This window comes from Vibrio sp. B4-6, assembly GCF_963888245.1.
GTDB lineage: Bacteria > Pseudomonadota > Gammaproteobacteria > Enterobacterales > Vibrionaceae > Vibrio > Vibrio anguillarum.
The window spans coordinates 1-57,671 of the sequence record NZ_CAWPIM010000006.1; the positions used below are offsets into that span (position 1 = coordinate 1).

The 57,671-nt window shown below is 44.0% G+C and carries 48 protein-coding genes and 1 other annotated feature (1 of these 49 running past the window's edge); of the genes, 19 read left to right on the plus strand and 29 right to left on the minus strand.

What is annotated here, in order from left to right; all coding sequences use genetic code 11:
• Positions 1–416 precede the first annotated feature (416 nt).
• From clpB to rluD, 3 genes are all read right to left on the minus strand, one after another.
• Entirely contained in the window at positions 417–2,993 is a 2,577-nt protein-coding gene (clpB, locus tag AACV20_RS01725) for an ATP-dependent chaperone ClpB (protein ID WP_026027339.1), read from the minus strand.
• Positions 2,994–3,100: 107 nt separating this feature from the next.
• Positions 3,101–3,826: a peptidoglycan editing factor PgeF gene (gene pgeF, locus AACV20_RS01730; protein WP_170907850.1), complete on the minus strand. Its 726-nt coding sequence runs from the start codon at positions 3,824–3,826 to the stop codon at positions 3,101–3,103.
• Positions 3,826–4,800: a 23S rRNA pseudouridine(1911/1915/1917) synthase RluD gene (gene rluD, locus AACV20_RS01735; protein WP_170907851.1), complete on the minus strand. Its 975-nt coding sequence runs from the start codon at positions 4,798–4,800 to the stop codon at positions 3,826–3,828. The genes pgeF and rluD overlap by 1 nt, the downstream gene beginning before the upstream one ends.
• Positions 4,801–4,955: 155 nt before the next feature.
• On the opposite strand from rluD, the gene bamD reads away from it, so the two are divergent.
• The 6 genes from bamD (at position 4,956) to yjjX (ending at position 11,982) form a co-directional block, all read left to right on the plus strand.
• Positions 4,956–5,681, plus strand: a complete 726-nt coding sequence (gene bamD, locus AACV20_RS01740; protein WP_017048833.1) for an outer membrane protein assembly factor BamD — start codon at positions 4,956–4,958, stop codon at positions 5,679–5,681.
• A 456-nt stretch (positions 5,682–6,137) separates the two neighbouring features.
• Positions 6,138–6,464, plus strand: coding sequence for a ribosome hibernation-promoting factor, HPF/YfiA family (gene hpf, locus AACV20_RS01745; RefSeq protein WP_026027341.1), 327 nt, complete (start codon positions 6,138–6,140; stop codon positions 6,462–6,464).
• 109 nt (positions 6,465–6,573) lie between these two features.
• Positions 6,574–6,692: a sequence feature (Phe leader region), on the plus strand.
• Between the two features lie 12 nt (positions 6,693–6,704).
• Positions 6,705–7,883, plus strand: coding sequence for a prephenate dehydratase (gene pheA / locus AACV20_RS01750; protein ID WP_026028348.1), 1,179 nt, complete (start codon positions 6,705–6,707; stop codon positions 7,881–7,883).
• 215 nt (positions 7,884–8,098) lie between these two features.
• A complete protein-coding gene (locus AACV20_RS01755) occupies positions 8,099–9,145 on the plus strand; it encodes a polyamine ABC transporter substrate-binding protein (protein ID WP_170907852.1) in 1,047 nt (348 codons plus the stop codon).
• Positions 9,129–11,483 (plus strand): putative bifunctional diguanylate cyclase/phosphodiesterase, encoded by a 2,355-nt coding sequence (locus AACV20_RS01760; RefSeq protein ID WP_170907853.1) that lies wholly within the window; start codon positions 9,129–9,131, stop codon positions 11,481–11,483. The genes AACV20_RS01755 and AACV20_RS01760 overlap by 17 nt, the downstream gene beginning before the upstream one ends.
• Positions 11,455–11,982 (plus strand): inosine/xanthosine triphosphatase, encoded by a 528-nt coding sequence (gene yjjX, locus AACV20_RS01765; RefSeq protein WP_170907854.1) that lies wholly within the window; start codon positions 11,455–11,457, stop codon positions 11,980–11,982. Before AACV20_RS01760 ends, yjjX begins: the two co-directional genes overlap by 29 nt.
• Before the next feature lie 24 nt (positions 11,983–12,006).
• On the opposite strand, the gene trpR is transcribed toward yjjX, so the two are convergent.
• The gene (gene trpR, locus AACV20_RS01770) at positions 12,007–12,306 is read right to left on the minus strand and encodes a trp operon repressor (protein ID WP_013857539.1); all 300 of its coding nucleotides are present in this window, start codon (positions 12,304–12,306) and stop codon (positions 12,007–12,009) included.
• A 58-nt stretch (positions 12,307–12,364) separates the two neighbouring features.
• Complete coding sequence (locus tag AACV20_RS01775) at positions 12,365–14,314, minus strand: transglycosylase SLT domain-containing protein (RefSeq protein WP_170907855.1); 1,950 nt, start codon at positions 14,312–14,314, stop codon at positions 12,365–12,367.
• A 259-nt stretch (positions 14,315–14,573) separates the two neighbouring features.
• Here AACV20_RS01775 and ettA point away from each other — a divergent pair, with 259 nt between their 5' ends.
• Together ettA and AACV20_RS01785 are read left to right on the plus strand one after the other, a co-directional pair.
• Positions 14,574–16,241 carry an energy-dependent translational throttle protein EttA gene (gene ettA, locus AACV20_RS01780; RefSeq protein WP_010319161.1) on the plus strand — a complete coding sequence of 556 codons (1,668 nt, stop codon included), beginning with the start codon at positions 14,574–14,576 and terminating at the stop codon, positions 16,239–16,241.
• Positions 16,242–16,431: 190 nt separating this feature from the next.
• Positions 16,432–16,809: a PilZ domain-containing protein gene (locus AACV20_RS01785; protein WP_013857542.1), complete on the plus strand. Its 378-nt coding sequence runs from the start codon at positions 16,432–16,434 to the stop codon at positions 16,807–16,809.
• 45 nt (positions 16,810–16,854) lie between these two features.
• Here the strand turns inward: AACV20_RS01785 and tyrA are convergent, their stop codons facing one another.
• Together tyrA and AACV20_RS01795 are read right to left on the minus strand one after the other, a co-directional pair.
• Entirely contained in the window at positions 16,855–17,982 is a 1,128-nt protein-coding gene (gene tyrA / locus AACV20_RS01790) for a bifunctional chorismate mutase/prephenate dehydrogenase (RefSeq protein WP_088720933.1), read from the minus strand.
• A gap of 11 nt (positions 17,983–17,993) precedes the next feature.
• Entirely contained in the window at positions 17,994–19,073 is a 1,080-nt protein-coding gene (locus AACV20_RS01795; RefSeq protein WP_170907856.1) for a 3-deoxy-7-phosphoheptulonate synthase, read from the minus strand.
• Positions 19,074–19,448: 375 nt separating this feature from the next.
• On the opposite strand from AACV20_RS01795, the gene AACV20_RS01800 reads away from it, so the two are divergent.
• Positions 19,449–21,128 carry a sensor histidine kinase gene (locus tag AACV20_RS01800; RefSeq protein WP_026027451.1) on the plus strand — a complete coding sequence of 560 codons (1,680 nt, stop codon included), beginning with the start codon at positions 19,449–19,451 and terminating at the stop codon, positions 21,126–21,128.
• A gap of 9 nt (positions 21,129–21,137) precedes the next feature.
• Complete coding sequence (btsR, locus tag AACV20_RS01805; RefSeq protein WP_017047891.1) at positions 21,138–21,854, plus strand: two-component system response regulator BtsR; 717 nt, start codon at positions 21,138–21,140, stop codon at positions 21,852–21,854.
• A gap of 54 nt (positions 21,855–21,908) precedes the next feature.
• On the opposite strand, the gene nagZ is transcribed toward btsR, so the two are convergent.
• Entirely contained in the window at positions 21,909–22,895 is a 987-nt protein-coding gene (nagZ, locus tag AACV20_RS01810; RefSeq protein ID WP_170907857.1) for a beta-N-acetylhexosaminidase, read from the minus strand.
• 98 nt (positions 22,896–22,993) lie between these two features.
• Between nagZ and AACV20_RS01815 the strand changes: the two genes are divergently transcribed.
• Together AACV20_RS01815 and murQ are read left to right on the plus strand one after the other, a co-directional pair.
• Positions 22,994–24,106, plus strand: a complete 1,113-nt coding sequence (locus AACV20_RS01815) for an anhydro-N-acetylmuramic acid kinase (RefSeq protein WP_047690203.1) — start codon at positions 22,994–22,996, stop codon at positions 24,104–24,106.
• A 15-nt stretch (positions 24,107–24,121) separates the two neighbouring features.
• Positions 24,122–25,051 carry an N-acetylmuramic acid 6-phosphate etherase gene (murQ, locus tag AACV20_RS01820; RefSeq protein ID WP_017048824.1) on the plus strand — a complete coding sequence of 310 codons (930 nt, stop codon included), beginning with the start codon at positions 24,122–24,124 and terminating at the stop codon, positions 25,049–25,051.
• On the opposite strand, the gene AACV20_RS01825 is transcribed toward murQ, so the two are convergent.
• Positions 25,048–26,844, minus strand: coding sequence for a cation:proton antiporter (locus tag AACV20_RS01825; protein WP_105976598.1), 1,797 nt, complete (start codon positions 26,842–26,844; stop codon positions 25,048–25,050). The two genes, murQ and AACV20_RS01825, sit on opposite strands and share 4 nt — an antisense overlap.
• A gap of 51 nt (positions 26,845–26,895) precedes the next feature.
• The gene (locus tag AACV20_RS01830) at positions 26,896–27,237 is read right to left on the minus strand and encodes a DUF2799 domain-containing protein (protein WP_029388330.1); all 342 of its coding nucleotides are present in this window, start codon (positions 27,235–27,237) and stop codon (positions 26,896–26,898) included.
• A 243-nt stretch (positions 27,238–27,480) separates the two neighbouring features.
• Here AACV20_RS01830 and AACV20_RS01835 point away from each other — a divergent pair, with 243 nt between their 5' ends.
• Complete coding sequence (locus tag AACV20_RS01835; protein WP_017043277.1) at positions 27,481–28,965, plus strand: carbon starvation CstA family protein; 1,485 nt, start codon at positions 27,481–27,483, stop codon at positions 28,963–28,965.
• A 95-nt stretch (positions 28,966–29,060) separates the two neighbouring features.
• Here the strand turns inward: AACV20_RS01835 and ispH are convergent, their stop codons facing one another.
• The 6 genes from ispH to murJ form a co-directional block, all read right to left on the minus strand.
• Positions 29,061–30,023 carry a 4-hydroxy-3-methylbut-2-enyl diphosphate reductase gene (ispH, locus tag AACV20_RS01840; protein WP_017047896.1) on the minus strand — a complete coding sequence of 321 codons (963 nt, stop codon included), beginning with the start codon at positions 30,021–30,023 and terminating at the stop codon, positions 29,061–29,063.
• 26 nt (positions 30,024–30,049) lie between these two features.
• Entirely contained in the window at positions 30,050–30,481 is a 432-nt protein-coding gene (fkpB, locus tag AACV20_RS01845; RefSeq protein WP_017046295.1) for an FKBP-type peptidyl-prolyl cis-trans isomerase, read from the minus strand.
• A gap of 168 nt (positions 30,482–30,649) precedes the next feature.
• Positions 30,650–31,159 (minus strand): signal peptidase II, encoded by a 510-nt coding sequence (gene lspA / locus AACV20_RS01850; RefSeq protein WP_026029102.1) that lies wholly within the window; start codon positions 31,157–31,159, stop codon positions 30,650–30,652.
• Positions 31,160–31,176: 17 nt separating this feature from the next.
• Positions 31,177–34,035, minus strand: coding sequence for an isoleucine--tRNA ligase (ileS, locus tag AACV20_RS01855; protein ID WP_170907858.1), 2,859 nt, complete (start codon positions 34,033–34,035; stop codon positions 31,177–31,179).
• 63 nt (positions 34,036–34,098) lie between these two features.
• Positions 34,099–35,034: a bifunctional riboflavin kinase/FAD synthetase gene (gene ribF, locus AACV20_RS01860; RefSeq protein ID WP_026028079.1), complete on the minus strand. Its 936-nt coding sequence runs from the start codon at positions 35,032–35,034 to the stop codon at positions 34,099–34,101.
• Positions 35,035–35,105: 71 nt separating this feature from the next.
• On the minus strand, positions 35,106–36,668 hold the full coding sequence (murJ, locus tag AACV20_RS01865; RefSeq protein ID WP_026028080.1) for a murein biosynthesis integral membrane protein MurJ: 1,563 nt from the start codon (positions 36,666–36,668) through the stop codon (positions 35,106–35,108).
• A 257-nt stretch (positions 36,669–36,925) separates the two neighbouring features.
• On the opposite strand from murJ, the gene rpsT reads away from it, so the two are divergent.
• Positions 36,926–37,186 (plus strand): 30S ribosomal protein S20, encoded by a 261-nt coding sequence (gene rpsT, locus AACV20_RS01870; protein ID WP_026027444.1) that lies wholly within the window; start codon positions 36,926–36,928, stop codon positions 37,184–37,186.
• Positions 37,187–37,338: 152 nt separating this feature from the next.
• On the opposite strand, the gene AACV20_RS01875 is transcribed toward rpsT, so the two are convergent.
• Positions 37,339–37,632 carry an ArsR/SmtB family transcription factor gene (locus AACV20_RS01875; RefSeq protein WP_026028082.1) on the minus strand — a complete coding sequence of 98 codons (294 nt, stop codon included), beginning with the start codon at positions 37,630–37,632 and terminating at the stop codon, positions 37,339–37,341.
• Positions 37,633–37,906: 274 nt separating this feature from the next.
• On the minus strand, positions 37,907–38,797 hold the full coding sequence (gene nhaR / locus AACV20_RS01880) for a transcriptional activator NhaR (protein WP_026027442.1): 891 nt from the start codon (positions 38,795–38,797) through the stop codon (positions 37,907–37,909).
• A 371-nt stretch (positions 38,798–39,168) separates the two neighbouring features.
• Here nhaR and AACV20_RS01885 point away from each other — a divergent pair, with 371 nt between their 5' ends.
• On the plus strand, positions 39,169–40,314 hold the full coding sequence (locus AACV20_RS01885) for a Na/Pi symporter (protein WP_017046300.1): 1,146 nt from the start codon (positions 39,169–39,171) through the stop codon (positions 40,312–40,314).
• 103 nt (positions 40,315–40,417) lie between these two features.
• Here AACV20_RS01885 and AACV20_RS01890 read toward each other — a convergent pair whose 3' ends face one another.
• From AACV20_RS01890 to rppH, 5 genes are read right to left on the minus strand one after another with little or no spacing between them, the layout of a single operon-like run.
• Complete coding sequence (locus tag AACV20_RS01890) at positions 40,418–41,269, minus strand: thymidylate synthase (RefSeq protein ID WP_170907859.1); 852 nt, start codon at positions 41,267–41,269, stop codon at positions 40,418–40,420.
• Between the two features lie 15 nt (positions 41,270–41,284).
• Positions 41,285–42,088, minus strand: coding sequence for a prolipoprotein diacylglyceryl transferase (gene lgt / locus AACV20_RS01895; RefSeq protein ID WP_094125179.1), 804 nt, complete (start codon positions 42,086–42,088; stop codon positions 41,285–41,287).
• 43 nt (positions 42,089–42,131) lie between these two features.
• A complete protein-coding gene (locus AACV20_RS01900; RefSeq protein ID WP_170907860.1) occupies positions 42,132–42,923 on the minus strand; it encodes a sulfite exporter TauE/SafE family protein in 792 nt (263 codons plus the stop codon).
• An 8-nt stretch (positions 42,924–42,931) separates the two neighbouring features.
• Positions 42,932–45,178, minus strand: a complete 2,247-nt coding sequence (gene ptsP / locus AACV20_RS01905) for a phosphoenolpyruvate--protein phosphotransferase (RefSeq protein WP_088720923.1) — start codon at positions 45,176–45,178, stop codon at positions 42,932–42,934.
• 2 nt (positions 45,179–45,180) lie between these two features.
• Complete coding sequence (gene rppH / locus AACV20_RS01910) at positions 45,181–45,699, minus strand: RNA pyrophosphohydrolase (protein ID WP_010319133.1); 519 nt, start codon at positions 45,697–45,699, stop codon at positions 45,181–45,183.
• 605 nt (positions 45,700–46,304) lie between these two features.
• Here rppH and mutH point away from each other — a divergent pair.
• Positions 46,305–46,970 carry a DNA mismatch repair endonuclease MutH gene (gene mutH, locus AACV20_RS01915; RefSeq protein ID WP_170907869.1) on the plus strand — a complete coding sequence of 222 codons (666 nt, stop codon included), beginning with the start codon at positions 46,305–46,307 and terminating at the stop codon, positions 46,968–46,970.
• Between the two features lie 134 nt (positions 46,971–47,104).
• Positions 47,105–48,139: an NADP(H)-dependent aldo-keto reductase gene (locus AACV20_RS01920; protein WP_170907861.1), complete on the plus strand. Its 1,035-nt coding sequence runs from the start codon at positions 47,105–47,107 to the stop codon at positions 48,137–48,139.
• A 37-nt stretch (positions 48,140–48,176) separates the two neighbouring features.
• Here the strand turns inward: AACV20_RS01920 and AACV20_RS01925 are convergent, their stop codons facing one another.
• The 5 genes from AACV20_RS01925 to brnQ all read right to left on the minus strand — a co-directional run bounded on the left by AACV20_RS01925 (position 48,177) and on the right by brnQ (position 54,674).
• Positions 48,177–48,428, minus strand: a complete 252-nt coding sequence (locus AACV20_RS01925; RefSeq protein ID WP_170907862.1) for a hypothetical protein — start codon at positions 48,426–48,428, stop codon at positions 48,177–48,179.
• A 500-nt stretch (positions 48,429–48,928) separates the two neighbouring features.
• On the minus strand, positions 48,929–50,263 hold the full coding sequence (vpsR, locus tag AACV20_RS01930) for a cyclic-di-GMP-binding transcriptional regulator VpsR (RefSeq protein ID WP_170907863.1): 1,335 nt from the start codon (positions 50,261–50,263) through the stop codon (positions 48,929–48,931).
• A 262-nt stretch (positions 50,264–50,525) separates the two neighbouring features.
• Entirely contained in the window at positions 50,526–52,058 is a 1,533-nt protein-coding gene (gene lysS, locus AACV20_RS01935; RefSeq protein WP_170907864.1) for a lysine--tRNA ligase, read from the minus strand.
• A 33-nt stretch (positions 52,059–52,091) separates the two neighbouring features.
• A protein-coding gene (gene prfB, locus AACV20_RS01940; RefSeq protein WP_170907865.1) for a peptide chain release factor 2 occupies positions 52,092–53,190 on the minus strand; the annotation gives its coding sequence in 2 pieces (ribosomal slippage) (positions 52,092–53,114 and positions 53,116–53,190; 1,098 coding nt in all).
• 170 nt (positions 53,191–53,360) lie between these two features.
• Entirely contained in the window at positions 53,361–54,674 is a 1,314-nt protein-coding gene (gene brnQ / locus AACV20_RS01945; RefSeq protein WP_013857601.1) for a branched-chain amino acid transport system II carrier protein, read from the minus strand.
• A 308-nt stretch (positions 54,675–54,982) separates the two neighbouring features.
• Here brnQ and AACV20_RS01950 point away from each other — a divergent pair, with 308 nt between their 5' ends.
• Together AACV20_RS01950 and srmB are read left to right on the plus strand one after the other, a co-directional pair.
• On the plus strand, positions 54,983–55,705 hold the full coding sequence (locus tag AACV20_RS01950) for a tRNA1(Val) (adenine(37)-N6)-methyltransferase (RefSeq protein ID WP_094132018.1): 723 nt from the start codon (positions 54,983–54,985) through the stop codon (positions 55,703–55,705).
• A gap of 92 nt (positions 55,706–55,797) precedes the next feature.
• On the plus strand, positions 55,798–57,036 hold the full coding sequence (srmB, locus tag AACV20_RS01955; RefSeq protein ID WP_170907866.1) for an ATP-dependent RNA helicase SrmB: 1,239 nt from the start codon (positions 55,798–55,800) through the stop codon (positions 57,034–57,036).
• A 100-nt stretch (positions 57,037–57,136) separates the two neighbouring features.
• Here the strand turns inward: srmB and prfC are convergent, their stop codons facing one another.
• Positions 57,137–57,671, minus strand: partial view of a peptide chain release factor 3 gene (gene prfC, locus AACV20_RS01960; protein ID WP_170907867.1) — the final stretch only. The gene runs 1,055 nt beyond the window's last position; the window shows 535 of its 1,590 coding nt (coding positions 1,056–1,590); its start codon lies off the right edge, out of view; the stop codon is at positions 57,137–57,139.

The following is a 57,671-nucleotide window of genomic DNA, read 5'->3' on the forward strand; positions in this document are numbered from 1 at the left end:
AATGAATTGACTGTGCCAAAATCAAGTAAACTTGATTCTGATTGGTCACTCAGTTCATTGATAAATCTTTTTTGATTATCATCAACGAGTGCCCACACAGATTGATAGGTTTATATTGTTAAAGAGCTTGCTTGAATGCTTACCTAAAAGCATTCAAAGCGGACGAACATTCTAGCGATATAACCTTAAGTGTCAAACACTTTATCGATTATTTCTTTTAAACAAGTGTCCATCTGTTATCAGCAGAAGTAACTAGCACTGCCCTGACAACGAGGCGCATTATAGGTAGTTTAGAGAAGGACACAAGTCTTAAAATGAAACTTTCTCATAAAAACGAACCAACAGCTCACAAAAGAACCAATGAGAGTGATTTTCAAACAAAAAGGGCCATTTCTGGCCCTTTTGAATGTAAATGTTTAGTCTTGATGAGCAATAATTTGGTCATTGCTAACAACTAGCTTAACTTTTTTATCCGGTAGGATTCTTCCTGCCAAGATTTCTTTCGCTAATGGATTTTCAACGCTTTGTTGAATCGCGCGTTTCAATGGTCTTGCTCCGTAAACAGGATCAAACCCAACTTGAGAAATCAGCTCTAACGCTTTTTCAGATACCTCAAGCTGATAACCTTTCTCTTCCATTCGTTTACCAAGACGGGCTAATTGAATAGAAGCGATCGATTTAATTTGTTCTTGCGCCAACGGATGGAATACTACACTTTCATCCACTCGGTTTAAGAACTCTGGTCTAAAATGTTTACCTACAATCTCCATTACCTCTTTTTTAATGCCTTCATAATCCAAGCTTGCGAATTTTTCTTGAATTTGTGAAGACCCTAAGTTTGAGGTCATAATTACCACTGTATTACGAAAATCAACTGTGCGTCCTTGTCCATCAGTTAAGCGCCCATCATCTAATACCTGTAGCAGGATATTAAAGACATCAGGGTGTGCTTTCTCAACTTCATCCAACAAGATAACCGAGTACGGTTTACGACGAATAGCCTCGGTCAAGTAGCCACCCTCTTCGTAGCCCACATAACCTGGAGGCGCGCCGACTAATCGCGCTACTGAGTGTTTTTCCATAAACTCAGACATGTCGATTCGCACCATGGCATCTTCACTATCAAACATAAAGTTTGCGAGTGTTTTACACAATTCAGTTTTACCCACACCAGTTGGCCCTAAGAATAAGAAGGAACCAATCGGTCTATTTGGATCAGATAACCCAGCTCGGCTACGGCGAATCGCATTTGATACCACTTCGACGGCTTCAACTTGTCCGATAACTCGTTGATGCAGCGCATCCTCCATTTGCAGCAGTTTTTCTTTCTCAGCTTCCAGCATTTTAGAAACTGGAATACCAGTTTGCTTTGAAAGTACTTCCGCAATTTCTACATCAGTTACTTTGTTGCGTAGCAAAGTCATCTCTTGCATTTCAGCTTGGGTTGCAAGGTCGAGCTGCTTTTCAAGTTCAGGAATTCGGCCATATTGAAGTTCTGACATACGGTTCAAGTCACCCGCTCTACGTGCGAAATCCATATCCATACGCGCTTGCTCTAATTCGGACTTAATATGCTGAGTACCCGAAAGAGCTGCTTTTTCCGCATTCCAAACTTCTTCCAGCTCAGCAAACTCGCGCTCTTTCACTTTTAACTCTTCGTTTAACACCTGTAAGCGTTTTTCACTCGCTTCATCGTGTTCATTCGTTAGCGCTTGTTGCTCAATTTTCAGCTGAATAATTTTGCGCTCAAGCTTATCTAAAGATTCTGGCTTTGAATCTATTTGCATTCGAATACTTGAAGCGGCTTCATCGATCAAGTCAATCGCTTTATCGGGCAACTGGCGATCAGAAATATAACGGTGCGATAAGCTCGCAGCAGCAACAATAGCGGGATCGGTGATCTCCACATGGTGATGGAGCTCATAACGCTCTTTCAAACCACGCAAAATAGCTACTGTGTCTTCTACGCTAGGTTCATCAACCAGTACCTTTTGGAAACGTCGCTCAAGTGCCGGATCTTTCTCTATATATTGACGATACTCGTCTAAAGTGGTCGCACCGACACAGTGTAGATCTCCTCGAGCCAGAGCGGGCTTAAGCATATTCCCCGCATCCATTGCGCCTTCGCCTCGACCTGCACCGACCATAGTGTGCAACTCATCAATAAAGAGGATGACATTACCCTCTTCTTTCGCTAGCTCGTTAAGCACCGATTTTAAGCGTTCTTCAAATTCACCACGATACTTAGCCCCTGCGACCAAAGACCCCATGTCTAATGACAATACTCGACGACCACGTAGACCTTCTGGCACTTCATTATTAATAATGCGCTGCGCTAACCCTTCCACAATCGCCGTTTTACCTACACCGGGCTCACCAATAATCACGGGGTTGTTTTTGGTCCGGCGTTGCAATACTTGAATGGTGCGACGAATTTCATCATCACGCCCGATGACAGGATCAAGTTTGCCTTGTTCCGCTCGTTCAGTTAGATCTATTGTGAATTTCTCAAGCGCTTGTCTTAGCTCTTCTGCATTTGGATCATTCACTTTCTGACCTCCACGCACTTTTTCTATTGCTTCAGAAACTTTTTTCTCGGTAAGCCCTATTTCTTTGAGTAATTGACCAAGCGCGCCCTTATCTTCTAGTGCGGCTAGCAAAAATACTTCCGAAGAAATGTAGGAATCTTGCCGTTTTTGCGCGAGTTTATCGCACAAATTGAACATAGTACCCATTGCGCTAGAAAGCTGAACATCACCACCGATACCGCTAACTTTTGGCAAACGGTCTAATATCTCACTGAGCTTCGAGCGCAATTGCATAACGTCCACACTTAACATAGTAAGAAGTGGACGAATTGGACTGCCATTTTGATCGAGCAATGCCACCATCAAATGAACAGGCTCGATATATTGATGATCACGGCCTAATGCCAATGATTGAGCATCAGAAATGGCAATTTGAAATTTGCTTGTAAATCGATCAAGACGCATACCAACTTTCCTCACCTTAATTGAGAAACTAATCTTACGTAGCTAAAGATGGCTACGTACTAGTGCTTTTTCAAGGGGCAAGTTAGGGAAGATTGATCTTGCGTAAGTTACTCTTCGATCCAAATAAATGAAGCTTGGCGACCTGTGATTCCGTCGCGTCGATAGGAATAAAACTGATGAGGATTATGGAAGGTACAAAGGCCTCTATCTGATATTTCTGAAACACCGCATTGATGCAACCTTAACGTGGCTAACTGTGCAATATTTGCTAGCCATTTTCCATTCTCTTGAAGAGAAAATGCGGCCTTTGCTTTGGTATTTTGATCAACAAAGGCATGGTATACATCATCACCGACTTCAAATGCCGTAGGACCGATAGCAGGACCGAGCCAAGCTAGGATATCACTAGAAAATTTGGCGAGCGCATTTTCGAGTATCCCATTAGCTAAACCGCGCCAACCAGCATGAACTGCAGCCACTTCGCTGCCTTGGTGATTAGTGAGTAGAACAGGTAAGCAATCAGCGGTCATTACAGAACAAACCACATTATGCTGATGGGTAAAAACACCATCGGCACTCAGAATCTGCTGAGTAGGTTGAGTAACCTCTAGCACTTGTGTTGAATGCGTTTGTTCAAGCCAAATAGGTTCAGAGGGCATCGCCGCTTGCTGCGTTAGCCATTGGCGATTTTTTTCAACGGATAAAGGATCATCCCCAACATGCATGCCTAAATTCAGCCCTTGATAAGGAGCTAACGAAAAGCCACCGACTCTAGTCGAGGAGAAAGCTTTTACATGTTTAGGTGCATTCCAGTTAGGGATGATCTTCTCCATTAGAACTCGTCTTTTTTATTCAACTTAGTATCTACGCGTAAAGCTTCCGCCATAATGATCATATCGTCAGGTACTGGCGCATGAAATTCTAGCATTTCACCAGTCACAGGATGCTCAAGTCGAAGCATAACTGCATGCAAAGCCTGACGATCAAAACCACGGATCATATCGGTCAGCTCTTGCGTTGCCCCTTTCGGAATCCTAGCGCGGCCACCATAAGCGGTATCCCCAAGCAAAGGATGCTGTAAATATGACATATGCACACGAATTTGGTGAGTACGGCCCGTTTCTAAACGCAAACGAAGTCGAGTATGTTCACGAAAATGCTCAGCCACACGGTAGTGAGTTACCGCTGATTTACCCATCGGGCTTACCGCCATCAATGTACGTTTTGTTGAGTGGCGGCCAATCGGCTTATCGATCATCCCACCAGCCGTCATAGTACCGATCACAATCGCTTCATATTCACGCGTAATCTTACGCTTTTGCAACGCTCGAACTAAGTGTGTTTGTGCAGGAACCGTTTTAGCGACCACCATTAAACCAGTCGTATCTTTATCCAAACGATGCACAATCCCCGCACGAGGTACTTCTGCAATAGCTGGATAGTGGAACAACAGTGCATTTAACACTGTGCCATCTGGAGTACCCGCGCCTGGATGAACGACAAAATCTCGTGGTTTGTTGATGACCATAATATCGTCATCTTCATACACGATATTTAAAGGTATATCTTGCGCTTCCCAACGCTCTTCATCTTCAAGCTCGGCTTGGACCGTAATGATTTCTCCCCCCATGACTTTCGTTCTTGGTTTAGTGATCACCTCATCATTGACCTGAACTTTGCCTTCTAAAAGCCACTCTTTTAGACGTGAACGAGAGAAATCTGCGAATAATTCAGCGACAGCTTGGTCTAAACGTTGACCTAACTGGCTATCTTTTACTGTATTTGTTAATTCAATCTGCTGAGCCATATCGAACTTTTTTAAAAACCGTGAGACTAATAGCGTCTAGTATGGATAAAATATGGCGTCATTGTATCTGTTACTGCTAAGAAAGTAACGAAACGATTTGTAAAGCGATTACGCACTCAATTAAGAAGCATTAATTCAAGGAAACGACTCCTGTCATGAAACACCACACTTTATCAGGCTTACTCGCATTATCACTGTTATTTGGCTGTTCAAGCAGCGAAGAGATTGTCCCTGATGTGCCGCCTTCTGAATTATACTCAGAAGCACAAACCTCACTGCAAACTGGTAACTGGTTAACGGCCATTCAAAAACTTGAGGCGTTAGATTCACGTTATCCCTTCGGCGCGTATTCAGAACAAGTTCAACTTGACCTTATTTACGCTTACTACAAAAACGATGATCTTGCGTTAGGTTTAGCGACCATTGAACGCTTTACCCGTTTGAATCCAACCCATGAAAAAATGGATTGGGTACTCTACATGCGTGGTTTGACGCATATGGCGCAAGATCGCAACTTCATGCATGACCTATTTAATGTCGATCGCGCGGATCGTGATCCAGAACCGGTAAAAGCTGCGTTTGCTGATTTTAAGAAACTGCTGCAACGCTACCCAACAAGCCCTTATGCAGAAGATGCTCATAAACGCTTATTCGCGTTAAAAAATAGACTGGCTGAATATGACCTTGCCACAGCTGATTTTTACTTACGCCGTGAATCTTGGATTGCGGCTATCAACCGTGCTCAGGAGCTACAAAAAACGTATCCAGACACTGAAGCGGCTCGCAAATCATTACACATTCAGTTAGAAGCGTATAAACAGCTCAAACTGAACGATGCCATTGCCAGAACTCAAAAGTTAATTGCACTCAATCCACAATAGTTTGCAATAAGCTTAAGTACGCCATGAAAACCACTCTCGCTTTGAGTGGTTTTTTTATTTGGAGTCGATGGGAATAATAACACGCCAGCAAAAGACGGCTGGAAAATGAGTGGTGCAGGGAAAACTGAAAAACTGAAATAAGAAGGGAGGTGTTCAAAACATCGTTAGAATAAAGATCACAAAAAACACTTGAATAAGAAATGAGCAGCGCTCTTTTTAGGCCGCAAAAACACCCTAAAAATGGGAAATTCTTAGCTTGATCCTTTAACCAATCTATCCAGATTGATAGGAATCACAAGCTTTTTCTTTACTCTTTGTCAGCACTCTTTGCGTGAGATCACGTTTAAACTCGCCCTTTGAAATCACATTCAATAAAGTGACCTAGATCACATTACTTTGGTATTAAATCAGTAATCTGAAGTTAACCCATGAGGGATGCAACAGAGGAAAACATCTATGAAAGTAACTATCACTGGTAAAAATATCGACATCACCTCTGCAATCCGCACTCACATTGAGAGCAAATTTAAAAAACTAGAAAAATGGCAAGTGGATATCATAGGATGCCAAGCTAGCTTTAGTGAAGAGCCCAATAAACAAAAAAGATTCGAAGCTATTATCACGGTACCCAAAGGACAATTAGTCGCTTCTGCAACCCACGAAGATCTTTACGCAGCTATCAATGAGGTAGAACAAAAATTAGAACGCCAACTCAACAAACTGCGCCATAAACCGGAAGCTCGTCGTACCGACAAACCGGAAGTAGAAGAAGAAGTTGAATAAAATTTAATATGATGAAAAATAGCGCTTTCAAGCGCTATTTTTTTGCTTGACGCTCTACGGTTGCTTGCTTATTGTGTCTTTACATTCAAAGAGAAATCACCTTCTTATGCACTTAACCTCACTGTTCTTTTTTGACTTCTTTTTTCTCCAATAACCTTGGAGGCATGGTCGTTGACAGAAGATAAGTCAAAAACGAACAGGAAGCCTCCCACTGGGAGGCTTTTTTACAAGGACATTTTTATGACTGAAAAGCACTATTCACTTGAAGAGATCCGCTTGCGACTGAACGAGCTTGATGATCAACTGCTAAACCTACTGGCAGAGCGTCGAAAGTTCAGCATTGAAGTCGCTAAAAGCAAAGTGGAAACCGCAAAACCAGTGAGAGATGCAATACGTGAACAGCAACTTTTAGTCAAATTGATTAATACTGGTAAAGAAAAATACAATTTAGATGCTCAGTACATTACTAAACTATTTCATACCATCATTGAAGACTCCGTCTTGCTACAGCAAGCATACTTGCAGAATCTAGCCAATCCGCAACTGAGCCGTAAACCGCTGGCAAGGGTTGCTTTTTTAGGTGCTAAAGGTTCTTACTCCCATCTTGCAACTCGTGAGTACTTCAGTCGTAAAAATACAGAGTTGATCGAACTCAATTGCGATCAGTTTAAAGAAGTCACTAAAACGGTTGAATCGGGTCATGCCGACTATGGGGTATTGCCGATTGAAAATACCAGTTCAGGTTCAATTAACGAAGTGTATGATTTGCTGCAACATACTACCTTGTACATTGTAGGTGAGCTCACTTTACCGATTGAGCACTGCTTGGTCGCCACCTCTGAATTACGTTTGGAAGAGCTCAAAATTCTTTATTCACACCCACAGCCCCACCAGCAGTGCAGCGAATTTTTAAGCCGCCTAAAAGGCGTTACACTTGAAACCTGTGCGAGCACCGCTGATGCGATGCAAAAAGTACAGCAGCTTAATCGCAACGATGTTGCCGCAATTGGCAATGCTTCTAGCGGTAAACTGTACGGCTTACAATCGATCAAATCTAATATCGCCAATCAAACAGAAAACCAGACTCGCTTTATTGTTGTTGCGCGAAAACCCGTGGAAGTCTCTACTCAAATTCCAGCGAAGACGACATTAATCATGTCAACATCACAGCAAGCAGGCTCACTTGTTGAAAGCTTGTTAGTGCTGCAACGCTACGGCATCAATATGACCAAATTGGAATCGAGACCTATTATGGGTAATCCTTGGGAAGAAATGTTCTATGTTGATCTTGAATCACATCTTGATTCCATTGAAATGCAGCAAGCATTGAATGAGCTAACAAAAATCACTAAGCATTTAAAAGTATTAGGTTGCTACCCAAGCGAAAATGTTAAACCGACCCAAGTAAAACTTCAATAATCACATTTAAGTCAAATATTTGACAGAAGTCAGCTGACAGCTATCAACATAGTTCATATAATGCCCAATCATTTCACACATAATTAATCACTATGTTTTGGGCTGTCAGCCTACTTTGAATTCACGGAACATATTCCGCACGTCATAAGATATCTGTGACACTTTCATTGTGAACGATGCCCTTTTCCAATAAATAAGGTTCATCTACTTATATCATGATGAAAATCCATCCTTTGGCTTTAATGCTATTTCTGCTAGGCATTTCAGCGCACATTCGAAGCTCAGAGCTCAATATTTATTTGTGGGAAGACACTATGTCACCGCAAATCGTTGATCAATGGCGGCAAAGCAGCGGCATCGATATTAATCTATATCATTTTGATAATGACGATGAACGCAGTCTATTAATGGTCAAAAGTGTCCAGCTGCCTTTTGATATTGTAGTGTTAGATAACGTATCCGCTCTTATCTACTCTCAGCTCAACACCTTTGAAGATCTGAGTACTCTGCCCAATAGAAAGCATAATGATACGAAATGGAATCAAGCGTGCGGTAGCCACGCCGTTCCCTACTTTTGGGGAACCGTAGGCATCGTCTACAAAAAAAGTAAATTTCCAGCCAAACCCAAAAACTGGGCTGATCTCATCGACATGCCACCAGCACTCCAAGGCCATGTGGGGATGCTTCACGATACAGTTGAAACCCTGTTGCCAGCATTGTATGCCCAACAACAATCGCCAATTACAAATAACGATAATGCACTGAAACAGGCTTATCAAAAGATGCTATCCGTGAATCGCAACATCTTAACCTATGAATATATATTGAGTTACGTCCGAAGCCATCCTGACAGTAATGGCTTAGATATGGCACTCGCATACAGCGGTGACCAATTTTCATTGAATAAGTATTTTGGCAGCAATGATTGGGATTTTGTCACCCCGCAAGGCCGACCCTATATTTGGGTGGATTGTTTAGCCATCAACAGCAATTCAAAAAATAAAGAGCATGCAAAAGAGTTTATAAACCACTTATTGAGCCCAGAAGTTGCCGCAATAAATGCAAAAGATATTAAAGCTGCGACACCAAACTTAAGTGCCCTAAATTTAATGCCAGATAATTACCGAAATGATGCATCATTATTTCCAAACCCAGCTTTGTTAGAACAAGGCATTATTGATAGCGAATTGCTCCCTGCCGATATTAGTTTGAGAGCAAAAATCATTAACAGTATTTTGGAACAACATGAAGCTCAACAATAGAATTCTGTTGCTAATAACACCGGTTATTCTTCTCAGTGCAGTGGCATCTAGTTACATTATCTACTCCAATCAAAAAGATGCTTTGCTGAAAAGAGAAGAAAGCTATCTTCAACTGAGTATGGAAAAACTCGCGGGTCACTTTCGTCAAACCCAATACCTGGTGAATAGCTACGCTTACACCCTAACGAAAAGCGATATCATTCGTCACTACGTTGCACATGAGCGCAACCCTTATCGAGAGTTAGAACTGGTTGATAACTTTCAGCAAACATTGGACATTCTCCAATCACAAGAGAATAATTTCATTGCGTTATCGATTTTGGATGGCAGCAAAAATGTTCTTTATTATGCCGAAAATAGCGGTGACCCCTTCGCTAAAATCGATACAAAAATTCTCAACCACATACAAGACACTTTCGATAGCACACAGAAAACCTCTTATGTTGACTATACGACAAATTCCAGCGGTGAAGGTATTCTAGTTCGGTATGATGTTTTAGATACTCAAACACTTACGACACCGCTTAGCTATAACCGCGATAAAATTTTCTTTGTTGTTGTTTTCGTCGTACTAGAACCCTTTAATCGACTGATGAAAAAAATAGAATTTGATAACCGAAGTACCATTTTTTTCACTGACGTAGCGGATATTAAAAAGGTAGGATTAACGCAAACTGTTGAATTAAAATCAGATCTTTATGCCACGCTTGATCCTGCACAGTATCTAATTAACGACAAACTTTATGCCATTAAAAAACGGTTAGCGTTGTCGTTTGGAATATCGACTCTAGTGACTGTGTTGCTGCTTTTGTATTTATTATACCGGCATGTAATCAAGCCCATATCCCAATTAGATCAACAATTGAAAGAAGTAGAGAATAAGCAGCGTGACAATATCGAAACTCTTAAGAGTAACGATGAAATTGGCCGGCTATCCTCTCGTTTTTACGATATGTATCAGGAGCTTGATACCACATATAAGAAAACAAAAGCACTTGCAGAATACGACCACTTAACAAAACTTGCCAATCGCCACCACTTTCAACAATCAGTAGAAAGAGTGCTAGCAAACGCAAGACACACAGATAACATCTGGGTTTTGTATATTGATTTAGATAATTTCAAATACGTCAATGATAAATATGGACATCAGGTCGGTGATGCATTATTAGTCAACTTTGCACAGCATATTGGCTCATTGCGCAACTTTTTCTTTGAAAAGTATCAAGTAAAAAGCCTAGCAGCGCGGCTATCAGGGGATGAGTTTTCAATTTTTATTTCTACACCTGATAGTAGTTTTATACAAGCGGCAAGCGAATTTGCCACTCAGCTACTGATCCCATTACAAAACCAGCATAATTCACCGCTCGGAAATTTCCCTATCACAGCAAGTATTGGTATCGCTACCTACCCAACCGATGGCTATACCTTAGAAAAATTATTATCTAATGCTGATACGGCCATGTATCAAGCAAAAAATGCTGGGAAGAACCAAATAGCTTACTACTCGCCAGAGCTCAATAAGGGTGTTCTGCGCAGAGCCAATATTGAGCAAGCATTACGCCGAGGTAATTTTGATCAGGAATTTAGCTTGGTCTACCAACCTTATTTAAATCGTGCTGGCAATACAGTCTCAGGATTTGAAGTTTTACTTCGTTGGGAATCCAACCTGCTCGGTACGATTTCACCAAAAGAATTTATTCCGATAGCCGAACAAACCGGGTTATTTGGCAACATTGATCGCTGGGTCGTCCGTTCAGCTTTCGAGGAGTTCCATGCACTGCAAGCGATGTTTGAACACCCTGTTCAGTTATCGATTAACCTTTCATCAGCAGAATTAAACTCTTTACAGTTAGCTCATTACATTCATAAACATGCGCAGGAGAATGCAGTTCCTCCCCATTTGATTGATTTTGAAATTACAGAAACTTTTTCTGCCAATTCAAAAGGTTTTCCACTGCTTCACGAACTATCGCATTTAGGCTACGGATTGGCGATTGATGATTTCGGTTCTGGTTACACCTCCATTACTCAATTGGTGCAATATCCAGTACAAAAAATTAAGTTCGATCGGCTTTTTTTAGATACACTCATCACCACTGACAATCACAAGATCATTAAGCCTTTGATCGAACTTTGCCACTCTCAATCAATGCAAGTCACAGCTGAAGGTATTGAAAGTAAAGAGATGCATAATTGGCTTGCTGATTACCAATGTGATTTCATGCAAGGCTATTATTTTGCCAAACCAATGCCATTAAATGCGTTGGTTTCATGGTATCAACAACAAAAAGAGTTAAACGCTGTTTATGAAAAATGTGATCATTGCCTCTCTTAACCCGGACAAAATCAATGCAGTCAAAAGTGCATTTGAAAGTACCTTTCCGCAGGATACTTTCTCATTTAAAGGGGTGAGTGTGCCCAGTGGTGTCGCGGATCAACCGATGACAGATGAAGAAACCCATCAAGGCGCACTTAATCGAGTACGAAATGCGAAAGAGCAAGATCCCACGGCAGATTATTACGTCGGGTTAGAAGCGGGCATTGAGAATACAGTGACTTTTGCATGGATGGTGATTGAATCCGCCACTCATAGAGGAGAATCGCGTTCAGCCAGCTTAATGCTACCACCTCAAGTATTGAAGCTGTTAAGCCATGAAAATGAGCTAGGCGATGTGATGGATAAACTGTTTGACTGCCAAAATATCAAACAGAAAGGCGGTGCGATCAGCCTACTCACTCATAACCAACTCACTCGCAGCTCGGTCTATCATCAAGCACTGATCCTTGCTCTGATCCCTTTTATCAACACAGAGCATTTCCCTGCTAATTTATAAAAAGTTAGCGAACTCAAGGGGTCACTAAGACACCTTGAGTAGCAGAGCGGCTAATTGCGACTTTTCTTGTTCTGATTTACTTTTGAGCTCATTTGAGCCACGCGTAATGGTCGCAATTCCCACTCCGAGCAATTGGCTAATCTGCCGCTGTGATAACTCCCCTTTAAGTAGCTCACATAAGATGTTCGCACGCGCCACGAGCGCATCTCGCTCATCTGGGGTCATCATCATGGTGAGTAGCATTGCGTGCTGCTCTTGCTCTGTGGCTGATTTAACCAATTCCATTAGCTGCTGCCAATCAGTGTACTCAGGTTGGTGTGGCATGAATGTACTCGCAAAGTGATACGTTCCGCTATTGTAGAACTTTCACTTCGTATTGGAATTAATATTTTGTATTGAGCTCATCTTGGTTGAGAAATTCACCTTCAATCCCCATCAAATCTCGATAGTAAGTCTCAAACATCAAAATATTTTGCACATACCCGCGGGTTTCCCGAAAAGGGATCGCTTCAATAAAAGCGTAAGCATCTAACTTGCCTTGTGTTTTCTCTCGCCATTGATTGACGCGATTTGGCCCAGCGTTATAGGCAGCAAATGCAAAAATTCGATTGTCGCTGTATTGCTCTAATAATCCATTTAAGTAATGGCTGCCTATTTCGATATTTTTACCCACCTCATATAACTCTTGCTCATCGTTATAGGTCAGCTGATATTTTTTAGCCGTATACTTAGCCGTGCTCGGCATAATCTGCATGATACCGCGAGCGCCAACGGGCGATTGAGCCTCAACATCCATTCCACTTTCTTGACGAGCAAGTGACATCAGCATAATTGGGTCAATGTCGTGTTTTTGGCCATAGAAGTTAAACCACCATTGATGGGCTAATGGAAAACGCAATTGCATGTTGTCCCACATCCGCGCCGAAATAGAGGCTGTCACAGTTAAACTATACCAACGTTGGGAGTCGGCGTAGGCCGCTAGCATCTCTTTTTCTTTTGTATCTGCACGATCGAGTAACCATTTCCATTCACTTTTTGCAGCAGCGATTTTATCTCGTTCAATCAGCTCTTGGATCCGTACTAAGGCTTTTTTATACGGCGTCAATAAATTAGGATTAAGCTTAATCGATGTACTGGGATAATTTACTGACTGTTTCACCATATTAGCGGCCGCGACACTGTAGAAATTACGTTGCCCAATCATCGCATTTAAACGTTGTAATCCTTTGGCTTCATCACCCAACGCAATATCAGCGCGCCCAAGCCAATATTGCCAACGTAAGCTGGCTTTTTCATCAGCGGGGAGCTGCTCTGTCCAGAATTTCACTTCATCCCAACGACCAACGGTCAGTGCCTTGCGGATTCTCTGCTCGAGCAAAAGACTGTTTGAGCTTTGCGCTATCACACTATCTCGCCAGTTTGCGAGTGCTTGCTCCTCGGTATCAAGCAATATTCTGGCTATATATTCTGCAATAGGACGCTGATAAGCATCCGACAGTATTTTCTGATCGAGAAGAGTTTGGTACACACTTTGCGCAAGCTTTGCATCTTGGCGTGCTAGCTTTTCTAACGCAAATTGAATCGACTGCTGATTAAACGTGCCATCGGTGTATTGTTTAGCAAAAGTCAGCACATTTTCTGGCGAGCGGTAGAGATCCATCATCGCTTGCGCTGTCGCCTGTGATTTTGGCTTAACTAATTTTTTCTGTAAGTATTTCATTAGCGTTAAATTACGCCCATCAAACGCCAATAACATTCGTTTAAGCAACCAGTCATCGGTTAACCCGCCTTGCTCACTCCATGCGGTGAAGAGTGGATCACAGGCGTCAGAAATGCTACTGCCACTGAGCCATAGTTTTTGTGCGCCTTTGAACGCAATATCTCGCTGGCCTGTTTGGTAATGCGCATTGTAGTAATGACAGCGATAAGGCTCATCATTCGGCTCCACTTTTTGAAAATCAAGCAAGGTGGCCCATTTTCCTTTAGCCGCCAACGCATCTAGATACGGTGCTCGAATGCGGTTTGAAAACGGGAAATCTTGATGTGTATCGATAAAAACCTGAACCGCTAATGGCGGTTTATTACCAATATCGACCAGCAGAGATCGATAATCCAGATAAGGCGTCAATGGATAGTTTTTGATCTTATTTCTAATTTTTTTAGCTTCATCAACTTTATCTTCATCAAGCCACCTCTGAGCTTGATCGTACAGCTCTCGTTGACTATCCAAATCCTCTATTGCGCCTGAAAACGCGGTGCCGCACACCAAGGAGCTCAACGCTAATATTGATGATAACAATCGCTGCGGTCTTATAAAATGCATGAGCGCCATGTGCTCTCGTCCTATCCAAAGCAAGGGAATTTCCGTTTCATTACGCTGATTCTAGATAAAAAAGTAAAGGCCATAGATGTAAATAATATTAAATTCATAAAAGTGCGACATATGAACTTAGTAACTTAATGTTTCGTTACTTTTTTATCGATGAAAAACACCATCTAAGCTCTAAAAATTAGGTACCTAGTAACAAATGCGATCGCTTTGGTATAAAATGACCACTTTCTTCTGTTACTAAGATTAGGAACAATCGGCAATGGCTGAATACGTATATACCATGTCGCGGGTGAGTAAAATTGTCCCGCCTAAGCGTCAAATTCTCAAAGACATCTCTCTGAGCTTTTTCCCTGGAGCTAAAATCGGTGTTTTAGGTCTCAATGGTTCAGGTAAATCCACCCTGTTACGTATCATGGCTGGCATCGATACTGATATTGATGGGGAAGCACGCCCGCAAGCAGGATTGAAAGTCGGCTACTTGCCTCAAGAACCAGTACTGGATGAATCAAAAACCGTGCGTGAAGTGGTGGAAGAGGCCGTTTCTGATGTGGCTGGCGCACTAACTCGCCTCGATGCTGTTTATGCGGCATATGCAGAACCCGACGCCGATTTTGATGCGTTAGCCAAAGAGCAAGGTGAGCTCGAGGCTCTGATTCAAGCCAAAGATGGCCATAATTTAGAGAACGCTTTAGAACGTGCGGCCAATGCACTTCGTCTACCAGAATGGGATGCTAAAATCGCCGTTTTGTCTGGTGGTGAGCGCCGCCGTGTGGCGATCTGCCGTTTGCTACTTGAAAAGCCAGATATGCTGCTGCTTGACGAACCAACCAACCACTTAGACGCGGAATCTGTTGCTTGGCTAGAGCACTTCCTTGTCGACTATTCAGGCACAGTCGTCGCCATCACCCACGACCGTTACTTCCTTGATAATGCTGCTGGTTGGATTTTAGAACTTGACCGCGGTGAAGGCATTCCTTGGCAAGGTAACTACACCTCGTGGCTCGAACAGAAAGATGAACGCTTAAAGCAAGAATCATCTCAAGAGAGTGCTCGTCAAAAAACGATTGAAAAAGAGCTGGAATGGGTTCGTAAAAACCCGAAAGGCCGCCAAGCAAAATCCAAAGCACGTATGGCACGCTTTGAAGAACTTAATAATACTGAACATCAAAAACGTAATGAAACCAACGAACTCTTCATCCCGCCGGGCGAACGTTTAGGTGACAAAGTATTGGAAGTTCGTAACTTAACCAAATCGTTTGGTGATCGCGTACTGATTGATAATTTGTCATTTAGCATGCCGAAAGGGGCGATTGTCGGCATCATCGGTGCTAACGGTGCGGGTAAATCAACGCTGTTTAAAATGCTAAGTGGCGTAGAGCAACCAGATTCTGGTGAAATTGAATTGGGCGCAACCGTGAAATTAGCCTCGGTTGATCAGTTCCGTGACAGCATGAACGACAAAAATACCGTCTTCCAAGAGATCTCTGAAGGGGCGGATATTATCAAGATCAACAATTTTGAAATTCCTGCGCGTGCTTACTGCTCTCGCTTTAACTTCAAAGGCGTCGATCAACAAAAAGTGCTCGGTCAGCTATCGGGTGGTGAGCGCAACCGTGTTCACTTAGCCAAATTGCTTAAAGCTGGCGGTAACGTCCTATTACTCGACGAACCAACCAACGATCTGGATGTTGAAACGCTACGCGCATTGGAAGAGGCGCTGCTGGAATTCCCTGGTTGCGCCATGGTTATCTCGCACGACCGTTGGTTCCTAGACCGTATTGCGACCCACATTCTGGACTACCGTGATGAAGGTGAAGTGAAATTCTATGAAGGCAACTACAGCGAATACACTGAGTGGTTAAAACAGACATTGGGCGCTCAAGCGGCTGAACCACACCGCATTAAATACAAGCGTATGACCAAATAACTCTGTATTTGAAGTCTTTGGCCGCAATCTATTGCGGCCTTTTTGTTACTTGTACATCACGCATCACACAACAAGATGCAGGATTCGCGACACTGCCTTCAATTAGGTCTAAACTTAATGGGTATAATTTTTCAATGATCGATACAGAGCCGAAGCTGGCACAGGTCAACGCTCAACAAGAGAGAGTACCATGATTGAAAGACGTCGCTTTTCACGCATCATCTATCAGATGCCTGCCACCTTATTGCAAGGTAAACATACCGTCACCACAACGATTCAAGATTTGTCGCTGCATGGACTATTGCTCTCATGCCCTGACGCGGACAAATTAGTGCTCAATGAAATGGCACAAGTCCATTTCACACTACCAGACAGCGATGTCACTATTAATCTAGTCGCCAAGTTGATCCACATTCAAAACAACATTATTCGTGTCAGCATCAATCACATTGATATTGAAAGTATTGGCCATTTGAAACGTTTAGTTGAATTGAACATGGGTGATGAAAGTTTGCTCCATCGCGAACTGGAATACTTGTCTGATTTAGGGGATGAACCGGAAGAATGAGCGGCGGCCGTATTCACAACAACCGCACTCGCCCTTCAGACAGCCTTAAACACGATGAATGGCATCGTTCGCTTGTTTTAACAGGTTTTGACTTTCAAGCATAAATTGTTGTGAATAACTGCCAAACCAATCACTCACTTTGCTAAAGCTTTCCACAAAAGCTTGCTTCTCACGCCCGTCAAGTAAGGTTAACGCCTCACCAAAACAAGCATGAAAACGTTTTATCATCTCAACGTTCTCTTCCGATGAGAAAATGATATCGCCATACAAGTGAGGGTCTTGACCAAAAAGCCGTCCAACCATCGCCAGTTCTAAACGATAAATCGGTGAACTCAGCTGCAGTAATTTTTGGATATTCGGATTTTCTTTAGAAAGATGTAAACCGTATACAAACGAAGTGAAGTGACGCAGTGCTTGGATCAAGGTCATGCCGTGATCGTGTTCTGCGGCATCAATCTGGCACAAACTCGCTCCCCATATCGAAAACTGTTTTAGTAACCACTGATAACTCGCTTCTCCTCGCCCATCGCAATAGACGATCACTTGCTTGGCCATACTAGGGACATCTGGGCCAAACATTGGGTGTAATCCAACCACTGGGCCAGAGTGTGTTTTAAGCATCGCCTGTAGCGGCTTAGACTTAATCGATGTGAGGTCGCACAAAATACAATCGGCAGGCAAATGAGCAAGTTTTTCAATCACACCGACGGTTAAGTGAATAGGAACCGTCACCACAACCAAACCAGCATCATGCAGTATCTCATCGGCTTGATGCCAATCTTTACTGCCTAATACTTTCACCTGATAGCCCGACAGTTTGAACATACGGCCAAATAAGCCACCAAGTTGACCATGACCGCCAATAATCACCACAGAGCGCAGCTCTGGGTTTAAGCACTTAAAGCCAGAATCCTTTTCACTGGCATAAGATTCACGCATAGTACGGCGCAAAATATCTTCAATCAGTTGTGGCGGGACGCCTTTTCTTTCCGCTTCAGCGCGGCGAGAAGCCAGCATCGCCGCTTCTCGATCGGGAGCATAAATCGGTAGACCATGTCGGCTCTTGACTTCCCCCACCTTTTCAACCAAAGCTAATCGGCGTGCAAGCAGCTCGACCATTTGTTTATCGACAGCATCAATTTGATCACGTAATTCGTTAAGTTCAACAGCCATAGCACTTCCCTTTATTCATCTTTTTTTAGGCGATTTTCTAAGAACGGAACGAGCTCTTGATGAGCATGTCGTAATAGTGCCTCAGTTGATGGCCAATTAATACAGGCATCCGTAATCGATACACCGTATTCCATTTCGTTGCGAGGAAGGTCAGAAGATTGATTACCTTCATTGAGGTGACTTTCAATCATCAAACCAATAACAGACTGATTTCCTTCACGAATTTGATGAATCACATCTTCAGCGACTAACGGCTGACGACGGTAATCTTTACGTGAATTAGCATGGCTACAATCCACCATTAACGAGGCATCCAATTTATGTTTTGCCATCTCTTGCTCACACTCGGTGACCGACACTGAATCGTAGTTGGTTTGCTTACCGCCACGTAAAATGACATGCCCATTTGGGTTGCCTTGAGTGGTAAGTAAGGCCACTTGCCCTTCACTATTAATGCCCATAAAGCGGTGGCTGGATGATGCTGCTTGCATCGCATTGATTGCCGTTGCTAAATTGCCATCGGTGCCGTTTTTAAACCCAATCGGCATCGACAAACCACTGGCCATTTCTCGGTGTGTTTGAGATTCCGTGGTGCGCGCACCAATCGCCGCCCAACTGAATGTATCGGCTAAATATTGAGGGCTGATCGGATCAAGCGCTTCGGTCGCCAGAGGGATCTCCATCTCCGCTAGCTCAACTAACAATTGACGACCAACGTGTAAACCATGTTCGATATCAAAACTGCCATCAAGATGAGGATCGTTAATCAGCCCTTTCCAGCCAACCGTTGTACGCGGCTTTTCAAAGTAAACACGCATGACAATGTACAGTTGATCACTCAACTGCTCTGAGAGTGATTTCAAGCGCTTTGCGTACTCTTTTGCCGCATCAATATCATGAATAGAGCAAGGACCGCACACCACCAGTAAACGGTGATCTTTTTTATGAATAATATTGGCAATTGTCTGACGAGAGTGTTGAATGAACTGGCGAGCTTGATGACTGAGCGGCAGCTTAGCTTTTAATTGTTCCGGAGTGATCAGCACTTGCTCATCACTGATGTTAATATTACTTAGTTCACTTTTTTGCATCTCATCACCTGTAATTATTTGTTTACACAAAATCTTATTGCATACCTAAACACCAATAAAAGACAAATTAACAGGCTTTAAAAACATTTCAAGTGTAAATTTAAAAAAACATAATGTGTAAAAATAAAATTACACACGTATTTATCTTCTATTAAAGCAAAAAATATAAGCTGACGCGTATTTTATTCTCTCTATCTCACCTAAAATAGTGAGGATGAATCGTAAATCATACCCAAAGAGATTGGTGTTACAGTCTGGCCATCCGTACATAAATCCTAATGTATATAGAAAACTCTACGCTTAGGAAAATGAACAAAACCAATACTACTGTAGCTTCAAGTGAAAAGGGGATCACCAAACCAACGGGTTTTTGACATGGATTTAATTCTTTCCTTACTGCAACAGATGTGTGTTTACCTCGTTCTCGCTTATATGTTGAGTAAAACACCCATTTTCTTGCCGCTGCTTAACATTTCCAGTCGAATTAGCCACAAAATCAGTACGTATGTTTTGTTTTCCCTCTTTTGCATCATGGGCACCTATTTTGGTTTGCAGATCAACGATGCGATTGCCAATACGCGGGCGATAGGTGCCGTCATGGGTGGGTTATTTGGTGGCCCCATTGTGGGGTTTGCGGTTGGATTTACTGGCGGTATGCATCGCTACACTTTAGGCGGTTTTACCGATGTGGCATGCGCCATTTCAACCACTGCAGAAGGTTTGATTGGTGGATTGCTGCACACCTATTTACTGAGAAAGGGCAAAGGGCGACTCCTGTTTAGCCCCAGCATTGTTTTTGCCGTAACACTGTTTGCTGAAATAGTGCAAATGTTGGTGATTTTGTTAGTCGCTAAACCGTTTGTTGATGCATACGCCTTAGTCTCGACCATCGCCGCGCCCATGATCATCGCTAACTCAGTCGGCGCGGCGCTATTCATGAGCATTTTACAAGACAGAAAAACCATTTTTGAAGAGTATTCCGCCACCTTTTCTCGTCGCGCACTGAATATTGCTGAACGTTCAGTTGGAATTTTGGCCAACGGTTTTAATCCACACAATGCAGGTAAAGTCGCTCGAATTGTTTACGAAATGACCAATGTTGGCGCGGTATCGATCACCGATAGAGAAAAAATACTCGCGTTTATCGGTATTGGTGACGATCACCACAAACCCAATACACCGATCTCATCACAAAGTACACTCGATGCGATCACCAAAAACCGCATTATTTACCTCGACGGAAAAGATTCCCCTTATCAATGCTCACTCTCTAAAAACTGCAAACTCGGTTCAGCGCTAATCATTCCACTTAGAGCAGGTGATCGCGTAATTGGAACCATAAAGCTGTACGAGCCGAAGCGTAAACTTTTTTCAACCATTAACATGTCAATGGCGGAAGGGATTGCACAATTACTGTCGAGCCAAATTCTGTACGGCGAATACCAACAAAAGCAGATGCTGCTTTCTCGCGCCGAGATCAAACTTCTGCATGCTCAAGTCAACCCCCACTTTCTGTTTAATGCGCTCAATACCATTAGTGCCATCACCCGCCGTGATCCCGACAAAGCGCGAGAACTTATCCAGCATCTTTCGCACTTCTTTCGTAGTAACCTCAAACAAAATATTGAGACCGTAACTCTTAAAGAAGAGTTAGCACATGTCAAAGCTTACTTAACCATAGAACAAGCGCGTTTTGCCGATCGCCTTGAAGTGGATATTGCCATCGATGATGCATTACTGCTTGAGCGCAATGTACCCAGTTTTACTCTACAGCCACTGGTAGAAAATGCGATAAAGCACGGCACCTCTAACTTGTTAGAAGGCGGACGGGTACGAATCTACAGCCAAGCGCAAACGGAAGGATACAAAATTGTAGTGGAAGATAATGCGGGCAGTTACCAAGCTCCGAATGAAGATTACGATGGTTTAGGCATGCAAATTGTCAATAAACGCTTAACTAATAAATTTGGCGAACAAGCCGCACTAAAAACGGAAGTATTGGCTAATCAATACACACGAATGAGCTTTCTCATTCCTCATCAAGGATTTAACTAAGGGAATAACATGCTATCGGCACTGGTTATTGATGACGAACTGCTCGCTCGGGAAGAACTGACTGAGCTACTAGAAGAGACGGGCGATGTTGATGTGATTGGTCACGCCAGTAATGCGATCGAAGGGTTAAAAAAAATCAATCAGCTAAAGCCAGACGTGGTGTTTCTCGACATCCAAATGCCACAAGTTACTGGCATTGAGCTGCTAGGGATGCTTGACCCAGATACGATGCCCAATGTGGTGTTTGTCACCGCTTATGATCAGTATGCGCTGCAAGCGTTTGAGGAAAATGCGTTTGATTATCTACTCAAGCCAGTTGACCCTGAGCGCTTAAAGAAAACGCTGCAACGTTTAGTTCGCCAAGGGCAAAAAAAGCAGGATTTTTCGATTTTATCACCAGCAGGGTTAGATCAAGTTCCCTGCATTGGATTAAATCGAATTGTGATCATTGCCACCAAAGATGTCGAGTTTGCTTTGAGCGACATCAGTGGTGTTCATGTGCAAACCCATTTACAACGAGCCACCAGCCAATTAACGCTCAAAATTTTGGAAGAAAGAACGCCACTGGTTCGTTGTCACCGCCAGTATTTAATCAATACTAGGGCCATTAAAGAGATCAAATTATTGGACAATGGGCTGGCGGAAATCATCACCCTTAGTGATCACAAAGTGCCCGTCAGCCGACGTTATCTAAAAAATTTAAAAGAAGTTCTGGGTTTTCACTAACCGCAACGAATAGAAAATAACGGCGCTGAAGCTTTCACGCACAGCGCCATTTTTTTACTCACCAAGCAGTCGTTTCATCGCTTCTGAGGCTTGTTTCCACTGTTCAGTGCTTTGCAGTTGAGGAAGATTAAAAGCACGATGTTTGAGTAGAGACTCAGCCGCTGGCACATCCAAAATCGGCAAATTATCCAACACTTCAATTTGAGCTGCGCGTTGATTGCACACTAAAATCATGTCACATCCAGCGGCTAGTGATTGATGCGCGCGCTCGGCAGGACCGCCCATGACAGATGCCCCTTCCATTGTTAAATCATCAGAAAAGACTAGCCCTTTGAACCCTAACTGCTGGCGAAGTACTTGCTTCAACCAAAACGCAGAACCGCTGGCAGGTTGATCATCATAGTGAGGATAAATCACATGTGCAGGCATCATGGCATCGAGCACTCCAGCTTCAATCTGCGCTTTGAATATCGCCATGTCCTCTTCCATCACCGTGCTGCGCTCATCATAGGGCGTCTCAAGATGCGAGTCAGCGATTACCCCGCCGTGACCGGGAAAGTGTTTACCTGTTGTTGCCATGCCAGCCTCTTTCATGCCTTGCATATAGGCTGAACTGTGGCGAATGATGCTCTGTACATCATCACCAAAAGCACGATTACCAATCGCTTTACACGCATGACCTTTATCCAATACAGGAGCAAAGCTGAGATCAATATCATGAGCAATCAACTCCGCCGCCATCAGCCAGCCACCTTGGCGAGCTAATGCTTCACCATTATTCTGCTTGGCATACTGCTGCGCGGCAGGGATCAGCGAAAACCCATCACGAAAACGCTGTACTCGCCCACCTTCTTGATCGACACCAATTAAAATTGGACGTTTTGCTGCATGGCGAATCGCTTTATTAAGCGCAAGCAACTGCGCGTTATCGTGATAATTACGCGCAAAAAGAATGACCCCGCCGACAGTGGGATGCTCAAGAATATCTTTGTCTTCAGCGCTCAATTCACAGCCTGCCACATCTAGCCACAACGGTCCCATGCTCACTCCAAAAATTTACTTAAACAGTTAATTTAACGAGATTATTCGCTTTGAATTTCTATTACAATGATTTTGTTTTCGAGTTGAAGGAGAAGCGAATGAAGAGCATTGAACGCTACATTGGTGTGATGTCTGGCACAAGCATGGATGGTGTCGATACAGCACTGGTCGAAATGGATGGCAACCAAATTCGTTTATTGGCTCACGCTGATTTCCCAATGCCAGAAGATCTCAAACAGCGTTTGCTGAATGTCTGTATTGGGCAATCAACCAATGTGCAAGAGATTGGCGAGTTAGACCACTTGCTCGGCCATCTGTTTGCTGATGCAGTCATCGCTTTACTGGCTCAATCAGGCTATCAAGCGTGCGATATTCGCGCGATTGGCTGCCATGGCCAAACGGTTTTTCATCAACCCAACGGTAATACGCCTTTTACGATGCAACTCGGTGATGCCAATATCATCAGCAACAAAACTGGCATCGACACGGTGGCTGATTTTCGTCGCAAAGATATGGCGCTCGGCGGCCAAGGAGCTCCATTAGTCCCTGCATTTCACGACACCATTTTCAAATCAACCGATTCGAGCGTTGTAGTACTCAATATTGGCGGCATCGCTAATATTTCGGTACTGCGGCCGCAGCAAAAAGTATTAGGCTACGATACGGGCCCGGGCAATATATTGATGGATGCGTGGTGCTTTGAACAGACAGGCCATAAATTTGATGATAATGGCATGTGGGCGAGATCGGGAAAGGTACACCAACCACTACTCGAACGTCTCAATCAAGAGCCGTACCTTGCGTTGAATGCACCGAAAAGCACGGGTCGCGAGCTGTTTAATCTCCCTTGGCTTCAGCAGATACTGGCTGAGTTTTCGTTAGCAGCAGAAGATGTGCAACGTACACTCTGTGAATACACAGCACTCACCATCGCCACGCAAGTCGCACACTACCAATGTGGGCCAGCGCCGGAATTACTGCTGTGTGGGGGAGGCGCCCGTAACCCGCTATTGGTTGAACGTTTGCAGGCCCATTTAGCACACTGGCGCATCATGCCCACCAGCGATAAAGGGGTGGATAGTGACTACATGGAAGCAATGGCTTTTGCTTGGCTTGCTCAACGTCGTCTGCATAATTTACCCAGCAATCTACCAGAAGTAACCGGAGCAAGCGCTCTCGCTTCGTTGGGTGTGGTCTATTTTACTCATTAATAAGTAAGGAATGGTATGACTAATGACGCGCTGCTCTCTGCGCTTTCTCACCTTATTTCCGAAGGTCGCAACCCTGACACAATGGATATTGACCTACTATCAGCACAAGAAATTGTAGAACGGCTCAATCAACAAGATAAGCACGTTCCGCTGGCCGTCGAAAAAGTCCTTCCAGAGATCGCCTTAGCCGTGGATCGAATTACCTATGCATTCAAACATGGTGGTCGATTAATCTACATTGGCGCAGGAACCAGTGGTCGATTAGGCGTTCTTGATGCATCAGAGTGCCCTCCAACATTTGGGGTTAGCGATCAGATGGTGATTGGTTTGATTGCCGGTGGGAAAGAGGCCATGTTCAGTGCTAAAGAAGGGGCGGAAGATTGCGCAGAACTCGGCATTCAAGATCTCAAAAGCATTCATTTTACGGATCAAGATGTGGTTGTTGGCATTGCCGCTAGTGGGCGAACGCCTTATGTCATCGGTGCCTTAGAGTATGCTAATGATTTGGGCGCGACAACCATTGCCCTATCATGTAACCCGGATTCCCCGATTGCAGAATTGGCTCAAATAGCCATTAGCCCTGTCGTTGGGCCAGAAGCTCTGACCGGTTCAACGCGCTTAAAATCAGGTACAGCGCAGAAGCTGGTACTCAACATGCTCACCACCGCTAGCATGATCCGTCTTGGTAAGAGTTACCAAAATTTAATGGTAGATGTTAAGGCCACTAACCGAAAACTCATCGCCAGAGCGGTGCGAATTGTGATGCAAGCAACCGACTGTGAACGCGCTGAGGCTGAATACTTATTAGCCCAAAGCAACAACAATGTAAAAGTAGCGATATTGATGCACTTGACGGGGTTAAGTTATGCAGAAGCTATGGATAAATTGACTGAGTCTGATGGTTTTCTTCGCCGGGCAATGGAAAGTGAACACGAGAGCCACTAGTGGCTCTGGCTCTGTTTGATCAACGAGACGACTATTTCACCTTCCGTAGGTAAAAACTCCTGAATAGAATGGTGCATCTGGATACGGCCTTTGACGTTCACCATAAACAGTGGCAAAACAAAATGTTCTTTGTTCTGCTGGAGATAATCTTGGTAGGTGAAACTTTCGCTCAGTTTTGTGTGCTTAATGTCTGCACCTTGGTTGATCAAACTGGCTAATTTTTTATAACTCACTTCACCATTAAAAAGTGATAAACCGTGATATTCCTGAGCCACTTTGTGTTTATCGCTACTATTATCATTGGCATGATCGTTCAAACAAAATACGCGTTTTTCACCGAAATCACTGAGAAAATGCATGCAAGCCATAATATTGAAATGCTTATCAGGGCTAAGTGCAACCACATGACCAATACCAATCAAATCTAAATATTCATCGGCGTGGCTTGATATCGGATTACCATAATAATTGGCTAGCCCCACCATTCGCGCCTGACTAATGTAGTCCCAGTTAGAATCGGTGAGCACAACGCGACAATCATATTTCGCAAACGCCTTTCCAAGCGCTCGAGCGACGTCATTCGCACCAATAATCAAAAAACCACGCGGAGCAGGTTCTGCCACCTTCAATGCCATTGCAATAGGACGCGCCGTCGCACTTTGTAAAATCACCGTTCCAATAATGACCATAAACGTTAAAGGCACTAATAGTGTCGCTCCCTCTACACCTGCCGCTGTCAGTTTGATAGCAAATAGAGAAGAAATAGAAGCAGCCACAATACCGCGAGGCGCCACCCAAGCCAAAAAAGTTTTCTCTTTGAAAGATAATGAGCTGCGCACGGTTGCAATAAAAATGGACATCGGACGGGAAACTAACTGCATTACCACCAACAACAGCAATGCACTCCACCCTAATGCTTGGAAATCAGCCAGCTCGATGCGTGCAGCCAAAAGGATAAAGAGGCCAGTGATTAGCAAAATAGTCAGGTTTTCTTTGAAATGAAGAATATGCTGAATATTGACGTTTTTAGCATTTGCCAGCCACATCCCCATCACCGTCACCGTCAGTAAGCCAGACTCTGACTCGATGGCGTTAGAAGCGGAAAAGACGCCAAGTACCACAGCCAATACAGCAAAAGGCTGTAAATATTCAGGCAACATGCCTCGCCTCAATATGACAGCGACGGCTTGGCCAGCGGCCGCTCCTATACTTAAACCAACACCAATAATTAAAGAGAAAACGTATAAGCTATGCGCTTGACTGCTAGAGATAATAAACTCATACACCATCACCACAAACAGTGCACCCAACGGGTCGATGAGTATTCCTTCCCAGCGCAATATATTGGAAAGTCGAGCATTTGGCCGCACGGTACGTAGCAGCGGTACTATGACGGTCGGCCCGGTAACTACGGTCAAACTGCCAAACAGCAGCGCAAGTGACCAATCAAAGTCCAATAAATAATACGACGCAACGCTGGTTATTCCCCATGAAACTAGAGCTCCAAGCGACACAATGCTCCACACAGTGTGGTTGACGCCGCGAATATCTTTGAAGTTGAGTGTGAGGCTACCTTCAAACAAAATCACCGCAACCGCAAGAGAAATCAAAGGGAATAATAATTCTCCCAATAGCTGCTGAGGTTCTAACCACCCAGTCAACGGACCAACGACAATGCCCGCAATTAATAAAAATAAAATAGCAGGAAGACGCAACTTCCATGCTAACCACTGGCACGTCAAACCAAGAACGCCAATGGCTGCAATAGCTAAAGCAATAAACTCTTCATGCATATATTTTCTCTAATAGCGATATCTTAAATGGATTACCCATCAATAGGTGGGTTAATTAGTGAACTCATTCCAACCCCGTTGCCATTCCATGCGAAAGCGCTGTGCTTGCTCGGTTCCTTCGCACGCACCTTCATAATATAGTCCTGACAATCCAATTTGATAGGCGAAATTGGGGTTACAATACTCGCTTAGCCCTTTAACGTATCCCGCTTCGTAATCGGCTTGTTGCACCGAACCGAGCTCAGAAAGCTTTTTATAGCTGCGCTGAGTATGACCAGTGACTCCATCTTGATAACCAATTTGTTGCCAATCTCCGTTTTGTGCTAATTCAGCATCAGAGGCCGCACACCCAACCATCAACACAGCAGCGCACAATACACTTAATTTTTTCATTGTTGTCCTTAAGTTCTTATTTTCATTCAATTAGCCTAGCAGATTACTTGTAAGATGCCACTCATTGCCTCCCAGCAGCAAAGCATTATTGATCCAGATGATGAGACGAGCCTTAAACCACTTATTGTGTGAAATAGCCACTTAACTGGCTATAGTGCCGCTCACTGGAAAAGCAGATGTTTCTCGTCACAGAGCCCTTTATTATCCACAGTGAGCTTAATTCATTCATAAAGGACAATTGCTATGATGTGGTTTCTTACCTGTGTCGCAGCCCTACTGGCCGGATACTTTATCTACGGCGCTTTTGTAGAAAAAGTATTTGGTATTAACGAGAACCGTAAAACACCGGCCCACACCATGAGTGATGGCGTGGACTATGTTCCTATGTCGACCAAAAAAGTCTACTTGGTACAATTGCTTAATATTGCTGGCGTAGGCCCAATTTTCGGCCCAATCATGGGTGCACTCTATGGTCCTGCAGCAATGTTGTGGATTGTCGTCGGCTGTATTTTTGCAGGTGCGGTGCATGACTACTTTTCAGGCATGTTGTCGGTACGCAATGGCGGCGCTTCAGTGCCTACCATTACTGGCCGTTACCTAGGCAATGGCGCCAAACATTTTATGAACATTTTTGCCATTGTACTGCTACTGCTTGTAGGGGTTGTTTTCGTTTCAGCGCCTGCAGGGATGATCACCAATCTGATTAACGAGCAAACGAGTCTAACGGTGAGCATGACCTCAATGGTGGTGATTATTTTCGCTTACTACATTCTCGCCACCATCGTTCCTGTCGATAAAATCATCGGCCGTTTCTACCCACTGTTCGGCGCATTGTTGATCTTTATGTCGGTTGGCTTAATGACCGCGATTGCACTTTCCAGTGAACACACTGTGATGGGCGGTTTTGAAATGAGCGACATGTTCAGCAACATGAACCCGAACGACCTACCACTTTGGCCAGCGCTCTTTATCACGATTGCTTGCGGTGCTATCTCTGGTTTCCATGCAACTCAATCGCCATTGATGGCTCGCTGTATGGAAAATGAAAAAAATGGCCGCTTCGTGTTTTACGGTGCCATGATTGGTGAAGGCATTATCGCACTTATCTGGTGTGCGATTGCACTCTCTTTCTTTGGCTCATTGGAAGGTTTATCAGAAGCAGTGAAAAACGGCGGCCCGGGTAACGTTGTGTACAGCGCATCCTTTGGCTTATTGGGCGTATTTGGCGGCATCATCGCCTTCTTGGGTGTGGTTATCCTACCCATCACCTCAGGCGACACTGCATTTCGCTCTAGTCGTTTGATCTTAGCTGAATATTTCAATATGGAACAAAAAACGCTGCGTAATCGCTTGTTCATGGCACTGCCGCTGTTTGTTTTGGGTGCCATTCTCACTCAAGTGGATTTCGGTATTATTTGGCGCTACTTCGGTTTTGCCAACCAAACCACAGCAGTAATGATGCTTTGGACCGCTTCCGCCTATTTACTACGCCATAACAAACTGCATTGGATTGCGACTATCCCCGCGATGTTTATGACCACGGTTTGTGCCACCTTCATTCTTAATAACAGTGCATTAGGCTTTGGCTTACCGATGCAAGCATCAACCATTGCCGGTATTTTGTTCTCACTGTCCGTAACCATATATGTAATTAGAATCTCCAAAGGTAAAGGCGACATCGAACTTACCGATGAAGAAAAACCGAAAGCAGTCACAGAAACTGCATAGTGTGAATGGCGCTTCGCTTGCGTTATAGAAAAGGGCTTCCATTTGGAAGCCCTTCTTCCTTTATTGGTACGTCTAATTCAAATACTTTTTATTGACTAGTCGATTTGCTTGATTTGCAGCTCTTTGGGCACTTCAAAAAACATGTTCTCTTCTCGTCCAAGCACTTCTTCAACCGATTGAGCACCAAGCTCTTTAATTCGATCTAGGATCTGATTCACTAATGCTTCGGGTGCCGATGCGCCGGCCGTGACGCCAACGGTTTTCTTACCATCAAACCACGTTGGATCAATATCTTCAGGGCAATCAATCAAGTAACCCGGCGTTCCGATCTTTTCCGCCAATTCTTTTAAACGCGTAGAGTTTGATGAGTTTTTCGAGCCCACCACCACCACCAAATCAACATCTAATGCAAGTTGACGCACCGCATCTTGGCGGTTTTGTGTCGCGTAACAGATATCATCTTTACGTGGTCCCTGAATATCGGGAAACACTTCACGCAATTTATCAATCACATCGGCTGTTTCATCCACCGACAAGGTGGTTTGGCTAACATAATGTAAATTAGTCGGATCTTTAACGATAGCTTTTAGCGATTCAACATCTTCCGGTTTTTCAACCAAGTACATGCCGCCTTTTTTACTGGCGTATTGACCCATGGTTCCTTCCACTTCAGGATGACCTGCATGGCCAATCAACACTACTTCCATACTACGGCGACTGGCTCGAGCCACTTCCATATGCACTTTAGTCACCAAAGGGCAAGTGGCATCAAACACGGTTAATGCACGCGCTTTCGCTTCAAGTCTCACCGCTTGCGAAACGCCATGAGCAGAAAAGATAACAATATTGTCATCAGGTACTTCGTGTAAGTCCTCAACAAAAATGGCCCCGCGCTGCTTCAGCCCTTCCACCACAAAGCGGTTATGCACCACTTCATGTCGTACATAAATCGGAGGCTGATACAGCTCAAGTGCGCGTTCAACAATGCTGATCGCACGATCAACACCGGCGCAAAAACCACGAGGGTTGGCTAACAATATTTTCATTTCATTGCTCATTGAATAGGGTTATCGCAAGTTGCCAATTATTCTACAGACAAAATTTCAACATCAAAAATGACATCTTGTCCTGCAAGTGGGTGGTTAAAATCAACCGTTACCGAATCGCCCGCAATAGCGGTGATAATACCAGGAATTTCTAAGCCATCGCGGCCACTAAACGCCATAATCGTGCCAACTTCCACCTCAGTATTACTGGCAAATTTGGCGCGATCCATATGGTGGATGTTATCTGGGTTAGACAAACCAAACGCGTCTTCGGCTTTTAACTCAATGGTTTTGGATTCTCCGGCACTCAGACCGATTAAGCACAACTCAAAATTGTCGCTTAGACTGCCATCACCAATAACCAATTTCGCTGGTTTGCCCATATTATGAGTGCTATCCGCAATAGAGCCATCTTTTAATTTAATGGTGAAGTGTAGGGTTACCGCACTGTTTGCTTTTATTGTCGTCACGTGATTTCTCTTTATTTATTTTAGTGTGGAGACAAGGCATCCATAACGACATAAAAATGCCCGTTTTTAGTACGCCTATCGCCACCGTATTTTTAGAGATGAAGAGTAAACAAAAAGCGCCACCTGAATCAACAGACAGCGCTTAGGGTTATTCAACTATTTTAGCCATTATGAGTGCGCATCGTCTTTTTTACGAAAGCCATCAAGGATAATCATTGCTGCACCAAGGCAAATGGCACTGTCAGCCAAGTTAAACGCTGGCCAGTGATAATTACCCCAGTAGAAATCAAGATAATCAACCACAAAACCGTGCACGATACGATCAAACACGTTGCCGATTGCGCCACCAATAATCATGGCATAAGCGATATTATGCCACTTCTCTTGCGCAGGCAGCTTACTCATCCAGTAAGTGAGGAGCCCCGTCACCGCAAAGGCAATAGCGGTAAACAACCAACGTTGCCAACCCGCTTGATCGCCTAAAAAGCTAAATGCCGCACCATAGTTATGTACATAAAGTAGGTTAAAAAAAGGCATTACTTCGATGCGATTTGCCCAACCATACCCCATGTTATCCATGACCATCAGCTTTATACCGACATCAAAGGTAAAGACCAGAAGCGCTAGCCATAGCCAGCGAACTCCTGATTGTTTCCAAGTAAGCGTCTGCTCTGCCATATTGAATCCCAATATTATTAAGCGAACTTACGAACTTCGCCTTCACCATCCACGTTCGACACACAACGGCCACAAATAGTTTCATGACCAGTGATAGTGCCAACGTCAGGAGTATGATGCCAACAGCGATCGCACTTCTCTGCTTCGGTTGCGCTCACCAACACAAACAAACCTGCAGTTTCCGTTGCTTGTGCCGCATCGCTTTTCTCAGCCAGAGGCTTCACTATCGCTTTTGATGTCAGCAGTACAAAACGCAGTTCATCTTCAAGCTTGTTCAACTGAGCCACTAAAGCGTCATCAGCAAACAGCACCACTTCAGCTTGTAATGAGCCACCAATGATTTTTTCACTACGAGCAGTTTCAAGCAACTTGTTCACCGAGCTACGAACTTTTTGCATCTCTGCCCAAAATTCATTGTTCAACTCTTCGCCTTCAGTTAACCCAAACAGACCTTCAAACCACTCACCCGTGAAGACAAATTTTTCACGCGGCTCGCCATTAGCTTGCATCGCTGGCATTTCGTTCCAAATTTCATCAGCCGTAAATGACATGATCGGTGCCATCCAACGAACCAAAGCCTCAACGATGTAATACAGCGCCGTTTGACAGCTACGCTGTGCATGTGCACCTTGTTTAGCGGTGTATTGGCGATCTTTAATCACATCAAGGTAGAACGAACCCATTTCAATTGAGCAGAAGTGCATCAAGCGTTGGATCACGCCATGCGTATTATACTCTTCATATGCTTTGACAATTTCTTGTTGCGCCGCAAAGGCACGGCCTACGGCCCAGCGATCCAGCGACACCATCTCGTCTGCTGCAACCATATCCGTTGCTGGGTTAAACCCATTGAGGTTGGCTAAGAAGAAACGTGCTGTATTACGGATACGGCGATAAGCATCCGCCGAACGTTTTAGAATTTCGTCAGAAACCGCCACTTCGCCAGTGTAATCAGTCGATGCAACCCATAGACGCAGGATGTCTGCACCCAGTTTATTGGTGACATCTTTTGGCGCAACCACGTTGCCGATTGATTTTGACATCTTGCGGCCATGACCATCGACCACAAAGCCATGCGTCAATACTTGTTTGTAAGGCGCAGCACCTTTCATTGCTACCGATGAAATCAATGAAGATTGGAACCAACCACGATGCTGATCTGAACCTTCAAGGTACAGATCTGCACCGTGACCATTGAACTCTTCGCGCTTATCAACAACGGCGTAGTGAGTCACACCAGAGTCGAACCACACATCCAGCGTATCGAGTACTTTTTCGTAATGCTTGGCATCTTCTTCGCCCAAGATCTCAGCAGTGTCAACATCCCACCACGCTTGAATCCCTTTTTGTTCTACCAATTGCGCCACTGTTTCAATCAGCGCAGGGCTATTAGGATGAAGTTCTGCCGTCTCTTTATGCACAAATAGCGCAATCGGTACACCCCAAGTACGCTGACGAGAAATACACCATTCAGGACGACCTTCAATCATTGCTTCGATGCGGCTTTGACCCCATTCAGGCATCCACTGTACACCTTTGATCGATTCTAGAGCTTGGGCGCGCAGACCGGCTTGCTCCATAGAAACAAACCATTGTGGTGTTGCACGGAAAATGATTGGGGTTTTATGACGCCAGCAATGAGGATAGCTATGCTCGTAGGCATGGTGGTGCAACAAAGCACCTTTTTCTTTCAGTACTTCAAGTACAGAGTCATTCGCTTTAAACACATGTTGACCAGCAAATAGCTCGGTGTCTGCTAGATATACGCCGTTTGAACCGACAGGGTTGGCTACTTCAAGGCCGTATTGCTGACCGACCACGAAGTCTTCTTGACCATGACCAGGTGCAGTATGAACGACACCAGTACCCGATTCAGTAGTTACGTGCTCACCCAAAATCGCAGGCACAGTAAATGCGTAAAATGGATGATCAAAAGGCATTAGTTCAAGGTCTGCGCCTCGGCAAAAACCAAGGTTGTGGTAATGACTGATGCCAGCACGATCCATGACACTTTTTGCAAGTTCTGACGCAACGATAATGCGTTCAGCAGAGCGTTCACCGTCTGCTTCAATTTGCAGCAAAACATATTCAAGATCATCACGTAAGCAGACTGCGCGGTTAGCTGGCAAGGTCCAAGGTGTGGTTGTCCAAATGACAATCGACACTTCACCGTGGCCGGCGTGATCAGCCGCGAGCGTGAACTTTTCAAGCAGCGCCGCTTCATCGGCTGCTTTGAATCGTACGTCAATCGAAGGTGACACTTTATCTTTGTATTCAACTTCCGCTTCAGCCAGTGCTGAACCACAATCAGTACACCAGTGAACAGGTTTGAAACCTTTCAGCAGGTGGCCTTTATCGGCAATTTTACCCAATGCGCGAATAATGTTCGCTTCGGTGGCGAAATCCATGGTGCGATAAGGTTTATCCCACTCACCCATGATGCCCAAACGCTTAAAGCTCTCTTTCTGGCCTTCCACTTGACCTGCTGCATATTCACGGCATTTTTCACGAAACTCAGCCGCGGTCACTTTCTGGCCCGGTTTGCCGACTTTTTTCTCTACCATCAATTCGATAGGTAGCCCGTGACAGTCCCAACCTGGGATGTAAGGCGCGTCAAAACCAGATAAGGTTTTCGATTTGATAATAATGTCTTTAAGAATCTTATTCAGTGCGTGACCAATATGAATATCACCGTTGGCATAAGGAGGGCCATCGTGCAATACGAAAGATTTTTTGCCTTTTTTGGCTTTACGGATTTCGCCGTAAAGATCTTCTTGATACCAACGCTTTAACATTTCTGGCTCACGTTTAGCCAGATCGCCACGCATTGGAAACCCTGTTTCAGGTAGGTTCAGGGTATCTTTATAATCACTCATCGATTCTTAATTCCGTTATATTGGGCGACGTTAGACATGATATTAATCGGTGGAATAATCCGACTAATTCTTTAGCTGATGCAACCACACCCTTGCCGCATCAGCATCCAATTCAATTTGTTGCTTTAACGCTCCAAAAGATTCAAATTTCTTTTCATCTCGAAGCTTATGTAAAAGTGCCACTTCTAGCTGTTTGCCATATAAATTGGCATGAAAGTCAAACAAGTGTACTTCAAGTTGTTGGCGAACCCCGTTGACTGTTGGCCTATTACCAATATTGGCAATTCCTCCGATGGGCGAGTTATCAAGGCCATAGACATTGACGACGTAAACACCAGAGACCGGTGAAACACAGCGCTTAAGCGGAATGTTCGCTGTAGGGAAACCAATGGTTCGCCCTAACTTTTGACCATGCGACACTCGACCACTGATACCGTAATCACGACCGAGCATCTGCTTAGCTAACACTAAGTCATCGCTTGCTAAAGCGTTACGAATAGCAGTACTACTCACCCGCTGTTGTTGCAAGCAAAAACTGTGGGTACTTACCACCTCAAAACCAAACTGTTGTCCAGCTTGCTGCAGCATACTGAAATTACCTTGGCGATTTTTACCAAAACAAAAATCATCACCAATCACCAGAAACTTAACACCCAACTGAGCGACCAACAAGTCACGAATAAAAGCTTCTGCCGTTAAATTAGCAAAGTGCTGGTTAAAATTCACACATAACAATCTGTCAACCGACTGCTTATTCAATTGCACAAATTTATCACGTAATCGAGTTAACCGAGCTGGTGCATTGTGCTTGGCAAATAATTCTAATGGCTGCGGTTCAAACGTCATGACCACCGAAGGTAAACCCAATAATTGCGCTTTCTTGGATACTTGCTTCAAAACTTGCTGATGTCCTAAATGAACACCATCAAAGTTTCCGATGGTTAATACACAGCCATGATGCTGTGGCTTGATATTGTGAATGCCGCGAATCAATTCCATTAGAAAATGCTTAAAACCTATAGTTCTCAATTAGCAAGGTGCGAAACCGACGGATTATATACTAATCACCATTAATCTGTCGCCGCTTTTAAGTCTTTTAAACGCACGCCAAGCACGGCTAGGCAAAGCAAATAACTGACCGCACCGATACTGATCAGCATCACCAATGATGTAGCCCTCTGTGTCAGACTCCACTCTAGCCACGTTGACATTTCTTCCAATTGCCAAACAATGACCACAACCATCGCACTGCTGGCCACCATTAAGCGAATAATAAAACCAATAGTTTTACGGGTGATCTGATACACCCCTTGCACATGTAACCCTCGGTAAAGCAGTGCCATGTTGATAAAAGCAGATAATGACGTAGCTAACGCCAAACCAACATAACTTAAATGCCACGCTAAAAGCGCATTGAAGACCATATTAGAGATCATGGCGATAATGCCATAACGAACTGGCGTTTTGGTGTCTTGCCGAGAGTAGTACCCTGGTGCAAGCACTTTGATCAGCATAAAACTGATCAAGCCCAAACCAAATGCATAGAGTGACAACGCCGTTTGATTGACATCATTCGGGGTAAACTCACCTCGCATAAATAGCACCATAAGCATCGGTTTTGCCAACACAATCAGGCCTAACATCGCAGGAAAACCGAGCAGACAAACCATACGAATACCCCAATCCATGGTTTGCGAAAATCCTTCGCTGTGGGCATCAACATGTTTACGGGATAATGCAGGCAAAATAACGGTAGCGATCGCAATACCAAATAAGCCTAACGGAAATTCTAGCAAACGGTCTGAATAGTAAAGCCAGCTGATGGAGCCCGTTTGTAAGAAGCTGGCAATGAAGGTGTCCAGCAATAAGTTAATTTGACTGACCGATACCCCAAAAAGAGCGGGCAACATCAAAGTGCGAATTTTCACAACCCCCGGTTCATTCCAACCCCATTGAGGCCAAACCAATAAACCTGCTTTGAGCAAAAATGGAATTTGAAATAGAAACTGGACCAATCCCCCAAGAAGGACGCCAATCGCCAAGCCAATTTCCGGTTGTTGTAAGTGCGGCGACAAAAACCAAGCGCAACCGATGATCATCACATTCAAAAATACAGGGGTAAAAGAAGAGACGGCAAACTTGCCCAAGGTATTGAGAATCGCTCCTGATAAAGCAACAAAAGTGATGAACCATAAGTAAGGAAAAGTGATTTTTAATAATAAACTCGCAAGCTCAAACTTATGCGCATCAGGACCATCATTAAGCCAATCTAAAAACCAACCAGCCCCAAACAGTGCCGTGACCGCACCAGAGCATAAGATCCCCACAACAGTCACCAAAGTGACAATAACCCCCAATGTGCCAGATGCTTTAGCAATCAGTTCGCGTGTTTTATTGATATCTCCGGATGAATGGTATTCGGTCAGTACTGGAACAAACGCTTGAGAAAAAGCCCCTTCGGCAAATAGCCGACGTAAAAAGTTAGGAATTTTATTAGCAAAGAAAAAAACATCGGCACTCGCACCTGCCCCCATCAAATTCGCAACAACTACGTCACGAACTAGGCCCAACACACGAGAAATCAACGTCATAGCACTGACAATCAAGCCAGATTTGAGTAGGCGTTTGCTCACTATTACCTCGAAAAACAAGCCAAAACGTCATTATCCACAGCAACACATAAGGAATGTCAGTGCGAGATCAGATAAGTATTAGCATTGGAAAAAAAATACTGTTAGAATCCCCGCATCTTAACCGCGATGACCTTCCTATACCAAAATTTGTTTGGCCTAGAACGGTTTTTGCACAAATCATTTGACAATTGAGAGCAAATAAGGGATATTCCCCGCCCTTAAATTGTCACCGAACTAAGTTTTTGGGAGTTAGACCCTTGGCAAATAGTAAATCTGCTAAGAAGCGCGCTATCCAAGCTGAGAAACGTCGTCAGCATAATGCTAGCCGTCGTTCTATGATGCGCACTTACATGAAGAAAACCATCGCAGCTATCGCAGCTGGCGATAAAGAAGCTGCAACTGCTGCATTTGCTGCAGTTACACCAATCCTTGACCGTATGTCGACTAAAGGTCTTGTTCACAAGAACAAAGCTGCTCGCCATAAGTCTCGTTTCGCTGCAGCAATCAAAGCTCTATAATTTAGACTTGGTTCCACGCGAAAATAAAAACCGGCTAAGGCCGGTTTTTTTATATCCGCAGTGTCAAGTAAAGTATTTACTCTAATTTTAATATAAAAAAATCCGAACTATGTTACTGAAACATAATTTCGGATTGTGTATTTTTCAAAACACTAGCGGCAGTATAAACCGTGTAACAACTCAATCATCGCCTTGATCTCATGGCTGCTGAGTGTGTAGTAAACCGTCTGAGCTTCTTTTCTTGTATCCACTAACCCATCTCTTCTTAACCAAGCAAGATGCTGCGAAAGTGCCGATTGACTCAATTCTAATTTCCCACATAGCTCACCAACCGACAGTTCTTGATTGTGTAATAAACACAATATTTGTAGGCGTCTTTCGTTAGCCATAGCCTTTAACAACACCACTGCTTTAGCGGAATTTTTTTCCATTTCTTGTAGGTTCATGAATAAGCTCCCTTGGAACAACTTCTTACATCAAACGCATCACAAGTTTGCATCTTCCTTAACCCAACAGGTTATGAGTTTATAAGTAAGGTTAGTACCTTTTTCTACGTAGTTTAATTGTTATACCGTTTATGACGGCAACCATTCAATAGAGCGTCAATAACGGCATCAGAAGGCGTATAACCAGTTTAGATTAGTATTACTTGGCAAGCGATAATTAATAATATTGCTAGATAATGAGATAGTAATCTATTTATCGTTAGTAGTGAAAGCATCATACAAACAAATTATTAAAATCTGCATCGCAAACATTTTTCACTGCCGGATGTTGGATCATCCTCTCAGCAAAAATGACGTAGTACTCTTCTTTTAAATCATCAATCTGACCGATGAGTTGCAAAGGAAGATCATCACCAACTTCAGTCACATAGATTGAGGGCGCTAAAAAAATTGCATCATGATGATAACGCGCAAAAGCTTTCATCAATGCCGCATCATCAAACTCCCCCAGAATATTCGGCTTCAGGCCTTGACGGTCAAACCATTGTAATAAATTACGCCCCATCGCGGTTCGGCTTCCCGGTATCAACAACTTTCTCTGCTCTAAAATGGCGGGAAAAGAGACATTTTCAACCTTGCCTGAACAAAAAAAACTCATGTGACTCTCACCCAGTTTTTTGCTGAACAGGCCCGGGCTTTGGCTGGAATCGACGGGATAATCAGAGAGAATCATATCCAATTTGTGTTGTGAAAGTTGCTCTAACAACATTTCATGGGTCGATTCAAAACAACGCAAGTGGATACTGCTATCGGCCGGGACCGTCGTCATCAGTATTTTACTGACAAGCCGTTTAGAGAGGGCATCAGCCACTCCCACATCAAACAGCAGATTAGAGCGCTGACTATAATTGACAATATCGAGCATCTCGTAACTTAAGCCGAACATCCGGTCAGCATATTTAAAAACCAGTTGTCCAAGTTCTGTCGGTTCAATGCTACGACCATTACGCTTAGTAAGCTTACCATCCATGCGCTCTTCAAAAGCCTTAATTTGCCCAGTGACGGTTTGCGGAGTCAAGAAGAGTGCTTCTGCAGCTTTAGTGACCGATCCCTGCTTGCATACCATCCAGAAGTAGTAAAGATGATTGTAGTTGAGGTGAAACATGATAAGGACACTCAATTTTATCTGGTCGTTGTTTATAACAAACCCAAGCCAAATGAGCAATTACCTCGGAAAAACCGAATTTAAGAACGTTAGCTAATCTTAATACCGAGCAGTTAGAGTTCAAAAATGACAACTTCGTCATAAAATATCTAAAACTAGCGTTCCTCGCCCTCCTCCTCCACGTTGTTAAAATCGCATAACATCATGAAAATTCAATAAATAAAGAATTAAAAGTCACCGTGAAACTTGTTTTTATCAGAGTTATCAATGAGAAACCTACTGTCATATAAATGAAATAATTATTCTCTACTATCTCGCTCAGATTCAACAACAGACCGAACAACACTCAAAAGGTCAATGGAGAAAAGAAAATGAACCAAGCGACAACTACTGCTGCACCCATTGCGAGTACCACTCGTTGGCTGCGTTGGGCGAACTTGGCATTCATGCTCTACCTACTGCTACTTGCAGTGGCGATGGTAGGTAGTGGATTTAAATGGGCAACAGGTGATCAAGCTAAGGTACTGTTTGAGTTTGCCTCACACCCAATAGCGGGGTTGATGATAGGGTTAGTCGCCACAGCATTGATTCAATCTTCAAGCACCGTAACCTCTATCATTGTCGGTCTTGTGGCTGGCGGATTACCTGTTGAAATGGCGATCCCAATGGTCATGGGTGCCAATATTGGCACCACAGTAACCAACACGCTTGTTAGCCTTGGACACGTTCGTTGCCAAATCGAATTTAAACGCGCTTTTGCAAGTGCAACAATTCACGACTTCTTTAATCTTTTGGCGGTACTGATTTTCCTACCGTTAGAGATGATGTTTGGTATTTTAGAGAAAATTTCTCATTGGCTTGTGTCACCTTTGCTCTCTACTGGTGATATGAGCATGAAAGGACTCGATTTTATCAAACCTATCACGAGCCCAATTATCACGGCACTAAAAGGCCAGCTGATCACTTTTGGTGAAGTTATAGGTGGCGTGATGTTGATTGTTCTTGGTATTGCGACCATTTTTGTGGCTATCACTGTCATGGGTAAGCTCATGAAGAGTTTGATGGTGGGTCGTGCGAAAGAGATACTCAAAGATGCCATTGGACGCGGACCGCTGCACGGTATCCTTTCAGGTTCAATCGTCACTGTATTGGTTCAATCTTCTTCAACTACCACCAGTTTAATGGTTCCGCTGGTCGGCACTGGTGTATTGAAAGTACGCGATGTTTACCCATTCACTTTAGGGGCTAATATTGGCACTTGCATTACCGCCCTACTCGCGGCAACGGCCGTTTCTGGTGAGTTTGCGGTATTTGCCTTGCAAATTGCTTTAGTCCACTTAACCTTTAATGTATTAGCCACTGTGTTGATCTATGGGGTTCCGTTTTTACGTGAACTGCCAATTAAAGGCGCAGAAATGATTGCTGAGATGGCAACAAAGAATAAAGCGGTCGTTGCGGGTTATTTACTATCGGTCTTTATCATTATGCCTGGCGGTATACTGGCACTAACGGCTTAAGTAACGAACAAACCACACGACAGATCAAAAAAAATCCCCGAGCAACGCTTCGGGGATTTTTTACAACTAGAAAACTGTACTTTTTAATAATGCGAGAGAGCAACTAAACCGAAAATGGGTACTGGATGGCATCATGGCATTGGTAGCCTTCAATCCAGAAATCATCCAAGGTAACCCAAGTTTCAAGATCTTCTAGCGTTTTAATTTTCGGGTTGATATGAAACTTCGCCATAGGGAGCGGTTCACGCTTAAGTTGTACATCTGTCATCAACGCCAGTTGGTCTTCATAGATATGCGCATTGACGATCTTATGGTAGGCCACGCCGGCTTTTTTGCCGGTAATTTGCGCCATAATTGCGAGGAACACGTAGACCTGAACCATATTAAAATTCAAGCCAAGCGGGACATCACACGAGCGTTGCGTACTATTGAGATACAAAGTATCACCCAACAAAGAAAAGTGATGACTGTACATACAGGGGCGCAAGCAACCCATATGAAACTCACCTGGGTTGTAAAAGTTTAGGATTTCGCCTCTATCATCAACGCCACGTGAAAGATCATCAACAATCTTACGCAGTTGATCAATCTGCCCACCATCCGCCTTGGCCCACGCACGTCCTTGAACTCCATACACGCGGCCCATATCATCTTCACCTTTGCGGTATGGATTGTTAAGCCAAGCTGCATTTAAATTCGCATTCGCATCCCACGTTTTGGTTCCTAAAGCGCGAAAATCGGCTGCATTATCGTAGCCACGAATATAACCAAGTAGCTCAGCAACTGCGGCTTTCCAGAAGCTTTTACGCGTTGTCACTAACGGGAATTGATTCTGACCTACATCGTAGGTGAGATCAGCGTTAACCACCGTTAGGCAGCGTTTGGCTGTACGTTCATTTTCGATCCAAACGCCCTCATCAACAATTCGCTGACAAAGTTCAAGATACTGTTTCACAAACTATCCTTAACACTATTGAGTCACTTTATGGTTAACCTTGTACGCCCATACCATCATCAGTGCACCGACAATGATCATCGGTAGCGACAGGATTTGCCCCATGGAGATAAATCCAGCGAACAATCCTAATTGTGCATCAGGTTCACGAACATATTCGACAAGGAAACGGAATGTTCCGTAGCCTATCAAAAATAGCCCTGAGACTGAACCAATTGGCCGATTTTTGCGGATAAACAGGTTCAATATAATAAACAGCACAATCCCTTCTAAGAAAAACTCATAAAGCTGTGATGGATGGCGAGGCAAAGGCCCGCCGTTCGGAAAAATGATCGCCCATGGAACATCGGTTACTCGCCCCCACAATTCACTGTTCATGAAGTTGCCTAGTCGTCCCATGCCTAAACCAAATGGAACCAAAGGAGCCACAAAATCGGCGACACCAAAAAACGTTCGGTTATTTTTCCGTGCATACCAACACATTGCGCTGATCACGCCAAGTAGACCACCATGGAAAGACATCCCGCCTGTCCACACTTTAAAAAGATAGAGCGGGTCTTGGAGAAACAGATCAAAATTGTAAAACAACACATAACCGACACGACCACCAATGACCACCCCTAAAAATCCAGCAAACAGCAAATCCGAGACTTGCTCACGAGTCCAGCCACTATTTGGTTTGTCCGCTCTGCGATTGGCAAGCCACATCGCAAAAACAAAACCAACTAAATACATTAAGCCGTACCAGCGAATGGATATAGGGCCAATCGCAATCAGCACGGGATCAATATTTGGGAACTGTATAAAACCCTGAGACATAAACGTGTTCTCTTACTAAAAATGAGGTGAAGATAATAAGTGGTTAAAACAGCATAGTTGCCGCTATAACCATCAGAAAAACGGAGAATATTTTTTTCAATACCGCCGTCGGTAACTGAGTCGCGTAACGCGCTCCTAATCGAGTAGTGAGAATTGAGGTCGAAGCAATGGCGACTAACGCAGGTAAATAGACATAGCCAATGCTGTAGGGTGGTAAATTCTCCACTTGATAACCGTGCAAAATAAAACCAATCATGCCAGAGATTGCGATCACACACCCACAGACAGAAGAAGAACCGACGGCTTTACGCATTTCAACGCCATGACGATTCAAAAAAGGAACGGAGAGCGAACCGCCACCAATTCCCGCTAAACTAGAGACAATACCAATACCACTGCCACATAGCATGGTCACCCACGCACCGGGCATCGATCTTTGCATTTGCGCTTTTATCGATAAAAACATTTGAATCGCCAGGCAAAAAACAATCACGCCAAATACTTTCGGTAGATATTGAGTCGGAATCACATCTGCGATCATTGAGCCAACAAACCCACCGACGATAACGCCGGGCATGAGCCACTTGACGACAAACATATCCACATTGCCCAATTTAAGGTGATTTAATGCCGAAGAAGCCGAAGTAACAATGATGGTCGCTAGCGATGTCGCTAACGCTAAATGCATACTAAGTTCGGCGGAAATACCCGCCTTGGGAAGCAAAAGAAGCAACGCCGGAACGACAATTAAACCACCACCAATGCCCAGTAAGCCAGCCATAAAACCAACGACTGAGCCCAATAACACCAGCAACATCATCAACTCAAAATTCACATTGCTTCCTATTTTTTGCCTGCGCGGATAAAGCCAGCAAAGCCTTTATCTTCAAAGTATGAGTGCATCATATTATAAATGTCGTTGCCGTAAGGTTGCATCAACGCTTTGTCAGCAAGTTGTCGTAACTGTCCTAATTGAGAGTGCCTCACTAAATATTTGACCTTGGCTACGTTGGAGGTATTCATACTTAGCATGCGATAACCCAAACCAATTAATAACAGTGAACCGATAGGGTCTCCGGCCAACTCACCACACACGCAAACAGGTATACGATGAGACTGACAAGTCTCTAAAATCTGTTTAAGCGCCATCACCACCGCTGGATGCATGGAGTCATAGACATCAGCAACATGTGCATTGTTCCGATCAACGGCCAACAAATATTGGGTTAAATCGTTGGTTCCAACCGAAACAAAGTCCACTTTGCTCGCAATCAATGGTAGAAGATAAATCATCGATGGCACTTCAATCATAATGCCAATCTTGGGCATTATGATCCGATCATCAACGCTAGAAACTTCTCGATACGCTTGCTCAATCAACCGCATTGCGTCGTCCAACTCTTTCGTTCCTGAAATCATTGGCAATAAAATGCTGAGATTTTGGTTATCGCCGCTGGCACGCATCATCGCCCGCAGTTGAATCAAAAAAATATCGGGATGATCGAGCGTAAAACGAATGCCTCGCCAGCCAAGAAAAGGATTGTCTTCTTCAATGGGTAGATAAGGCAGTGCTTTATCGCCACCAATGTCTAACGTTCTCATCACCACCCGTTTATCAGGATAAGCGTTCAAAACGCTGCGATACTGCTGCACTTGTTCTTCTTCTGATGGAAAGCGATGTTGCAGCAAAAAGGAAATTTCGGTTCGATACAGCCCGACACCATCAACCCCTTGGTTAATTGCGATGTTGGTATCCGCACTTAATCCAGCATTGAGCATCACTTCAATACGTGTGCCATCTTGCGTAAAAGGAGCTTCTGCAATGGTTTCATTAACCATTTGAGAAAGTTCGCTTTCTTCATAAGCTAAAGCGCGATATTCCGCCAGAATTTGTCTATTTGGTGAGATAAAAACCTTGCCGCTATAACCATCGACAATGCCCTTTTTACCGTTGATCTCCTTGAGATTAAGTGAAATCCCCATCACTGCGGGAATGCCCAGCGCCCGTGACAATATTGCTGCGTGGGAATTGGCAGCCCCTTCTAAAGAGACCACCGCCAGTAATTTATCTTTAGGAATAGCGGCGAGAATTGAAGCAGTAAGTTCGCGTACCACCAAAATAATCGGTTTATCAAGTTGCTGCTGATCATGCTCAGTGTTGTGCAAAAAAAATAGCAGTCGCTGACCTAGCTCACGAATATCCTGTGCACGCTCACGTAAGTAAACATCTGACATCTTCGCAAAACGGTTGGAATAACTCTCCACAACTTGCCGTAATGCCCAATCTGCACGATCACCTTTTTGGATCTGGCTTTTCAGATCGTTGCGTAGCATCGGATCATTGAGTAGATGAGTAAAGAGATCGAAGATGGCTAACGCATCTTTATTAATATCACTATCGAGTTTTTTTCTTAAACGACGAAAATCGTTCAAGGCGCTTTCTACCGCCAGCACTAGCCACTCTTGTTCTCGTTCAATATCGAGCGTTGAGGCGGGGTAAACATCAGACAGTTGAGGCTGGGTGTCATCCCACCAAAACTCACCAATCGCGATGCCAGATGACGCAGCAATGCCACTGGTGGATAACTGCTTTTTCGAAAGCAGCCACTGCCCTTGTGTTTGAGCATGAGCAATAATCACGGCCACTTGCGCCGCCAGAGTGACAATAAAAGACTCTTCCATCTCACTAAATAAGCGAGGTGTTTTTTGCTGCACGACCAAGACACCCAATACTCGCTTGCGATGAATAATCGGCGTACCAAGAAAGCTTTGATACACCTCTTCGCCAAGCTGTTTGAAGTATTTAAAATTAGGATGTTTCGACGCTTCAGCAATGTTGATTGGCTCAGCTGAACGTTTCACTAAGCCCACTAAACCTTCGTCAAAACCGATGTGGATTTTGTCGCCTTTGAACTTTAAGCCTTGCGTTGCCATCAGTTCTAGACGATGTTTTTCTTCGTTAGCAAGATAGACAGTGCAACACTCGGTACTCATCGCATTGCACGTTTGCTTAACCAAAATATCCAAGGCTTGGTGTACATCTTCTACCTTGGATACTTGTTCAACTATTTCCCTTAGCTGAGAGAGCATGTCTATCCTCTTTTATTTTTGCGCTTACCTTTGTTATTACGTTCTTTAAATGGCATCGCGAATGATGCAAACTCTTTCATGGCACGACGATAAACATCTCGCTTGAAAGAGACTACTTGCCTCACTGGATACCAATAACTGACCCAACGCCAACCATCAAATTCAGGGGTACTGCCGCGCTGCATGTTGATTCTTGATTCATCACACTCTAAGCGCAGAAGAAACCATTTCTGTTTTTGCCCAATACAGACAGGTTGAGAATCCCAACGAACGAGCCGTTTTGGTAATTTATATCTTAACCAATGACGGCTTGTTGCTATGATTTTCACATCTTTCTTTGTGAGCCCAACCTCTTCGTAAAGCTCTCTAAACATCGCTTGTTCAGGAGTTTCATCGTCGTCAATTCCACCTTGTGGAAACTGCCAAGAGTGTTGTCCGTATCGTTTCGCCCAGAATACCTGACCATGGTTGTTACAAATCACAATACCAACATTGAGTCGGTAACCATCGCCATCGATCACTGGCCAACCTCTAGTAAAATCTTAATTGCTTTGATTTTTCCACATATCCCCAATAGGAGCAAACTTACTAGTGTGATTAACACGAGATTTATGTGTTCCTAATCATTAATTGGATAACTTTTCATCAAGTTTAAAGTTATCAACAAAATAATGCGACACCAGCCACATTTATTCACCTTTTCTGTGAGTAACTATGTGAAGAATCTCTAGATAGCGACTTACTTCCCCAAAAAGCAAAAGAATACGGGCCAATATAAAAAAGATAATAATAAATTAAATACATTAAAAACAATGAATTAATTGGATTTTCCATTATTCACATTACGTTGCGATTAACAAAAAATTGATCCTTTCACAACATGCTCAAAGATCCACCAATTAGCTCGTTATCCACACCCCCACTCTAGTAGAAATAAGATTTACTGATTAAGAGGCCCACTCTCTCAAGCAAAACCCTGTAAATGCATACAGATAAACAAAAAATGGAATATTTTTCCGATCAACCTGTGGGTAACTTGGGTTGCGATGATCTTTTAAGCAAAAGAAACGACAGCACATTGTGTATAAGAATTTGCTACAATCACGTTTTTATCATTCAAAGTATCATGAAACCCGCACCTAAAACTGAACATGAATTAATGCTTAGAGCCCAAGACATTGCAGGCTTAAGCTTTAGTCAACTCGCCGAAGAAGCCAAGATGACCGTGCCCCCTGACTTAAAAAAAGATAAAGGATGGGTCGGTCAGCTATTAGAGTGGCATTTGGGTGCAACGGCAGGCAGCAAACCTCAGCAAGATTTCGAGCAATTAGGTATCGAGCTCAAAAGTATTCCGATCAGTTACACTGGAAAACCGCTCGAAACAACGTTTGTGTGTGTGGCCCCACTCACCGGTGTTCATGGTTTAACATGGGAGCAAAGCCACGTGCGAAATAAACTCTCTCGAGTACTGTGGATCCCAATAGAGGGTGAGCGAGAGATCCCCCTACCCCAGCGCCATGTCGGATCGCCATTGCTATGGAGCCCTTCTCCTGCACAAGAACAGCAGCTCAAAAATGATTGGGAAGAACTGATGGAGTTCATCGTTCTTGGCAAAGTTGAGCAGATCACCGCTAAGCACGGTGAAGTATTACAGCTCAGGCCAAAAGCGGCAAACGGGCGAGCATTAACCGAAGCCTACGGTGCTAATGGCAAACCTATCAAAACCCTGCCACGAGGCTTTTATCTTCGAACTCAATTTACCGCGAGCATTCTTGAGCAACACTTTATTTAAAAGTGCTCGTTATTGCTCATGAAAAAACGTAACCGTTTGATCTTTCACTGCACAATTCGTTTCCGTTTCACTGCCATCTTCGCTTATAGTAAAAACGTCACACACTCCACCAGCGAGAGCATCAAGGAAGGAATATGCAATACACCAAACTGCCTCATTCCACACTGGAAGTGAGCAAGATCTGCTTAGGTACCATGACTTTTGGTGAACAAAATAGCCAACAACAAGCCTTTGAGCAGCTCGATTACGCCTTAGACCAAGGTGTGAATTTCATCGATACTGCGGAAATGTACCCAGTTCCCCCCAACGGTAAAACCCAAGGTCTGACCGAAAGCTATATTGGCAACTGGTTAGAAAAATCAGGTAAACGTGAAAAAGTGGTGTTAGCGACTAAAGTGGCAGGCCCGCGTAACGTGCCTCACATCCGCGAAAAGATGTCACTCGATAGACGCAACATTCATTTAGCGATTGATGATAGTTTAAGACGCTTAAAAACAGACTATGTCGATTTGTATCAATTACATTGGCCTCAACGCCAAACGAACATGTTCGGCCAACTTAACTACCCTTATCCTGATCAGCAAGAAGAAGTCACTTTAATCGAAACGCTCGAAGCGCTTAATGATCTCGTCAAGGCTGGAAAAGTGCGTTACATCGGTGTATCAAATGATACCCCGTGGGGTGTGATGACATTGCTAAAATTGGCAGAAAAACACGATCTAGCAAGAATTATCTCTATCCAAAACCCTTATAATTTACTGAATCGCAGCTTTGAAATTGGCTTATCTGAGATTAGCCACTTCGAAGGTGTCCAACTGCTGGCTTACTCGCCACTGGCGTTTGGTTGCCTGAGTGGTAAATATTTAAATGGCGCAAGACCTGACGGTGCTCGGTGCAGCCTATTTGAACGCTTTTCTCGCTATTTTACGGCGCAAGGTGTACAAGCCACTCACGCTTATGTTGAGCTTGCTAACCAGTATGGCCTTGATCCAGCACAGATGGCGTTGGCATTTGTCAATCAACGTCCGTTTGTCGCATCCAATATCATTGGCGCGACAAACCTAGAGCAGTTGAAAACAAATATCGATAGTTTAGATGTCGTACTCAGTAATGAATTGCTTCTTAAAATTCAAGAGATAGGGACGACTTACTCCAACCCTTGTCCGTAGATATCTTCGGGGCTAGCGAAGCCACTAGCCCCTCGTTTTACGTTGTTATTCGCATACTTAACACACGGCGAAGATGACGAATATGACGTTCAGCTTTAGTTGAGTCAGGGACTGAAACGCCAATAGAGCGTCCATCACTTTCTAAGCCAATATCTTTAAGCAAGTGTTGGCTATTAAAAGGCAGCTCAAAAGCATGACGGCGAACATTTCGTTGCCATTGACGCTCTTCACGGCGTAAATCAGCACGGACCAGTAAAGTAGCAAGTTGTAAATAAATTGAATGACGCATGAGTATTCTCCAGTAGTAAACTAAACGTTGACGGCTGGAAAAATGGGGGCGAACAAGGTGGATCAACACTTTGATAAGCTGCCATTTTTCCGCAGCCTATCTCAAGGTTACGGATTAACTAAAAATCGGTGCCTTTTTTATCATCAAACATACGACAGGCGTCTGTAGTAAGAGACGATTTAGGCGCAGTAAGATCGATAGAAACGCGAACAGTATGAACAAAAACGAAATGATTCATGTTGCGCCTCCAAGCAAATAGTTAATCCAAAGTGAAATGAGTGTGTGAGCACGGCTCGCGGTCAAATTCTATGCAACTGAGGTGATTATTCAACTCTTAATTTTCAAACAATTAAAAAACAATGCATTAACCTAAAATGAAAGCCGATGACAGCAAATAAGTGACATATTCAGCTAGAGAATAACTTATTCGCAAAAGATATGATTATAAAAAATGGCCACATGGATTAAATATGGCCATTTTTACTTGAAGAATCATCAAGTTAATAGGTATTTTCAGTGATTAAGTTATGTTTATTAAGCAATCGATACATAGTAGCTCTAGATACACCTAGCTCTTTGGCGGCCATTGATACTTGCCCTGAGTTGGATTCTAAAACCAGTAATAGCGCATCTCGCTCTGAACGCTCACGAATGCTTTTTAGGCTGCGCTTACCATCACTGCGTTTTGGTAAGTCGAGTTGCAATTCATCCAACATGACTGAATCGGACATCAGCACCACACGTTTGATCTGATTCATCAGCTCACGAACGTTACCCGGCCAGTGATAACGAGCCAATGAGCGCGCCGCATCTTCAGTAAAACTGCGCGCCTGCGCGTTAAACTCTTTTGAATACTCCTGCAAGAAGTGGCGTGCCAGTAAAGCAATATCACCCGCCCGCTCTTTTAAGCTCGGGACATTAATACGCAATACGTTGATATAGTGGTACAGCTCTTCGTTAAAATTGCCATCAATCAGCGCTTTTTCAATATCGGAAGAGTTGGCGGCCAAAATACGCACATCCACCTCTTTGACACCCATTGAAGTTTCTATCGTTCCTTCTTGCAGGAAGCGCAAGAGGTTAGCTTGTTGGCTTTTAGGTAGCGTGAGAATATCTTTAAGTAGGATCGTCCCACCATCGGCCCGCTCCAATAATGAAGTTTGAGATGAGTCTTCACAACCAATACCGAACAGTTCACATTCAAAGCGGCTCTCCGATAAAGCTCGGCAATTCACTGAAATAAAAGGTTTTTGTGCACGAGACGACGTTTTGTGTACCGCTCTCGCGACCGTCTCTTTGCCCGTTCCATTTTCCCCATAAATGAGGATACTGACATCCGTAGGGCCGATGCGTTTGATCTGATCACGCAAGCGCTTCATGGGAGTGGACTCACCAATTAAACCAATATCCCCTGTTGCTCCATAATGTGGCCATACTTTTTTCTCTAACTTAAGCATTCCAAGTTGGTGTCCAATGGTGCTCAGTAGCTGCGCATCGGGAATCGGCGCCGTAAAAAAGTCGATACAAAAGTTAACAATGAATTGGCAAATCGTATCCGAGCTCAACTGTGATTCGCGAATGAACGCCAACCAACGTACTTGTTTATGGTTGCTGACCAAATTTGCAATTCCATTGAGGCTGAATTCATCATGGCTCAAATCAACAATACCAATGCATGGGCCTGTTTCTGCAAACAAGGCATCCGCTTTACGTAAATCTGCGCATTGTGTACAACGCCAACCAACCTGTTCAAGTACAGATAACCAAGGCTCGTATGTCCCACCAACGACGACAAGCGAACCAGGGACAGAATCCATTCGGAATTGAGTGGCCATCTATTATTCCTTATCTTTAAATTTATATGCAGTGCTACTTTTGGCACATTAAACGGCTGTTACATTAACGAGACTTGGCGCTGTAGTCTGTCTCAATCATAAGACTAGACAACAAATAAGCGCTTTGCCATTTAATATAGGGAACTATTTCATAATCCTTTCGAAATTGTTGTCTGTTAGTCCACGCTAGTGAACAAAATTTTTCAAACTAATGCAAAAAAAAACCGCCTATTTAGGCGGTTTATCGGAACGAAAGTAGCAATTACTGCTGTGGGCGCATCGCAGGGAATAGGATAACGTCACGAATCGTATGGGTGTTGGTGAGTAACATCACCAAACGGTCAATACCAATGCCTTGACCCGCCGTTGGTGGGAGACCGTGCTCTAACGCAACAACATAATCAGCATCGTAGAACATGGCTTCATCGTCGCCAGCATCTTTGGCATTCACTTGCGCTAAGAAGCGCTCGTCTTGATCTTGAGCATCATTAAGCTCAGAGAAGCCATTGGCGACTTCACGACCACCAATGAAGAACTCAAAACGGTCGGTGAAGAATGGGTTGTTATCGCTACGACGCGCCAATGGTGAAATATCCGCAGGGTATCCAGTGATAAAGGTCGGTTGCATCAACTTAGGTTCAGCCGTTTCACCGAAGATCTCTTCAAGAAGTTGGCCACAAGTCCAGAAAGGTTCAACGTCTACATGAACCGATTTCGCGATAGATACCATCAGCTCACGGTTTTGCAAATCCTGTTCAGTTAACGCTTGGATTTGAGCGTGCTCTGGGTTGTAGTGTTTGATGGCTTCAAACATACTCATGCGAGCATATTGACCACCAAATACTACCGTTTCATCACCATAAGGCATTGAAGTCGAACCTAAAACTTCCTGTGCCACAGTGCTTAATAACTCCTCGGTAAAGTCCATCAGATCATTGTAATCTGCGTACGCCATATAGAATTCCATCATAGTAAATTCAGGGTTATGGCGAGGAGAAAGACCTTCGTTACGGAAGTTACGGTTGATTTCAAACACGCGATCAAAGCCACCCACAACTAAACGCTTAAGGTAAAGCTCAGGTGCGATACGCAAGTACATTGGCATGTCGAGCGCATTGTGGTGAGTGATGAATGGACGCGCACTAGCACCGCCAGGGATCACATGCATCATTGGCGTTTCTACTTCCATGAACTGTTTTGAGATCATGAAGTTACGAATTGCAGTCATTACTTTAGAGCGAACAATGAACGCATTACGTGAACTTTCATTAACAATCAAATCCACATAACGTTGGCGGTAGCGCATCTCTTGGTCAGTCAAACCGTGGAACTTCTCCGGTAACGGACGAAGTGCCTTTGTCAGCAATTCGTACTCTTCCATATTAACGTAGAGATCGCCTTTGCCAGATTTGTGCAACGCACCTTTCACGCCGATGATGTCACCAATGTCTAGACCTTGGTATTTTTCCTTCAGCTCAGTTTGAACCTCTTTTGAAGCATAAGCTTGAATACGACCAGAGGTTTCTTGAATAACAAGGAAAGGGCCACGTTTCGCCATGATACGACCTGCAATCGCCACAACATGGTTTAAGGCTTCTAACTCTTCTTTGCTCTTTTCACCGAATTGCTGTTGAAGATCGCCCGCAAGGCTGTCACGACGAAAGTCATTTGGGTGGCCATTCGCTTTACAGCTCTTACGGATGTGATCCAGCTTGCTGCGACGCTCTGCGATGAGTTTGTTCTCTTCTTGCGCAATTTGCTCTTGATTCATTTCGTTTTGAACAGCATCAGTCATTTTACATGTACCTTATATGTCGGTAAAAAAGCATTAAAGGCCTGATTTCAGGCTTGCTTCAATAAATTTGTCTAAATCACCATCTAATACCGCTTGGGTATTGCGGTTTTCAACGCCAGTGCGTAAGTCTTTGATTCGGGAGTCATCCAATACATAAGATCGGATTTGGCTTCCCCAGCCAATGTCAGATTTCGCATCTTCATTGGCTTGCTTTTCTGCGTTCTGCTTTTGTAACTCAAGTTCAAACAGTTTTGCACGCAATTGTTTCATCGCTTGGTCTTTGTTTTTATGCTGCGAACGATCGTTTTGGCATTGAACAACGGTATTGGTTGGAATGTGCGTAATACGCACCGCCGATTCGGTGGTGTTAACGTGCTGACCACCCGCTCCCGAAGCGCGATAAACATCGATACGAAGATCGGCTGGGTTGATGTCGATAGCAATATTTTCATCAATCTCAGGATAGATAAACGCAGAGGCAAAAGAGGTATGGCGGCGGCCACTCGAATCAAATGGGGATTTACGAACCAAGCGGTGTACGCCAGTTTCGGTGCGCAGCCAACCATAAGCGTAATCACCGATAATGCGCACGGTTGCGCCTTTTAGGCCAGCAACATCACCTTCAGACACTTCAATCACTTCAGTCTTAAAGCCTTTCGCTTCTGCCCAACGTAAATACATGCGTAGCAGGATTGATGTCCAGTCTTGAGCCTCGGTGCCGCCCGAACCAGACTGCAGATCAATATAGCAATCTGAAGAATCGTGATCGCCAGAGAACATACGGCGAAACTCAAGCTGTTCAAGCTTAGTTTCCAGCTCATCCAGTTCAGGGCCAATTTCATCGAAGGTTTCTTGATCTTCTGCTTCAATAGCCAGTTCCAGTAGCCCTTCCACATCATCCACACCTTGATCTAACTGATCAATGGTATCGACAATGGCTTCGAGCGAAGCACGTTCTTTACCTAGCGCTTGTGCACGCTCAGGTTCGTTCCAGACGTTGGGTTGCTCGAGTTCTGCATTCACTTCTTCTAAACGCTCTTTCTTAGAGTCGTAGTCAAAGATACCCCCTCAGGATATTTGTGCGCTCTGACACATCCTGAAGACGGTTTTTAATAGGATTGATTTCAAACATGTTTGCTCAACATTTATGAGTAGAATTTAACCGAAGAATTCTACTTAAAAATGTGACGAAGATACAGGAAAAATTCGTTTGATCTCTTGGAATAAAAGCTGGCGCACGCCTAAAAAAAGAGGCTGAACAATCGTGTTCAGCCTCTTTAATGCTTACGGTTAAAAACGCGATTATGCCGCTTCTTTAACCACACTTTGTTGAACGGTAGTTGCAATAAAGAACATGCAAATCATCGCAGCAAGTGTCGGAAGCAACCACCCCATGCCGACCTCAAACAGTGGCAGCATATTGAACGCAGACACATCAACGCCAGCCACTTTTGCCGCGTCGATCAACGCAAAAAGAAAAGAGACAAGTAGCACTACACGGTATGCCACTGCTGGGTTTGGTAGTTTCCCTCTCAAGAAGGTCAACATAATCAAGGCAATCGCGACTGGATAAAGCGCATACAGTGCGGGGATAGAAAGCGTGATCAATTGTGATAAACCAACGTTTGCCACGATAGCGCAAGCAACACCAATAATGATCACCCAAGATTTATACGCAATTGGAGTCAATGTGCAAAAGTAATCTGAACATGCTGAAATCAAACCAATTGCCGTGGTTAGGCAGGCTAGTAGCACGATGACAGAAAGCACGATCTGCCCATAAGGGCCAAACAGCGCTTGCACATATTGGCTAAGCACCGCACCGCCATTTTCTGCACCAAAAGCGACCACAGAGCTTGTCGCACCAAGATAAAACAGTGAAATATAGACAAAAGCTAAACCAACCGCCGCAATGCACGCCGCGCTGATTAAATACTTTGTGGTTGCCGCGCGCTCAGTAATGCCTTTGCTACGCAGTGCATCGACAATTAACATCCCAAACATCAGTGCGCCAAACGTATCCATGGTGTTGTAGCCTTCAAGGAAGCCTTTCGTCAACGGCTGAGTCAGGTATTCGCCTTGTGCAGTCACCATCTCACCTTGCGGGTCAACAAAAACCGCAACGGCTAAAATAATTAATCCAACAAATAGAGCAGGAGTTAGCACTTTACCAATGATGTCAATGAGCCGACCTTGAGACCAGGCAAAAAACATCGCAATCACAAAAAAGAGAATCGAAAATAGTGTCAAATGCGATTGTTGCGCATCAATGAAAAATGGTTTCACTGCCATTTCATACGCCACAAGGCCGGTACGCGGTGCTGCAAAGGCAGGACCAATGATGATAAAGATCATCACTGCCATGATAGTTGCAGCTTGTTTAGGCAGATCTTTGGTTAAATGCTCCCAAGAACCACCCGCGACAGCAATCGCAATAATCGTCATCAATGGTAAACCGACAGCGGTAATGAGGAAGCCTGTCATGGCTGGCAGTAAATGCTCTCCAGCAAGCTGGCCAGCGATTGGCGGAAAGATGATGTTACCAGCACCCAAGAAAAACGCGAAAAGCATAAAGCCGACCGCGATAATATCTGTTAGTTTTAACGTCTGCTTCACAGATAACCCTTAATTATTATTTGATAAATGTTGTGTATGCATTGTTGATGAGGTTGAAACCGCATCTAAATCTAAAAATTAAGGGCGAATAATGACGAAACACTCAAGACTTCGCAAGGGCAAAGCAAAAAACGCTACATTAATTTATAATATCGGTGAAAAACCAGTTTAAAACTCTAAATGTTAAAAAATAGAAAGAATGATGTGTTGATCATTTTATCATACACTCTCATAACAGATAGAAGAATAATCCGAACAAATAGATAACAATAGTGGTTATCACTTAATTAGAGCTATATTTTGAAATAATGATGAAAAGTCACACGCCCAAAAATAAGCGTTTCAAATTTAAACAATTTTCCATTGACGGTGGACAAGCGGGAATGCCTGTCAGTACCGATGGGGTTCTATTAGGCGCGTGGGCTTTCACGCACCATCCCAAAACCATTCTCGATATTGGCACTGGTACCGGGTTATTAGCATTAATGTGCGCGCAACGTTTTAGCGATGCACAAATTACGGCCGTCGATATCGATGCCTTTGCCTTTGAAGCGGCCCAATACAACAGTAATGCTTCTTCATGGGGGCAACGCATACAGGTTTTACAAGGTGATATTTTAGACACCTCTTTTACGCCGTCCTTTGATGCAATTATTTGTAACCCACCCTATTTCAACAGTGGTGAACTGTCTCATGATCCCCAGCGAGCTACTGCTAGGCACACCAATCAACTTGCTCATCACGCTTTATTAGTCAGAGCAAAAAGCCTTCTCAACGATGAGGGGCAAGCTTGTTTTATTTTGCCCGTGTATGAAGGGGAACAATTTATCGAGCAAGCACTCACGCTCGGCTGGCAGCTTAAGCGGCGCTGCACTGTACAACCCATAGCACACAAACCCGCTCATCGGCTATTGGTTGAACTAAGTTTAGCCTCGGCTTCTGTGATTGATTCATCGTTGGTCATTCACTCATCAAGTGGTTATAGCGAAGCCTTTATTGCCCTAACTCAAGATTTTTATCTCAAGATGTAGAAATAACATGTGATCCTAATCACCAATCCCCCTATAATGTTCGACCTTAATTTTATAGCCAAATAAGCCTAACGGCTTGTGGAGTACTCACTGTGATCAAAACCTTTGCTGACCTCGATCTTGACCCTTGCATCATTGCGGCCATTGAAGATATGGGCTTTGAACGTCCCACCCAAGTTCAAGCTGAAGCGATCCCACAAGCCCTAGATGGTCGAGATATTCTTGCCTCTGCGCCAACGGGAACCGGTAAAACCGCTGCATTTGTTTTACCCGCGCTACAATATCTTTTAGATTTTCCGCGCAAGCGAGCCGGCCCTGCACGCGTCTTGATTCTGACCCCAACTCGTGAATTGGCGATGCAAGTGGCGGATCAAGCTCGTGAACTGGCGAAGAATACTCGCCTCAATATCGTCACCATCACTGGCGGCGTACAATATCAAGAGCACGCCGACATCTTAGCCAAAACGCAAGATATTGTGGTGGCAACGCCTGGTCGCTTGATGGAATACATTGAAGGCGAGCGTTTTGATTGTCGTGCGATTGAATGGCTTATTTTGGATGAAGCTGACCGCATGCTGGACATGGGCTTTGGCCCAATCGTCGATCGTCTCGCTGCTGAATGTCGCTGGCGTAAACAGACCTTGCTCTTCTCTGCAACACTGGAAGGCCATGGTGTGGAAGGTTTTACTGCCGATCTCTTAAAAGAACCAGCAACAATCAATGCCGATCCTTCTCGTCGTGAACGCAAAAAAATCACTCAATGGTATCACCGCGCCGATACCATGGTGCACAAAGTTGAGCTATTGAAGAAAATCCTCACCGAGCAAGCCGAACGTTCTATCGTGTTTATCAAAACTCGTGAGCGCTTAGCTGATTTGCGTACAGAGCTAGAAAAAGCGCAAATTCCTTGTGCTTGGATTCAAGGCGAAATGCCACAAGATCGTCGCAATAACGCCATTACGCGATTCCGTGAAGGCGCAGTCAACGTACTACTGGCAACCGACGTGGCCGCACGCGGTATTGACTTACCTGACGTAAGTCACGTGATCAACTTTGATATGCCACGCTCAGCGGATGTGTACTTACACCGCATAGGTCGTACGGCTCGTGCTGGTAAAAAAGGCAATGCGATCTCTTTGGTTGAAGCCCATGATCAAGTGATGATGGACCGCGTCGCGCGTTATGTCGACGAGGAGATAAAAGAGCGCTTCATTAAAGATATGCGCCCGCAGCACAAAAAGCCGGTATTCAAAAAGAAAAAGAAAACCGATGACAAAAAAGTCAAAGTGGTTTCGAAGAAGAAGAAGAAAGCGAACAAAAAGAAAAAATAGTGTTCCAATACCACCTATAAAAAATGCCGATACTGAAATATCGGCATTTTTTATCTTTAACGTTTGAAGAGAGTATCACTCTCTTCAAACTCACCAAGGTTTAATGTTCGCGTGTCGCACGGAACTCCACTTCAGGAAAACGCTCTTTGGCCAGATTCAAATTGACCATAGTCGGCGCGATGTAAGTCAGGTTATCCCCACCATCCAGTGCGATGTTACTTTGGTTTTTGCGCTTAAACTCTTCGAATTTTTTATCATCTGCGCACTCAATCCAACGTGCTGTTGCAACGTTAACACCTTCGTAAATTGCCTCGACGTTGTATTCAGATTTTAAACGAGACACCACCACATCAAACTGCAGCACACCCACTGCACCCACAATCAAATCGTTATTTTGTAGTGGGCGGAAGACTTGAACCGCTCCCTCTTCCGACAACTGCACTAACCCTTTAAGCAGTTGCTTCTGCTTCAGTGGATCGCGCAAGCGAATACGACGGAACAACTCAGGAGCAAAGTTAGGAATACCTGAGAATTTCAACGATTCACCTTGAGTAAAGGTATCACCAATCTGAATCGTTCCATGGTTATGCAAACCGATAATATCGCCAGCATAAGCATTTTCAGCACGAGAGCGA

Coding starts and splice junctions, on each gene's coding strand:
- clpB (WP_026027339.1), bottom strand. CDS start 2,993: ATGCGTCTTGATCGATTTACAAGCAAATTTCAAATTGCCATTTCTGAT.
- pgeF (WP_170907850.1), bottom strand. CDS start 3,826: ATGGAGAAGATCATCCCTAACTGGAATGCACCTAAACATGTAAAAGCT.
- rluD (WP_170907851.1), bottom strand. CDS start 4,800: ATGGCTCAGCAGATTGAATTAACAAATACAGTAAAAGATAGCCAGTTA.
- bamD (WP_017048833.1), top strand. CDS start 4,956: ATGAAACACCACACTTTATCAGGCTTACTCGCATTATCACTGTTATTT.
- hpf (WP_026027341.1), top strand. CDS start 6,138: ATGAAAGTAACTATCACTGGTAAAAATATCGACATCACCTCTGCAATC.
- pheA (WP_026028348.1), top strand. CDS start 6,705: ATGACTGAAAAGCACTATTCACTTGAAGAGATCCGCTTGCGACTGAAC.
- AACV20_RS01755 (WP_170907852.1), top strand. CDS start 8,099: ATGATGAAAATCCATCCTTTGGCTTTAATGCTATTTCTGCTAGGCATT.
- AACV20_RS01760 (WP_170907853.1), top strand. CDS start 9,129: ATGAAGCTCAACAATAGAATTCTGTTGCTAATAACACCGGTTATTCTT.
- yjjX (WP_170907854.1), top strand. CDS start 11,455: ATGAAAAATGTGATCATTGCCTCTCTTAACCCGGACAAAATCAATGCA.
- trpR (WP_013857539.1), bottom strand. CDS start 12,306: ATGCCACACCAACCTGAGTACACTGATTGGCAGCAGCTAATGGAATTG.
- AACV20_RS01775 (WP_170907855.1), bottom strand. CDS start 14,314: ATGGCGCTCATGCATTTTATAAGACCGCAGCGATTGTTATCATCAATA.
- ettA (WP_010319161.1), top strand. CDS start 14,574: ATGGCTGAATACGTATATACCATGTCGCGGGTGAGTAAAATTGTCCCG.
- AACV20_RS01785 (WP_013857542.1), top strand. CDS start 16,432: ATGATTGAAAGACGTCGCTTTTCACGCATCATCTATCAGATGCCTGCC.
- tyrA (WP_088720933.1), bottom strand. CDS start 17,982: ATGGCTGTTGAACTTAACGAATTACGTGATCAAATTGATGCTGTCGAT.
- AACV20_RS01795 (WP_170907856.1), bottom strand. CDS start 19,073: ATGCAAAAAAGTGAACTAAGTAATATTAACATCAGTGATGAGCAAGTG.
- AACV20_RS01800 (WP_026027451.1), top strand. CDS start 19,449: ATGGATTTAATTCTTTCCTTACTGCAACAGATGTGTGTTTACCTCGTT.
- btsR (WP_017047891.1), top strand. CDS start 21,138: ATGCTATCGGCACTGGTTATTGATGACGAACTGCTCGCTCGGGAAGAA.
- nagZ (WP_170907857.1), bottom strand. CDS start 22,895: ATGGGACCGTTGTGGCTAGATGTGGCAGGCTGTGAATTGAGCGCTGAA.
- AACV20_RS01815 (WP_047690203.1), top strand. CDS start 22,994: ATGAAGAGCATTGAACGCTACATTGGTGTGATGTCTGGCACAAGCATG.
- murQ (WP_017048824.1), top strand. CDS start 24,122: ATGACTAATGACGCGCTGCTCTCTGCGCTTTCTCACCTTATTTCCGAA.
- AACV20_RS01825 (WP_105976598.1), bottom strand. CDS start 26,844: ATGCATGAAGAGTTTATTGCTTTAGCTATTGCAGCCATTGGCGTTCTT.
- AACV20_RS01830 (WP_029388330.1), bottom strand. CDS start 27,237: ATGAAAAAATTAAGTGTATTGTGCGCTGCTGTGTTGATGGTTGGGTGT.
- AACV20_RS01835 (WP_017043277.1), top strand. CDS start 27,481: ATGATGTGGTTTCTTACCTGTGTCGCAGCCCTACTGGCCGGATACTTT.
- ispH (WP_017047896.1), bottom strand. CDS start 30,023: ATGAGCAATGAAATGAAAATATTGTTAGCCAACCCTCGTGGTTTTTGC.
- lspA (WP_026029102.1), bottom strand. CDS start 31,159: ATGGCAGAGCAGACGCTTACTTGGAAACAATCAGGAGTTCGCTGGCTA.
- ileS (WP_170907858.1), bottom strand. CDS start 34,035: ATGAGTGATTATAAAGATACCCTGAACCTACCTGAAACAGGGTTTCCA.
- ribF (WP_026028079.1), bottom strand. CDS start 35,034: ATGGAATTGATTCGCGGCATTCACAATATCAAGCCACAGCATCATGGC.
- AACV20_RS01875 (WP_026028082.1), bottom strand. CDS start 37,632: ATGAACCTACAAGAAATGGAAAAAAATTCCGCTAAAGCAGTGGTGTTG.
- nhaR (WP_026027442.1), bottom strand. CDS start 38,797: ATGTTTCACCTCAACTACAATCATCTTTACTACTTCTGGATGGTATGC.
- AACV20_RS01885 (WP_017046300.1), top strand. CDS start 39,169: ATGAACCAAGCGACAACTACTGCTGCACCCATTGCGAGTACCACTCGT.
- lgt (WP_094125179.1), bottom strand. CDS start 42,088: ATGTCTCAGGGTTTTATACAGTTCCCAAATATTGATCCCGTGCTGATT.
- ptsP (WP_088720923.1), bottom strand. CDS start 45,178: ATGCTCTCTCAGCTAAGGGAAATAGTTGAACAAGTATCCAAGGTAGAA.
- mutH (WP_170907869.1), top strand. CDS start 46,305: ATGAAACCCGCACCTAAAACTGAACATGAATTAATGCTTAGAGCCCAA.
- AACV20_RS01920 (WP_170907861.1), top strand. CDS start 47,105: ATGCAATACACCAAACTGCCTCATTCCACACTGGAAGTGAGCAAGATC.
- AACV20_RS01925 (WP_170907862.1), bottom strand. CDS start 48,428: ATGCGTCATTCAATTTATTTACAACTTGCTACTTTACTGGTCCGTGCT.
- vpsR (WP_170907863.1), bottom strand. CDS start 50,263: ATGGCCACTCAATTCCGAATGGATTCTGTCCCTGGTTCGCTTGTCGTC.
- lysS (WP_170907864.1), bottom strand. CDS start 52,058: ATGACTGATGCTGTTCAAAACGAAATGAATCAAGAGCAAATTGCGCAA.
- AACV20_RS01950 (WP_094132018.1), top strand. CDS start 54,983: ATGATGAAAAGTCACACGCCCAAAAATAAGCGTTTCAAATTTAAACAA.